The organism is Flammeovirga yaeyamensis (assembly GCF_018736045.1).
Lineage (GTDB): Bacteria > Bacteroidota > Bacteroidia > Cytophagales > Flammeovirgaceae > Flammeovirga > Flammeovirga yaeyamensis.
Window position 1 is genome coordinate 4,575,001 of sequence record NZ_CP076132.1, and the last position, 57,671, is coordinate 4,632,671.

Annotated in this window: 60 protein-coding genes, 10 tRNA genes and 1 pseudogene (2 of these 71 only partly in view); 19 read left to right on the forward strand and 52 right to left on the reverse strand. The window is 35.8% G+C overall.

The genetic code is table 11. The features are described 5' to 3' along the window. Positions 1–1,777 carry the 5' portion of a biotin/lipoyl-containing protein gene (locus KMW28_RS18110; protein ID WP_169667290.1) on the reverse strand. The gene continues 101 nt to the left of window position 1, outside the view, so the window shows 1,777 of its 1,878 coding nt (coding positions 1–1,777); its start codon is at positions 1,775–1,777; its stop codon lies off the left edge, out of view. Positions 1,778–1,800: 23 nt separating this feature from the next. Continuing rightward, positions 1,801–2,079, reverse strand: a complete 279-nt coding sequence (locus KMW28_RS18115) for an OadG family protein (RefSeq protein ID WP_215585761.1) — start codon at positions 2,077–2,079, stop codon at positions 1,801–1,803. Positions 2,080–2,311: 232 nt separating this feature from the next. Between KMW28_RS18115 and uvrB the strand changes: the two genes are divergently transcribed. Then, on the forward strand, positions 2,312–4,345 hold the full coding sequence (gene uvrB, locus KMW28_RS18120; protein ID WP_169667292.1) for an excinuclease ABC subunit UvrB: 2,034 nt from the start codon (positions 2,312–2,314) through the stop codon (positions 4,343–4,345). Between the two features lie 244 nt (positions 4,346–4,589). On the opposite strand, the gene tuf is transcribed toward uvrB, so the two are convergent. The 4 genes from tuf to KMW28_RS18140 form a co-directional block, all read right to left on the reverse strand. After that, positions 4,590–5,768, reverse strand: a complete 1,179-nt coding sequence (gene tuf, locus KMW28_RS18125) for an elongation factor Tu (protein ID WP_169667294.1) — start codon at positions 5,766–5,768, stop codon at positions 4,590–4,592. A 64-nt stretch (positions 5,769–5,832) separates the two neighbouring features. Beyond that, positions 5,833–5,904: transfer RNA gene (locus KMW28_RS18130), tRNA-Thr, on the reverse strand. Between the two features lie 134 nt (positions 5,905–6,038). Next, positions 6,039–6,119, reverse strand: a tRNA-Tyr gene (locus tag KMW28_RS18135). A gap of 331 nt (positions 6,120–6,450) precedes the next feature. Beyond that, positions 6,451–7,362, reverse strand: a complete 912-nt coding sequence (locus tag KMW28_RS18140; RefSeq protein WP_169667296.1) for a Ppx/GppA phosphatase family protein — start codon at positions 7,360–7,362, stop codon at positions 6,451–6,453. Between the two features lie 57 nt (positions 7,363–7,419). On the opposite strand from KMW28_RS18140, the gene KMW28_RS18145 reads away from it, so the two are divergent. Further along, the gene (locus KMW28_RS18145) at positions 7,420–8,337 is read left to right on the forward strand and encodes a DUF368 domain-containing protein (RefSeq protein WP_169667297.1); all 918 of its coding nucleotides are present in this window, start codon (positions 7,420–7,422) and stop codon (positions 8,335–8,337) included. 142 nt (positions 8,338–8,479) lie between these two features. Here the strand turns inward: KMW28_RS18145 and KMW28_RS18150 are convergent. From KMW28_RS18150 to KMW28_RS18170, 5 genes and pseudogenes are all read right to left on the reverse strand, one after another. Next, a pseudogene (locus KMW28_RS18150) lies at positions 8,480–9,325 on the reverse strand (IS3 family transposase); the annotation flags it as partial. Positions 9,326–9,366: 41 nt separating this feature from the next. Further along, a complete protein-coding gene (locus KMW28_RS18155) occupies positions 9,367–9,762 on the reverse strand; it encodes a transposase (protein WP_205958251.1) in 396 nt (131 codons plus the stop codon). A 124-nt stretch (positions 9,763–9,886) separates the two neighbouring features. Further along, entirely contained in the window at positions 9,887–10,759 is an 873-nt protein-coding gene (locus KMW28_RS18160; RefSeq protein ID WP_169666856.1) for a class II fructose-bisphosphate aldolase, read from the reverse strand. Positions 10,760–10,822: 63 nt separating this feature from the next. Continuing rightward, positions 10,823–12,331, reverse strand: a complete 1,509-nt coding sequence (locus KMW28_RS18165; protein WP_169666854.1) for an L-fucose/L-arabinose isomerase family protein — start codon at positions 12,329–12,331, stop codon at positions 10,823–10,825. A 58-nt stretch (positions 12,332–12,389) separates the two neighbouring features. Continuing rightward, positions 12,390–13,295, reverse strand: a complete 906-nt coding sequence (locus KMW28_RS18170; protein ID WP_169666852.1) for a carbohydrate kinase family protein — start codon at positions 13,293–13,295, stop codon at positions 12,390–12,392. A 132-nt stretch (positions 13,296–13,427) separates the two neighbouring features. Here KMW28_RS18170 and KMW28_RS18175 point away from each other — a divergent pair, with 132 nt between their 5' ends. Then, complete coding sequence (locus tag KMW28_RS18175) at positions 13,428–14,285, forward strand: AraC family transcriptional regulator (RefSeq protein ID WP_169666850.1); 858 nt, start codon at positions 13,428–13,430, stop codon at positions 14,283–14,285. Positions 14,286–14,695: 410 nt separating this feature from the next. Here the strand turns inward: KMW28_RS18175 and KMW28_RS18180 are convergent. The 5 genes from KMW28_RS18180 to KMW28_RS18200 form a co-directional block, all read right to left on the reverse strand. Further along, a tRNA-Gly gene (locus KMW28_RS18180) sits at positions 14,696–14,768 on the reverse strand. A gap of 190 nt (positions 14,769–14,958) precedes the next feature. Beyond that, positions 14,959–15,031: transfer RNA gene (locus KMW28_RS18185), tRNA-Gly, on the reverse strand. 13 nt (positions 15,032–15,044) lie between these two features. Continuing rightward, positions 15,045–15,125, reverse strand: a tRNA-Tyr gene (locus tag KMW28_RS18190). A gap of 19 nt (positions 15,126–15,144) precedes the next feature. After that, positions 15,145–15,225: transfer RNA gene (locus KMW28_RS18195), tRNA-Tyr, on the reverse strand. A gap of 170 nt (positions 15,226–15,395) precedes the next feature. Further along, entirely contained in the window at positions 15,396–15,914 is a 519-nt protein-coding gene (locus KMW28_RS18200) for a hypothetical protein (RefSeq protein WP_169666848.1), read from the reverse strand. Positions 15,915–16,210: 296 nt separating this feature from the next. Between KMW28_RS18200 and KMW28_RS18205 the strand changes: the two genes are divergently transcribed. The 7 genes from KMW28_RS18205 to rplL all read left to right on the forward strand — a co-directional run bounded on the left by KMW28_RS18205 (position 16,211) and on the right by rplL (position 19,407). Continuing rightward, positions 16,211–16,283: transfer RNA gene (locus tag KMW28_RS18205), tRNA-Trp, on the forward strand. A gap of 112 nt (positions 16,284–16,395) precedes the next feature. Next, positions 16,396–16,587 (forward strand): preprotein translocase subunit SecE, encoded by a 192-nt coding sequence (gene secE, locus KMW28_RS18210; RefSeq protein ID WP_169666862.1) that lies wholly within the window; start codon positions 16,396–16,398, stop codon positions 16,585–16,587. 46 nt (positions 16,588–16,633) lie between these two features. Continuing rightward, positions 16,634–17,206 carry a transcription termination/antitermination protein NusG gene (gene nusG, locus KMW28_RS18215; protein ID WP_066212131.1) on the forward strand — a complete coding sequence of 191 codons (573 nt, stop codon included), beginning with the start codon at positions 16,634–16,636 and terminating at the stop codon, positions 17,204–17,206. Between the two features lies 1 nt (position 17,207). Next, complete coding sequence (gene rplK, locus KMW28_RS18220; protein WP_169666846.1) at positions 17,208–17,651, forward strand: 50S ribosomal protein L11; 444 nt, start codon at positions 17,208–17,210, stop codon at positions 17,649–17,651. A 24-nt stretch (positions 17,652–17,675) separates the two neighbouring features. Then, positions 17,676–18,368: a 50S ribosomal protein L1 gene (gene rplA / locus KMW28_RS18225; RefSeq protein WP_066212127.1), complete on the forward strand. Its 693-nt coding sequence runs from the start codon at positions 17,676–17,678 to the stop codon at positions 18,366–18,368. 2 nt (positions 18,369–18,370) lie between these two features. Then, positions 18,371–18,916 (forward strand): 50S ribosomal protein L10, encoded by a 546-nt coding sequence (gene rplJ / locus KMW28_RS18230; protein ID WP_169666844.1) that lies wholly within the window; start codon positions 18,371–18,373, stop codon positions 18,914–18,916. Between the two features lie 113 nt (positions 18,917–19,029). After that, the gene (gene rplL / locus KMW28_RS18235; RefSeq protein ID WP_066212123.1) at positions 19,030–19,407 is read left to right on the forward strand and encodes a 50S ribosomal protein L7/L12; all 378 of its coding nucleotides are present in this window, start codon (positions 19,030–19,032) and stop codon (positions 19,405–19,407) included. 151 nt (positions 19,408–19,558) lie between these two features. On the opposite strand, the gene KMW28_RS18240 is transcribed toward rplL, so the two are convergent. The 31 genes from KMW28_RS18240 to KMW28_RS18390 all read right to left on the reverse strand — a co-directional run bounded on the left by KMW28_RS18240 (position 19,559) and on the right by KMW28_RS18390 (position 44,709). Beyond that, on the reverse strand, positions 19,559–20,686 hold the full coding sequence (locus KMW28_RS18240) for a hypothetical protein (RefSeq protein ID WP_169666842.1): 1,128 nt from the start codon (positions 20,684–20,686) through the stop codon (positions 19,559–19,561). A 201-nt stretch (positions 20,687–20,887) separates the two neighbouring features. Then, the gene (locus KMW28_RS18245) at positions 20,888–21,994 is read right to left on the reverse strand and encodes a sulfotransferase family protein (RefSeq protein ID WP_169666840.1); all 1,107 of its coding nucleotides are present in this window, start codon (positions 21,992–21,994) and stop codon (positions 20,888–20,890) included. 664 nt (positions 21,995–22,658) lie between these two features. Next, entirely contained in the window at positions 22,659–23,945 is a 1,287-nt protein-coding gene (locus KMW28_RS18250) for a M16 family metallopeptidase (RefSeq protein WP_169666838.1), read from the reverse strand. Between the two features lie 142 nt (positions 23,946–24,087). Continuing rightward, positions 24,088–25,323, reverse strand: coding sequence for a type IX secretion system outer membrane channel protein PorV (gene porV, locus KMW28_RS18255; protein ID WP_169666835.1), 1,236 nt, complete (start codon positions 25,321–25,323; stop codon positions 24,088–24,090). A gap of 143 nt (positions 25,324–25,466) precedes the next feature. After that, positions 25,467–28,856: a type IX secretion system sortase PorU gene (gene porU / locus KMW28_RS18260; protein WP_169666833.1), complete on the reverse strand. Its 3,390-nt coding sequence runs from the start codon at positions 28,854–28,856 to the stop codon at positions 25,467–25,469. A 104-nt stretch (positions 28,857–28,960) separates the two neighbouring features. Further along, the gene (carA, locus tag KMW28_RS18265) at positions 28,961–30,058 is read right to left on the reverse strand and encodes a glutamine-hydrolyzing carbamoyl-phosphate synthase small subunit (RefSeq protein WP_066212114.1); all 1,098 of its coding nucleotides are present in this window, start codon (positions 30,056–30,058) and stop codon (positions 28,961–28,963) included. A gap of 133 nt (positions 30,059–30,191) precedes the next feature. Next, complete coding sequence (gene rplQ, locus KMW28_RS18270; protein ID WP_066212112.1) at positions 30,192–30,671, reverse strand: 50S ribosomal protein L17; 480 nt, start codon at positions 30,669–30,671, stop codon at positions 30,192–30,194. Between the two features lie 156 nt (positions 30,672–30,827). After that, entirely contained in the window at positions 30,828–31,823 is a 996-nt protein-coding gene (locus tag KMW28_RS18275; RefSeq protein ID WP_066212111.1) for a DNA-directed RNA polymerase subunit alpha, read from the reverse strand. 97 nt (positions 31,824–31,920) lie between these two features. Next, complete coding sequence (gene rpsD / locus KMW28_RS18280) at positions 31,921–32,526, reverse strand: 30S ribosomal protein S4 (RefSeq protein ID WP_169666831.1); 606 nt, start codon at positions 32,524–32,526, stop codon at positions 31,921–31,923. 137 nt (positions 32,527–32,663) lie between these two features. Continuing rightward, on the reverse strand, positions 32,664–33,059 hold the full coding sequence (gene rpsK, locus KMW28_RS18285; protein ID WP_066212107.1) for a 30S ribosomal protein S11: 396 nt from the start codon (positions 33,057–33,059) through the stop codon (positions 32,664–32,666). Between the two features lie 35 nt (positions 33,060–33,094). Continuing rightward, positions 33,095–33,463 (reverse strand): 30S ribosomal protein S13, encoded by a 369-nt coding sequence (gene rpsM / locus KMW28_RS18290; protein ID WP_066212103.1) that lies wholly within the window; start codon positions 33,461–33,463, stop codon positions 33,095–33,097. Between the two features lie 59 nt (positions 33,464–33,522). Then, positions 33,523–33,639, reverse strand: coding sequence for a 50S ribosomal protein L36 (rpmJ, locus tag KMW28_RS18295; protein WP_084005960.1), 117 nt, complete (start codon positions 33,637–33,639; stop codon positions 33,523–33,525). Positions 33,640–33,870: 231 nt separating this feature from the next. Continuing rightward, positions 33,871–34,089 (reverse strand): translation initiation factor IF-1, encoded by a 219-nt coding sequence (gene infA, locus KMW28_RS18300; protein WP_044228392.1) that lies wholly within the window; start codon positions 34,087–34,089, stop codon positions 33,871–33,873. A 15-nt stretch (positions 34,090–34,104) separates the two neighbouring features. Next, complete coding sequence (gene map / locus KMW28_RS18305) at positions 34,105–34,878, reverse strand: type I methionyl aminopeptidase (RefSeq protein WP_169666829.1); 774 nt, start codon at positions 34,876–34,878, stop codon at positions 34,105–34,107. Further along, the gene (gene secY / locus KMW28_RS18310; RefSeq protein ID WP_066212099.1) at positions 34,878–36,200 is read right to left on the reverse strand and encodes a preprotein translocase subunit SecY; all 1,323 of its coding nucleotides are present in this window, start codon (positions 36,198–36,200) and stop codon (positions 34,878–34,880) included. Before secY ends, map begins: the two co-directional genes overlap by 1 nt. A 6-nt stretch (positions 36,201–36,206) precedes the next feature. Continuing rightward, positions 36,207–36,656: a 50S ribosomal protein L15 gene (rplO, locus tag KMW28_RS18315; protein WP_044228401.1), complete on the reverse strand. Its 450-nt coding sequence runs from the start codon at positions 36,654–36,656 to the stop codon at positions 36,207–36,209. Between the two features lie 60 nt (positions 36,657–36,716). Next, complete coding sequence (rpmD, locus tag KMW28_RS18320; protein WP_044228404.1) at positions 36,717–36,896, reverse strand: 50S ribosomal protein L30; 180 nt, start codon at positions 36,894–36,896, stop codon at positions 36,717–36,719. A gap of 19 nt (positions 36,897–36,915) precedes the next feature. Then, on the reverse strand, positions 36,916–37,431 hold the full coding sequence (gene rpsE, locus KMW28_RS18325) for a 30S ribosomal protein S5 (protein WP_066212096.1): 516 nt from the start codon (positions 37,429–37,431) through the stop codon (positions 36,916–36,918). Between the two features lie 13 nt (positions 37,432–37,444). Then, complete coding sequence (rplR, locus tag KMW28_RS18330) at positions 37,445–37,798, reverse strand: 50S ribosomal protein L18 (protein ID WP_066212094.1); 354 nt, start codon at positions 37,796–37,798, stop codon at positions 37,445–37,447. A gap of 5 nt (positions 37,799–37,803) precedes the next feature. Then, positions 37,804–38,358, reverse strand: a complete 555-nt coding sequence (gene rplF / locus KMW28_RS18335; RefSeq protein ID WP_066212092.1) for a 50S ribosomal protein L6 — start codon at positions 38,356–38,358, stop codon at positions 37,804–37,806. Positions 38,359–38,437: 79 nt separating this feature from the next. Continuing rightward, positions 38,438–38,836 (reverse strand): 30S ribosomal protein S8, encoded by a 399-nt coding sequence (gene rpsH / locus KMW28_RS18340; RefSeq protein ID WP_066213438.1) that lies wholly within the window; start codon positions 38,834–38,836, stop codon positions 38,438–38,440. A 57-nt stretch (positions 38,837–38,893) separates the two neighbouring features. After that, the gene (gene rpsN / locus KMW28_RS18345; protein ID WP_044203093.1) at positions 38,894–39,163 is read right to left on the reverse strand and encodes a 30S ribosomal protein S14; all 270 of its coding nucleotides are present in this window, start codon (positions 39,161–39,163) and stop codon (positions 38,894–38,896) included. Between the two features lie 15 nt (positions 39,164–39,178). Further along, on the reverse strand, positions 39,179–39,727 hold the full coding sequence (gene rplE / locus KMW28_RS18350) for a 50S ribosomal protein L5 (protein ID WP_066212090.1): 549 nt from the start codon (positions 39,725–39,727) through the stop codon (positions 39,179–39,181). After that, the gene (gene rplX, locus KMW28_RS18355; protein ID WP_066212088.1) at positions 39,727–40,050 is read right to left on the reverse strand and encodes a 50S ribosomal protein L24; all 324 of its coding nucleotides are present in this window, start codon (positions 40,048–40,050) and stop codon (positions 39,727–39,729) included. The genes rplE and rplX overlap by 1 nt, the downstream gene beginning before the upstream one ends. Before the next feature lie 5 nt (positions 40,051–40,055). Further along, entirely contained in the window at positions 40,056–40,424 is a 369-nt protein-coding gene (rplN, locus tag KMW28_RS18360; RefSeq protein WP_066212081.1) for a 50S ribosomal protein L14, read from the reverse strand. 75 nt (positions 40,425–40,499) lie between these two features. Further along, positions 40,500–40,754 carry a 30S ribosomal protein S17 gene (rpsQ, locus tag KMW28_RS18365; RefSeq protein WP_066212079.1) on the reverse strand — a complete coding sequence of 85 codons (255 nt, stop codon included), beginning with the start codon at positions 40,752–40,754 and terminating at the stop codon, positions 40,500–40,502. Between the two features lie 21 nt (positions 40,755–40,775). Then, a complete protein-coding gene (gene rpmC, locus KMW28_RS18370) occupies positions 40,776–41,108 on the reverse strand; it encodes a 50S ribosomal protein L29 (protein ID WP_066212077.1) in 333 nt (110 codons plus the stop codon). Positions 41,109–41,116: 8 nt separating this feature from the next. Further along, complete coding sequence (gene rplP / locus KMW28_RS18375) at positions 41,117–41,542, reverse strand: 50S ribosomal protein L16 (protein WP_066212076.1); 426 nt, start codon at positions 41,540–41,542, stop codon at positions 41,117–41,119. A 422-nt stretch (positions 41,543–41,964) separates the two neighbouring features. Then, a complete protein-coding gene (locus KMW28_RS18380) occupies positions 41,965–42,849 on the reverse strand; it encodes an SdiA-regulated domain-containing protein (RefSeq protein ID WP_169666826.1) in 885 nt (294 codons plus the stop codon). Positions 42,850–42,851: 2 nt separating this feature from the next. Next, positions 42,852–44,222 (reverse strand): choice-of-anchor Q domain-containing protein, encoded by a 1,371-nt coding sequence (locus tag KMW28_RS18385; protein ID WP_169666823.1) that lies wholly within the window; start codon positions 44,220–44,222, stop codon positions 42,852–42,854. 4 nt (positions 44,223–44,226) lie between these two features. Then, on the reverse strand, positions 44,227–44,709 hold the full coding sequence (locus tag KMW28_RS18390; RefSeq protein ID WP_066212070.1) for an NADH-quinone oxidoreductase subunit A: 483 nt from the start codon (positions 44,707–44,709) through the stop codon (positions 44,227–44,229). A gap of 82 nt (positions 44,710–44,791) precedes the next feature. On the opposite strand from KMW28_RS18390, the gene sdaAA reads away from it, so the two are divergent. Next, positions 44,792–45,694, forward strand: a complete 903-nt coding sequence (gene sdaAA / locus KMW28_RS18395) for an L-serine ammonia-lyase, iron-sulfur-dependent, subunit alpha (RefSeq protein ID WP_169666820.1) — start codon at positions 44,792–44,794, stop codon at positions 45,692–45,694. A gap of 37 nt (positions 45,695–45,731) precedes the next feature. Here the strand turns inward: sdaAA and KMW28_RS18400 are convergent, their stop codons facing one another. After that, a complete protein-coding gene (locus tag KMW28_RS18400) occupies positions 45,732–45,899 on the reverse strand; it encodes a hypothetical protein (RefSeq protein WP_158297767.1) in 168 nt (55 codons plus the stop codon). 133 nt (positions 45,900–46,032) lie between these two features. Then, the gene (gene mazG, locus KMW28_RS18405) at positions 46,033–46,842 is read right to left on the reverse strand and encodes a nucleoside triphosphate pyrophosphohydrolase (protein WP_205958236.1); all 810 of its coding nucleotides are present in this window, start codon (positions 46,840–46,842) and stop codon (positions 46,033–46,035) included. A gap of 92 nt (positions 46,843–46,934) precedes the next feature. Between mazG and KMW28_RS18410 the strand changes: the two genes are divergently transcribed. From KMW28_RS18410 to KMW28_RS18425, 4 genes are all read left to right on the forward strand, one after another. Beyond that, complete coding sequence (locus KMW28_RS18410) at positions 46,935–47,573, forward strand: SprT-like domain-containing protein (protein WP_169666817.1); 639 nt, start codon at positions 46,935–46,937, stop codon at positions 47,571–47,573. Between the two features lie 134 nt (positions 47,574–47,707). Next, positions 47,708–47,780: transfer RNA gene (locus KMW28_RS18415), tRNA-Phe, on the forward strand. A gap of 39 nt (positions 47,781–47,819) precedes the next feature. Beyond that, a tRNA-Phe gene (locus KMW28_RS18420) sits at positions 47,820–47,892 on the forward strand. 37 nt (positions 47,893–47,929) lie between these two features. Continuing rightward, positions 47,930–48,002 (forward strand) — tRNA-Phe (locus KMW28_RS18425). A 109-nt stretch (positions 48,003–48,111) separates the two neighbouring features. On the opposite strand, the gene KMW28_RS18430 is transcribed toward KMW28_RS18425, so the two are convergent. From KMW28_RS18430 to KMW28_RS18440, 3 genes are read right to left on the reverse strand one after another with little or no spacing between them, the layout of a single operon-like run. Further along, positions 48,112–51,831, reverse strand: a complete 3,720-nt coding sequence (locus KMW28_RS18430) for an ATP-binding protein (RefSeq protein ID WP_169666815.1) — start codon at positions 51,829–51,831, stop codon at positions 48,112–48,114. Continuing rightward, positions 51,828–52,379, reverse strand: a complete 552-nt coding sequence (locus KMW28_RS18435; RefSeq protein WP_066212060.1) for a condensin complex protein MksE — start codon at positions 52,377–52,379, stop codon at positions 51,828–51,830. Before KMW28_RS18435 ends, KMW28_RS18430 begins: the two co-directional genes overlap by 4 nt. A 1-nt stretch (position 52,380) precedes the next feature. Then, complete coding sequence (locus KMW28_RS18440) at positions 52,381–53,595, reverse strand: hypothetical protein (protein ID WP_169666813.1); 1,215 nt, start codon at positions 53,593–53,595, stop codon at positions 52,381–52,383. Positions 53,596–53,983: 388 nt separating this feature from the next. Here KMW28_RS18440 and KMW28_RS18445 point away from each other — a divergent pair, with 388 nt between their 5' ends. From KMW28_RS18445 to rsmI, 4 genes are all read left to right on the forward strand, one after another. Continuing rightward, entirely contained in the window at positions 53,984–55,216 is a 1,233-nt protein-coding gene (locus tag KMW28_RS18445; RefSeq protein WP_169666810.1) for a hypothetical protein, read from the forward strand. Positions 55,217–55,381: 165 nt separating this feature from the next. Further along, on the forward strand, positions 55,382–55,528 hold the full coding sequence (locus KMW28_RS18450) for a hypothetical protein (RefSeq protein WP_169666807.1): 147 nt from the start codon (positions 55,382–55,384) through the stop codon (positions 55,526–55,528). A 351-nt stretch (positions 55,529–55,879) separates the two neighbouring features. After that, positions 55,880–56,851, forward strand: a complete 972-nt coding sequence (locus tag KMW28_RS18455) for an AAA family ATPase (protein WP_066212054.1) — start codon at positions 55,880–55,882, stop codon at positions 56,849–56,851. A gap of 291 nt (positions 56,852–57,142) precedes the next feature. Beyond that, a protein-coding gene (gene rsmI, locus KMW28_RS18460) for a 16S rRNA (cytidine(1402)-2'-O)-methyltransferase (RefSeq protein WP_169666804.1) crosses the window boundary here: on the forward strand, positions 57,143–57,671 show its 5' portion. Its footprint extends 197 nt past the window's final position; 529 of the gene's 726 nt are visible here — the first part of the coding sequence; the start codon lies at positions 57,143–57,145; the stop codon falls past the right edge of the window.

Here is a 57,671-nt window from a genome sequence, read left to right on the forward strand (position 1 = left end):
AAACTTTCATTGATTCTATATAGCCAATAATATCACCTTCCTTCACTTCATCACCAATCTTCTTTGGCTCTTCAGATGATGTCTTCGTCAAGAAAAACTTACCTTCCAATGGAGCCTGAACAGATTGCCCAATTTCTTTAGTGGCTTCTACTTTCGCTGGTACTAATTTTTGTTGATGATCTCCTACTTCCTTTTGACCATAACCAATCTTTACATCAAATGATTGCCCATCGACAGTAATGTTTAAATGTTGTGGTCTATCTTCAACCACATTATTTGATACTACCACAGGCTGATCCTCCGTTTTCGACTTTCTTTTGGCTACATCGTCAACAAATGCAGCTTTTGCCTCTCCACTTTTATATGCTCTATACTGAGCAGGATGCATTGCAAACTCAAACAACTCTTCATTATCTTCCCCAAATTCCCATTTGTTTTTCAGCATTTCATCACTTGCCTTTTCCAGTTCATCTCCTAGTTGCTTATCATGAAACTCTTGTGGATCCCCATCAAAGAAGTGTCTTTCTTGGGCATATGCCAGTGCTTTGATTTCATCAGCAACTTCTCCAGGAAGTTTACCCGATTTACCCAATAACATATCCCATGTATTATCATCAATTAAAGTCCAGCGTTCCTTACCTTTAATCAATTGCATCACATTCATCAAAGCTGTATTCTTCACATATTGAGAATAAGGAGTAACAAGTGGCGGATAACCGAGCTTAGGCCAAATGAATTTCACTTCATCAAAAAGCTTAATCAACAACTCATCTTGAGTTAAGGTTGGCTGATCTCTTTTAGATAACCACTTATTGATACTACTTAGATTATTTTCCAAATCGGCCATCAAAGAACCCATCATTCCACCAGGAAGACCCGGCCCGATAAGGAGGGAATTCATAAATCTATTTTTAGGATTGATATACAGCCCAAGGAAATCATCAATAAACTCTTGAGTGAGTCGCCTTACCTCCATATAAGCATTCATATTGATATCAGGGACAATGAATCCTGCATCTTTAAGCATTTCATGTGCTGTAATCAAATCAACATGCCCTGTACCCCAAGACAATGGCTCCATTCCGACATCAATATATTCCACCCCAGCTCTAGCTACTTCCAATATAGAAGCAGGTGCAAAGCCTGGTCCTGAATGTGCGTGATATTGAATGATAGTTTGTGGATTTTTAGCTTTTATTCCTTTAACTATTTTACCTAAAGATTCTGGTCGCCCGATACCAGCCATATCTTTTATACAGATTTCATCTGCACCTACATCGATTAAATGATTGGCTAAATCCACATAATATTCAACAGTATGAACAGGAGAAAAAGTAATGGATAAACTCGCTTGGGCGATCATCCCTCCTTCTTTTGCAAACCGTATAGAGCGTTCTAAGTTTCTTGGATCATTTAGTCCACAAAAAGATCTCGCGATATCAGTCCCTTGCTTTTTCTTCAAGCGGAAAATCATTTTTCGCAACTCTTCAGAACACGGACTCATCCGAATTCCATTTAATGATCTTTCCAACATATGCGTTTGAATACCCGCATCTTTAAATGGTTTTGTCCAAGCTCTTACCGCTTTATTCGGATTTTCTCCAAACAATAAATTGATTTGCTCGAAACCTCCTCCATTGGTTTCTACTCTACTGAAACATCCCATATCGACAATATGAGGTGCTACTTTCGTTAATTGATCTACTCTAGGCACGTATTTCCCTGATGATTGCCACATATCGCGGTACACCAAAGAAAATTTAATTTCTCTGCTCATTTTTAATGCTGATTAGGTTAAGGTTAAATTTTGTTCTTCGTTGATTTTGTAATTTCTACTACTCTTCCTTCTCCTTTTGTAGCGATTGAAACCGATGCGGAAAGAACGGCTACCATCTGAGGAGAAACTAAAGGCCCATTTTTTGGATTGATCGACTTTTTAGTTGGTATTTCTTCCGGCAAATAAGAGTTTGTGATGTTAATAATTAGCTTACCGGATAAAACAACCATCGTTAGAATAGTAAATACAGTCCCCATCCCAACCACTAAAAGCAGCAGGGCTGATTCTAAATTTTCCATCATAATTTATTATTGGTATGTGTTGTTTCTAAGTTCTAGTTGATGTTGTCTTTGGATAAAAATCAATTTATAGCTTATCAATAAATTTTTAAGTGATGATTATCACTGAATTACATCAATTAATATTAGTGTTATTTCTACATTTATTTTTTATATGAATAATCACTTCATCCAAGACAAAAAGAGCAAATTGGAAAAGAAATTAGTATATTTATAGCTTACTATTTTTCGAAATATGGATTTTAAATTAATAGCCGATTTTAAACCTATGGGTGATCAGCCCGCTGCCATTAAACAATTAGCAGAGGGAGTGGAAAGTGGAGAGGAATCTCAAATTCTTTTGGGTGTGACGGGTTCTGGTAAAACATTCAGTATAGCGAATGTTATCAAAGAGACCGGCCGACCGACATTAATATTGAGTCATAATAAAACACTTGCAGCACAACTGTATGGAGAATTCAAGCAATTCTTTCCTGAAAATGCTGTAGAGTATTTTATTTCCTACTACGATTATTATCAACCTGAAGCGTATATTCAAACCACAGACACATTCATTGAAAAAGATTTAATGATCAATGAAGAAATTGAAAAGCTTCGATTGGCTTGTACTTCTGCTTTACTATCAGGTAGAAGAGATGTGATCGTGATTGCTTCTGTTTCTTGTATCTATGGTATCGGTAATCCTGAGGAATTCGGAAAAAATGTTCTCAAACTAAGAACAGGAATTGAATATCCTCGACAAAAGTTACTTCGCGATTTTGTAGATATTCTTTACTCTAGAAATGAAATGGAATTTAACCGAGGTAATTTCAGAGTAAAAGGAGATACGGTTGATATCTACCCTGCCTATGCAGATTTTGCTTATCGTATTATTTATTGGGATGATGAAATTGAAGAAATTCAACGTATCGATCCAATCACTGGCAAAATGCAATCCCGCGAAGATGGTATCACAATTTTCCCAGCCAACCTTTTTGTTACAAGCAAAGACACAGTAAATGATTCTATCGTTCAGATTCAAGATGAAATGATAGAACAGATTAGATATTTCGAAAAAGATCAAAGAGTATTAGAATCCAAAAGAATAAAAGAAAGAACTGAATTCGATTTGGAGATGATCCGTGAGTTGGGTTATTGTTCTGGTATTGAAAACTACTCAAGATTTTTTGATAGAAGACGTCCAGGTCAACGCCCCTTCTGTCTCCTTGATTATTTCCCAGACGATTTCTTAATGGTAATCGACGAAAGTCATGTTACTCTACCTCAAATTCGAGCAATGTGGGGAGGTGACCGTTCTAGAAAAATTTCGTTGGTAGATAATGGATTCCGTTTACCTTCAGCTTTAGACAACCGACCACTTACTTTTAATGAATTTGAAAGTATCGTAAGTCAGAGTATTTATGTAAGTGCTACTCCTGGCGATTACGAATTACTAAAAACAGAAGGAGCAATTACCGAACAAGTCATTCGCCCAACTGGACTTTTAGATCCAGAAATTGATGTTCGCCCAACACTAAATCAAATTGATGATTTATTAGAGGAAGTCACAGCTACCATCGAAAAGGGGGATAGAATTTTAATTACCACGCTGACCAAGAGAATGGCGGAAGAATTATCCCGATACCTAGATGATATCGGGGTAAAATCGACTTATCTCCACTCGGAAATTAAACCTTTAGATAGAGTAGAAATTCTAAGACAACTTCGTTTGGGTATCGTCGATGTACTTGTTGGTGTAAATCTCTTGAGAGAGGGATTGGATTTACCAGAAGTTTCTTTGGTGGCTATTATGGATGCAGACAAAGAAGGTTTCTTAAGAAATGAACGCTCTTTGATACAAACGATCGGTCGTGCTGCCCGTAACTCGGAAGGTAGAGTAATTATGTACGCAGATAAAATGACTAAATCGATGGAAAAAGCGATTAGTGAAACCAAAAGGCGTCGTAAACTGCAGCATGAATATAATGTAGAACATGGTATCACTCCTACAACTGTAAGAAAATCACATGATGCTATTTTAGAACAAACTCAAGTTGCTGATAGAAAAACAATCACTAAAGAATACCAAACTGAGGAAGAAAGCCAAGCAAAAGCAGCGGAAGAGGCATCAACTTATCAGGAAAACAGTAAGTCTGCTAATATAAAAGAACAACTTGCTCAAGTGAAGAAAGATATGGAGAAAGCAGCAAGTAATCTTGATTTTGTAGAAGCAGCGAGGTTAAGAGATATAATGTTTGAACTTGAAAGAGTAAAGAATAGTAAGGTTTAAGCAGGTAGTAGGTAGTAATTTACTTTGATATATGGAATCCCATTGGAATGTATTTTCTGATGGGATTTTTTTATAGTTAGGAATTAGGAACGAGGAGTTAGGAGTTTTTTGATTATTACTTTTCGATAAATCATATAAACTGAAGATGCTTATGCATTTATTAAAACCCTGTAAAATATAAAAAGAGGTTATCTATTGCTAGATAACCTCTTAATATATGTGCTCAACTAATGTTGAGAATCAATTACTCAACGATTGTAGTAACTTGACCTGCACCTACTGTACGTCCACCTTCACGGATCGCGAAACGAAGACCTTCCTCCATTGCGATTTCCTTTTGAAGATCAACTGTGATAGTTACGTTATCACCAGGCATTACCATCTCAACACCGTCAGGTAGAGCGATAGTACCAGTTACGTCAGTTGTACGGAAGTAGAACTGAGGGTTGTAACCTTTGAAGAATGGAGTGTGACGACCACCTTCTTCTTTTGAAAGAACGTAGATCTCAGCAGTAAACTTCTTGTGAGGAGTTACAGAACCTGGCTTACAGATTACCATACCACGCTTGATGTCAGCTTTGTCGATACCTCTAAGAAGGATACCTACGTTGTCACCAGCTTCACCTCTATCCAAGATCTTACGGAACATCTCAACACCAGTAATAGTTGATGTTAATTTGTCACCAAGACCCATGATTTCAACTGCGTCACCTGTGTTAGCAACACCTTTCTCAATACGACCTGTAGCTACTGTACCACGACCTGTGATCGAGAATACGTCCTCTACTGGCATTAAGAAATCCTTGTCTACGTCACGCTCTGGTAGAGGAATTTCAGTATCAACAGCTTCCATTAATTCTTCAACTGTTTTTACCCACTTATCTTCACCGTTCAATGCACCTAATGCAGAACCACGAACGATAACAGCGTCCTCATAACCTTTAGACTCAAGTTCTTCAGCTACTTCCATTTCAACTAGCTCAAGCATCTCTTCGTCGTCTACCATATCCGCTTTGTTCAAGAACACAACGATTTTAGGTACACCAACCTGACGAGCTAATAGGATGTGCTCTTTAGTTTGAGGCATAGCACCATCTGTAGCAGCAACTACAAGGATAGCACCGTCCATTTGTGCAGCACCAGTTACCATGTTTTTCACGTAATCGGCGTGACCTGGACAGTCAACGTGTGCGTAGTGACGGTTCTCAGTTTGGTATTCAACGTGTGAAGTGTTGATCGTGATACCACGTTCTTTTTCTTCTGGAGCGTTGTCAATTTGTGAGAAATCTCTTTGTTCAGCAAGACCTTTGTTTGCTAAAACTGATGAAATTGCCGCAGTTAAAGTAGTTTTACCGTGGTCAACGTGACCGATTGTACCAATGTTCAAATGGGGTTTCGAACGGTCAAATGTTTCCTTAGCCATCTTTTCTAAAAAGAATTATATACAATTAATAGATTTCAATCTTCAGATTTTGAAAGCAAAATCGAGCTGCCGAGGAGATTTGAACTCCCGACCTCTTCCTTACCAAGGAAGTACTCTACCCCTGAGCTACGGCAGCTTATGCGAATACCGCAATCTAGCTAGGCAGATTTACCGATTTTCCTTAAAAGGTATAATTAGAGATCTGAAGAAAACTAACTATACTTTTCTCAACAAACGCCATTATCCGAAGACAACTTTGTCTGTTAATAGTGGGAGGGGCAGGATTCGAACCTGCGAAGCCGAAGCAACGGATTTACAGTCCGTCCCATTTGACCGCTCTGGAACCTTCCCAAGGCAAGATTTTGAGTACCAAAAAATGGTTCTCGTATCTATTCGAGATGCAAAGGTAAATTGATTTTCAAAAACTTCAAACATCTAACTAAAAAATAGATAGATTTATATACGTTAAAATAGGTTTTTATTGGATAAGTGATAATTACAGTGCAATTAAAACGACTTACAAACCATTAAAAATCAACAAGTTGCAATATATATTTTTCTATTTTAAATCTTTGTTAAGAGTATGCAAACAAACCTTTCTAAATCAAAAATTTATTCAAGTTTTTTCATTTTAGGCTTTAATTTGGGTTTATATTGTATTTAAAGTCGGAATTTATGGTATTTATTTCGTTCTCAGTAACAAACCTTCTCTTAGAGATGCTGAAGATATAAATAATTTTCCTAAAGACAATTTATCTAGGACACATTTTAGTAAACAAGAAGCCGGAACGACCATATCTACCCTCTGAGGAATAAGTCCTTTTATCTTAAAACGTTCTTCTCTATTCCATCCCACAAACTTCTCATACATTTCATCATAATCGGAATTATCTACCACTTGTACATCCTTTGCTGACACATTATTATAAGCTCCATAAACTTCTTGAATCGTATGGAAAGTACCTGCTGCTCCTATAATTTTCTTTGGTTGATATTTTCCGACGGCATCCCAAAGCGACATCAACCTGTTCTCTACATAATCAAATAATGCTTCTTTATCTGATGATGCAATAGGATCTATCTTGCAAAAGGAATCAAATAATCGTTGTGCTCCCACTTCAAAACTTTCTTTCCAAAGCACTTTTTCGCTATCACAAATAATAAATTCTGTACTTCCACCACCTATATCCATAATAATAGCTGTGTCTTCTATTGATATGTCAGACCGTACACCATAATAAATCACTTCTGCCTCTTCATCTCCTTGAATGATATTTACATCAAAATTAAACTTTGATTTAATCGCTTCACGAAATTCTACTCCATTCTTAGCTACTCTTACTGCACTTGTAGCGGCTACTTCAATAGACACCACATCATATTCACTTATTATTTGATGAAACTTTCCGAGTGCATCAAACGCTCTTTGCTGTGCCTTCTCTGTAATATAACCATCGGAGATTCCTCCCTTTCCTAATCGAACAAAAATATCTTCAGTATATAATTTCTTTATCTTATCATGACCTTCCACTTCTCCTATTAATAACTGAAAAGTGTTGGTCCCCATATCAATTGATGCTTTTCTTTGTGTCATTTCTGATAGATTTAAATGAACTACCTTATATTTGCCCCAAATTAGAAGATCAAATCAATGAAAGAAAAACTTTTTATCTTTTTAAAAGGATTAGCTATGGGTGCGGCTGATGTAGTACCCGGTGTTTCTGGAGGAACAGTTGCATTTATTACGGGTATTTATGAGCGATTATTGAATGCAATCAATTCTATCGACCTTGAAGCATTAAAACTATTATCGAAATTTAAAATCAAGGAACTTTGGGAAAAACTAGACCTTAATTTCTTACTTCCATTATTTGTAGGTATTGGCACAGCGGTATTCTCACTAGCTAAATTGATGAAATATCTTTTAGTTCATGAACCTATCGGGCTTTGGTCTTTCTTCTTTGGATTAATCATCGCTTCTACTTTGCTTGTGGGAAAACAAGTGAAGAAATGGAATGTAGCCACGATCATAGCCATTATTATAGGTGCAGTTCTTTCGTATTGGATCACCATCGCCACACCTAGTCAGGCTCCTGAAGGAATGATTTATATCTTCTTCGCCGGTATGATTGCTATTTGTGCCATGATACTTCCAGGTATTTCTGGTTCATTCATGTTACTATTAATGGGACAATATGATCAGATTATCTCTGCGATTACAGACTTAAATATTAAAGTAATTGCGGTATTTGGAGCGGGTGCTGCTATTGGTATCACTAGTTTCTCTAGAATATTATCATTCCTATTAAAGAAGTATCACGATTTCACTATTGCTCTTTTATCGGGAGTAATGATTGGTTCTTTAAATAAGGTATGGCCTTGGAAACAGATCTTGAAGACTTATGTAGACCGTCACGGAGAAACGAAACCTTTAATTGAGAAGTCTATTCTTCCTCAACACTTCGAAGGTGATAATCAGTTGATCTTAGCAATTGTGTTGGCTATTGTTGGTTTTGTGTTAGTATATGGAATTGAGAAGTTTGCTTCTAAAGATACTGAAGTAGCATAAATATCAACAACCTTGTAAAGTCCTGAAATAACGATACAGGTTTTTACTAAATTTATTTTAAATATAAGACTCAATAATTTAAAAGTTATTGGGTCTTTTTTTCGCCTAACATATTTCCACCATTAAAGGTTTCTAAAATTTGTTATGTTGCTTTTACCTTTACCTTTTGGTAAGTTCTTCTTCTTTTTCCTCTTGTTTTATGCATTTGAATTGGTGTTTTCATATAGCATGACATATGAGGTCGCACTAAGTTATAAGTTTTTATACATTCTTTTAAGTATGCTTCAAAGACTATTTCATAATTAACATATTTACTCAGATTAAAATCATGCTTTATGGTTCTGTTGATGCGTTCTGCAATAGCATTTTTATATGGATCATAAGTCTCAGTCATACTCGTTATAATTTTTGCTTTTCTAAGCAATTTCTGATAAGCTTTGCTGCAATACTGTACACCTCTATCTGAGTGATGAATTAACTTTTCCCCCTTATACTCACGTTGTTTTATTGCCATTTTTAATGCCCTAATTGCACCTTGCTTATCTAACGACCTAGATAAGTCATATCCCATAATTTTTTTAGAATAAGCATCCGTAATTAAAGCTAAATACCAAGGGTTATCTCTTGTGCCAACATATGTAATATCAGCTACCATGACTTGTTCAGGCCTAGTAATTTCTAAGCCATCAACCAAATCTGGATAAGTTTTGAATCTATGATCTGAGTCTGTTGTTACATGATATGCTCTCTTAGGTTTTATATCTAAGTGATTGGCTTTCAAAATCTGCAGCAATTTATCTCGTCCTACACCCAGAGATTTCAAATCAGAGTACAGTAGAGTGTACAACATTCTATGACCACTGTTGGGTAACTTTATTCTAACGTTTTCTACGAGTGATACTACTTGCTCAGAAATTTTCAGATCTTTTTCTTTTCGCTTAATAGAGCGGTAATACACTTGACGGTCTTTCCCAAGTAATTGACTTGAATATTCTACACCTTTAGAATACTCACCTCTGAAATGGTCTACTACTTGGGTGAAGAGTTTTTTCTTATATCAATTTTATATTCCTTTTCAGCCAAATCAATCATCATATCGAAAATAATTGATTTATGGTCAGCTTTTTCTGCTTCAGCCTCTAATCGTTTGATTTTCTTTTTTGCTGTTTCCAACTCAAGTTTAAGCTCTAATAACTCTTGTTCAGGTGTTTTTTTCTTCATGGCACTTACTTTATGGTTCCAGTCAAAGTTACCATATTTTTGTAACCAAATCTTTACAGTTTGATTCCCTTGAATACCATATTTACGTTGAGCTGCTTTAAGACCTAGTTGACCGTTTTCAACTTCCGAGACAATTTGAAGCTTTAAGGACATTGGATAATCCTTTTGGGTACGTTTAATGAACTGATTTTTATTTTCTTCCATGATAACGATTGTTTTAGTGTATCGTTATTTTAGGACTGTACACCTTATATAAATGAAAAGGATACCCCACAACAAGGTATCCTTTTTATATGTCGCAATTTTAAAAGAGTTTCTGATATTTATTTCAGACTACAAGTTCATTTTGAAAATTCACTGCTTTTAAACGATCCACTACTACATCTTTAATTAATGGCAAGACTTCTTTCATTATAAATGGAGGATAAGCATTCATTCCTGCTTCATTCATTCGCTTCATGGCTTCTTGCATATAAGTAGTGTGCACTATGGTTCCGATATTAATCTTACTCATACCCATAGTGATTGATTTTTGGATATCTAAATCAGGAATACCGGTACCGCCGTGTAATACTAAAGGAGCAGGAATAGCTTCTGCTATCTCACCTAATCGACCAAAGTGGATTTTAGGTTCTTGAGGAGTAAAACCATGAGCAGTACCAATACCTACTGCCACAATATCAGGTTGCGCTTCTTCGTACAATTGTTTTACATCAGAAACTGAGGCTAAGAAATCATCATCTGATTTCACTTCAACACCACGACCTAGGATTTTACCAATTTCAGCTTCAACCACTACATTAGCAGACTTTGCATAAGCGACTACTTGTTTCGTCATCTTAATATTTTCCTCCAATGCTTGTTGAGATCCATCAATCATTACAGAATCGTAACCGGAGTCGATAGCCGCTTTACATTGATCAACCGAAACACTATGATCCAAATGTAAATACACTTTGTTTTTGGCATTCAAACGTACTCCTTCCACCATTTTTGTAAACACTTGTGGTGTAATCAAATCGGCAACTGGAGGATAAGTCATGACCATTACATGCGTATCCATTTCGTTGGCTGCTTCAACGACTGCCTGTAAATCATAATTATCATTTACATTGAAAGACGCCAAACACCTTTCTGTTTTTCTATATGCTTTGAAGAGATCGAGCAATGACGCGAAATCCTCTGAAAAATTCTTTTCCATAATTATAAGATGATGTGCGGGGCAACATCAAGTAGCTGCCCCATTATTTAAATGTCTATTTGATTATAAACTATGACCGTATAGATGATCTAAGCTTTTTGGAATATCAATTTGATTCACCCCCAACCAGTGGTTCAACGTATCCAAATCTTTTAAGAAATGTCCTCTACCAATAATCCAGTGATGATCACATCCATTATTCAATACAGCCGAAAGCACATCTTTTGATTCGTGAATTTCTGGACGAACTTCAGCATAACTTCCTCTAAAAGCCATTTCTGATGGTAAGATTTCACCTTCGAAGTTAAATACTCTAGCTCCATCAGGGTATTGGTATTTAGCAATAGTTACTGGTCCCGTTTTTTGCATAAACTCAAGTAACATTCCCATGCTGCTTTCAACACTGAAATTCTCTAGGATACTATGGTTTCTCACTTCAAACCCTGTTGGTTCATTAATTAATTTTGTTGGAGCTCCGCCACAGTGCCAGAAACCGATTCTGTTATTACCTTGATCAATTAATGACAAATCAACTAATGTTGGAAGACCTTCTGTTAAAGTCACCTGATTCATCACAACCATTGTAAGCAATGCACCCATATCCGATTCATCAGCTACAGGAATACCAATATCCTGGATTAAGGCACCTGCTCCATCACCAGCGATTCCATAATGATCGAACAACTCTGGCCAGTTCTTTAAACCAATACCAATATAATTTTGCTGTCTAGAGTAATCTGCAACCGCCAACGACAAACGAAGTGATTTATTAATTTGTTCAGGGGTAACATTATTGAATTTACAAGCCGGATGATACAATAGCTTTTCTCTGATTTCATCTATATCAGACTCTTTAAACTTCTGACCGTGCTTCCAGATCGTTTCGAAGTCTACACGATCTACTATCAAACCGTAACGTTCTAAAAGAGCAATCTCGTTTAATTCACAATCGTAAAAACCAGGTACTCTAAATCCACCGACCATACCGATCATACGTTGGTTCATCGATGCTTTAGCATATACTGCTTTTGCGAACGGCATAATTAGTTCTTTAAGATTCTCTGATTTTGGGTTTTCGAACAACCAAGAATATTTCACCTTACTTGAGCTTAAAATATTCAGCAAGAAATTCTGTCCGCAAAGACGGTTATTCACTAATCGCCCTCCTGTTGCCTCATCATGCGACCAACTTAAAACAGGAACTAGATGTTGCACCAACCAACGAGCCAATGTAGCTGCTAAGTCGCCTGCTATATAAGAACCTTGATACACTACAATTGCATCAACTCCTTCTTTTTCTTGACTTTGAAGCCAAGCCAAAATATCTTCTTTTGTTTGAATAGGTTCTGATGTGCATGTCAATTGAAAATACTCATTAGGTAAAGCCAATTGAAGGTTTTCTTGAGCTACTCTGTAATTTTTTTTAATAGAAGCCCAATCAAAATGTTCCTCAAGGCCAATACCTACCAAACCGACCTTTGCTACTTTTTTAGGTGCCGCAGGTTGGATAAGCTTTTCAAATAAGTCACTTACGATTCCTTGTTCAATTGGGTTTGCTGCTACTGCTTCCATAATGATTGTTGTTTATTCAAAGAGTTAATAATTTATTTTTGATTGAATGAAGTCTGCTTTATACAGTTTCTTCTAAAGAAGGAAGGTTTTCTTCCATATATGATCTACTTGGGAAAGATGTTCTACCTCCAAATACCTTTGCCACTTGAGAAGCAAAGAAACTTCCGTAGTTCATTCTATCTCTTAATGATTTTCCTTGCAATACTGCCGAGGCATATGCGGCATGAAATGCGTCTCCACACCCTGTGGTATCTACTACTTCTACTTTATAGGAAGGTTGATGAACAATTATGCCTTTATTATATGCATATGAGCCATTCACTCCATCTGTCACAACCACTTGCCCCTCTGTTATTGAAGCAATTGTTCTGACACAGTCTTCTATATTATCTTTTTTGGATAGTTTTTGAGCACATGTCAAAGGAAGTATAGCATGTGTGGCTAGTCCGACCATTTCTTTCATCAAGGACTCTTCAGCTGCCTCCATGTCTAATACCGTAGTGATCCCTTTTTCTTTTCCCAACCTTAATAGATGTAGGTTAATCTCTGTATCATACCCATCCACCAAAATCAATTTTGTTTGCTCTAACCATTCTTCTTTAAAGTCTGAAGGTTGAAATGATGAATAATTACTCATAGAATAAAGCACTGTTCTTTCTCCTGTATCATCAATTTGAACTATAGCTATTGCAGGTGTTGCACCTTCTTTCTCTATAAATAATTGATGATTCACCCCATGTCTTTTTAGTTCGGCTCGGGCTATTTGACTTAAAGTATTATCACCGAAATACCCTAAGAAACTTATATCATGTCCTAAAGCGGCAATACCACTAGCTGCATTTCCTGCAGGTGCCCCGCCTTGTACAATTATCTTTTCACATTCAGTTTTTTCGCCATAAGGAATCTCATTCGGTACGGCAACAAGTAAATCGACTACATTGAGTCCGCTACATATCACTTCCATACTATTTTGCTTTAGTTTAACACAAAATTATGGTGTGATATTTACGTTTAATAAATTCAATATTTTACGATTTATGTACTATATTGTCCAATACTAAGAACAAACAACAGCGAACTAACAATACACTAAAAAATGAGAGCAAAACTAGAAGTAATCCCTAAACAAGTAGATGAGTCAATTCACTCTTTTCAATTCGAAGAAACACACTTTAATGCACCGTGGCATTATCATAACGAGTTAGAATTAACTTATGTATTAAAAAGCAGTGGAGTGAGATATATTGGAAATAGTATTCAGCAGTTTCAATCTGGAGATCTAGTTTTAATAGGTCCTTCTTTACCTCATGCATGGAAGAATGCTAAAAATTATGATCAAGGTGCCTCTTCTGTATATATACAATGGAATGCTGATCAGTTCAATAATCACTTAAAAAACATCAAGGAGTTTTCTAAAATTGATTTACTATTAGAAAAAGCAAATGGAGGCATTATGTTTCCGCAGTCAAAGATTACGGAGGAGATTGGGGAGAAAATGAAATCACTAAACCAACTATCTGATATGTCTCGGTTGATTGTTTTTCTCGATGTTTTACATCAATTATCTGAATTGAAAGATTACAGTATTCTTTCCGAACCTATAGATAAAACTTCTTTTCAAAAATCAAGTAAGCGAGTTGATAGGATTATACATCATATAGAAAATCATTTTCAATCTCCAATACAGGTAGATCAGATGGCAGAATTATGCTGTATGACCAAGTCATCGTTTTGTAAATTCTTTAAAAATAGATTTAAGAAAACGTTCACTCAGTACTTGAATGAGTTTAGAGTACATAGTATTTGTCAGGAATTACAAGAAACCAATGAACCTATCACTCAAATAGCCATGGACTGTGGCTATGAGAATATGTCTTATTTCCATCGACAGTTTAAACTGATTATGGGGATGACGCCAGCGGAGTATAGGAGGAAGATTATTGAGATTAGTTAGCAGGTAGCAGGTAGCAGGTAGCAGGTAGCAGGTAGCAGGTAGCAAATTTAACGCTCGTTTTAACTAAGAACTAAGGAACTAAGGGCAAAAATTTACTATATTGACAGAGTATCATAAGCCCAAGAATTTATTCCTGGGGATAATTTTTAAAAAGTAAGAGGTATAAAGTAAAAATTTAGGATTGAATCTGATAAATGAAATATCTGTTATTTGAAACGAGGTGGTGCAACCCCTCGTGGCCCACCCTTCCTCAACATTCAATTCAATAGAAATATAATAAACTTAATAAAGACCTTTTCCTTACTTCTTCGTTAAAGAGGCGGTGTAACCCCTCGTGATGTCTCCACAACTCAATTGACACTAAATCTTAAACACAAAAAAAGGTCAACCATTTCTGATTGACCTCTGCGAGCGGGTGACGAGGCTCGAACCCGCGACCTACAGCTTGGAAGGCTGTCGCTCTACCAACTGAGCTACACCCGCATGATGTTACAAAGAAAACAGTTCTTTAGGGACATTTCCAACAAAACGATCAGATACTTTTTAAAAATTACGGTAAGTGATTGTTTAAGAGAATAGAAATTATTTGTTCCTTTCTTTAGAGGAATAGAAACGTATTAAAATAATAACCCTTAGAAACGCAAAAAGGTCAACCGTTTCCGATTGACCTTTGAGCGGGTGACGAGGCTCGAACCCGCGACCTACAGCTTGGAAGGCTGTCGCTCTACCAACTGAGCTACACCCGCGTACAATGTTGTGTGGGAGGGGCAGGATTCGAACCTGCGAAGCCGAAGCAACGGATTTACAGTCCGTCCCATTTGACCGCTCTGGAACCTTCCCAGATTAAGTAAACATTGTGTGGGAGGGGCAGGATTCGAACCTGCGAAGCCGAAGCAACGGATTTACAGTCCGTCCCATTTGACCGCTCTGGAACCTTCCCAGATACCTTCGGATGTTTACTTATTCTTCACACTCATTGTCTTCATCGTGACCGTTTGTCCCGATTGCGAGTGCAAAGGTATAGCATGAATTCAATTCTGCAAAGAAAACTACAAAAAACTTTTCTAAAGGAATGTAAACTAATTGAGAGCTAACTTATTAAAGTATCAATTATTTTATCTCAAAGTTTCTTACAAACGTTCTATCATCAATTTGTGCACGGATTACATACAATCCTGGATTAAAATCAGAGAGTATGTATTGCGTCTTTAACTCTCCTTTTAACAATTTTAATTGTGCAGAATAGGAGTCATCGTCATCAGATTCTTTTTTCATGGAGAGTTTTACTTCTTCATTTTCTCCAAAAAAGCCATTCACCTTTAGTGTATCACTTTCTACAGCTACTTCAAAAAATGGTCTTTTATAAGAAATGTCTGAATCATAAATTTTCATTGTGGTACTAGAGGTAAGTTTAGACACCTCTCCATATACTGCTTTTCCATCTAATGCAAATTGAAATTTATATATACCTACTGGAAGTTTATTGATTTCATATTTTCTTTTTAATTCCCCTATTTCTCTAAAGACTTCCCAAAATACTGTTTTGTTACTTCTCTTCACTGACAATTGAAAAAATGAATCTTCCACAGATGTTGATGATGCAAAAATATTTATTACACCATCTTTCATAACGATACAATCACTCAGATTTTTTTCTTGAGCATGTAAAATGTTTAAAAAACCAGTAACAAAAATTAAAATCAAAAAATTTTTCATAAAAAGAAAAAGGAATAATTTAATACAGATATTAGCAGTACATATATAAATAATGGGTAGCAATATACATTTATTGTCTTTAAGTGACTGTATATTAATATGAATTAAGAAAAAATTTCACATTCTTATTTGTTTATTTATTTCAAGTATCTACCTTTGCATCTCGGAAATTCGAGGTGATTATATAAACCACTGAAAATAACCGACAAACGGGCATAGCTCAGCTGGTAGAGTTACGGTCTCCAAAACCGCAGGTCGTGGGTTCGAATCCTACTGCCCGTGCAAAATTAAATTGAACTTCTTATATTTAGCCGTTCAATTCATTTTTAAAACTTAGTATCAGAAAAAGTTGTTACAAATCAACAACTTTTTTTGTGTGAAAATCGAAAGAATTATGAATAAAGTAATTCAGTTTATTAAAGAGTCATACACAGAAATGACAGACAACGTATCTTGGATGTCATTCAGTGAAGCAAAGGATAGCTCAATCTTAGTATTAGTTGCTTCTTTGGTGTTTGCTCTAGTGATTGGTGGAGCAGATTCACTAATCAATGCAGCTTTGGAGTTTATCTACAAAGCGATATAAGTAATTTATTTAGTTAAGAAACCTCAACAGATTAAACTTAAAAGCTATGGGTGACCTTAAATGGTATGTAGTAAGAGCTGTAAGTGGTCAGGAAAAGAAAGTGAAAGATTACCTTCTTAAAGAGTTGGAAAATCAAAAGCTTGAAAATTTCATCACTGAAGTTATCGTACCTACGGAAAAAGTATATCAAGCAAGAAAGCAAAGAGACGGTAAGATCAAAAAGATCGCTGTTGAGAAAAATTTGCTTCCAGGCTATGTTATCGTCCAAGCTGATTTAACAAACGGTGAGGTTCAACACACGATTAATAGTGTTCCTGGTGTCATTGGATTTCTAAACGCGGATACGAAAGATCCGACAGTGCTTCCAAAACCAATGCGCGAGTCAGAGATTAATCAGATCCTAGGCAAAGTCGATGAGTCGGACGAAGGCGAAGTTAAACATGATACGTCTTACTCTGTCGGCGAAACAGTACGTGTTATGGATGGTCCATTCTCTGGATTCTCCGGAAGCGTAGAGGAAGTCTTCGAAGAGAAGAAAAAACTCAATGTCATGGTGAAGATCTTTGGTCGTAATGCACCAGTAGAACTCGATTATAAACAAGTAGAAAAAGAAGAGTAAAATGGCAAAAGAAATCGAAGGTTTCCTGAAGCTTCAAATTAAAGGTGGAGCAGCCAATCCGTCGCCGCCAGTAGGTCCTGCGTTAGGTTCGAAGGGTTTGAACATTATGGATTTCTGTAAACAGTTCAACGCAAGAACACAAGACAAAGGTGGGCAATTATTGCCTGTTTTAATTACAATTTACAAAGACAAGTCTTTTGAATTCGTAATCAAAACTCCTCCTGCGGCAAACTTAATCCTGGATGCGGCGAAAGTTAAAAAAGGTTCATCAGAGCCTAACCGTAAAAAAGTAGCGAAAGTTACTTGGGATCAAGTTAGAACGATTGCAGAAACAAAGTTACCAGATCTTAACTGTTCTACAGTTGAATCAGGTATGAAAATGGTTGCGGGTACAGCTCGTAGCATGGGTATCACAGTAGAAGGAACAGCTCCTTGGGAGGCTTAATTTTACAAGAATTAGTTTTTAATCATGGCAGTATCAAAAAAAATGAAAGAGGCTCTATCTAAATATGATAGAACTCAAGAATACACGCTGGAGAAAGCTACAGAACTTGTGAAAGAAATCTCTTTCGAGAAGTTCGACGCTTCTGTAGACTTAGACGTGCGTTTAGGTGTTGACCCACGTAAAGCGGATCAAATGGTTCGTGGTGTGGTAACTCTTCCTCACGGTGTAGGTAAAGAAGTTAGAGTTCTTGCTCTAGTTACTCCAGACAAAGAAGAAGAAGCAAAAGCAGCAGGTGCTGACTACGCTGGTTTAGACGAATTCATCAAGAAAATCGAAGGTGGATGGACTGATATCGACGTAATCATCACTATGCCAACAGTAATGGCTAAAGTAGGTCGTTTAGGTAGAGTTTTAGGTCCTCGTGGTCTAATGCCAAACCCTAAAGCGGGTACAGTAACATTAGAAGTTGGTAAAGCTGTGAAAGAAGTGAAAGCTGGTAAAATCGACTTTAAAGTTGACAAAACTGGTATCATTCATACTTCAGTTGGTAAATCATCTTTTACTGCTGAGCAGTTAAAAGAAAATGCAGCTGAGTTGATTCAGACTTTATCTAAGTTAAAGCCTTCATCGGCTAAAGGTACATATTTTAAGAGCGTAACGATCTCTACAACTATGGGTCCTGGTATCAAAGTTGAGAAGAGTTCTATCGATAGCTAATTATGACAAAAGATCAGAAAGTACAACTCGTTGAGGACTTAAGTCAAAAATTGGCGGCTTGTGATTACTTCTACATCGTAAACAGTGCAACTATGACTGTTGATGAAGTAAACACATTCCGTAAGGCTTGTTTCTCAAAGGGTATCGAATATCAAGTAGTCAAGAACACGCTAATTGCGAAAGCTCTTGACAAATTGGATACACAAACTGACTACGCAGAACTTAAAGAGGGTGCTCTTAAGGGTATGTCAGGTATCTTGTTCTCACCAGAATCTGGTGCTGCTCCAGCAAAAGTTCTTAAGGACTTCCAAGCGGGTATGCCAAAAGATCGTAAAATCCCAGCATTGAAGGCAGCTTCAATCGACGGTGGTCTTTACGTAGGTGGTGAACACTTAGAAGCATTAACAGCAGTAAAATCAAAAGCAGAGCTTATTGGCGACATCCTTGGATTGTTACAATCGCCTGCTAAGAACGTTGTTAGCGCTTTACAATCTTCAGGACAGACATTATCTGGCTTGTTGAAAACGCTAGAGGAGAAAGGAGAGTAATATAGACCTTTCTAACCAACCTCTTGCAACAATGGCTTTAGAACGTTACGCCTAGTTGCTTCCATATATATAAATCGTAACTTTATTTAAAAACACATTTTAATTTTACAAAAATGGCAGATTTGAAAAAATTCGCAGAAGAGTTAGTAAACCTAACAGTTAAGGAAGTACAAGAACTTGCTGAGATCTTGAAAGAAGAGCATGGTATCGAGCCAGCTGCTGCTGCTGCTCCAGTAATGGTTGCAGGTGGTGCTGAAGGTGGTGCTGCTGCTGAAGAAAAAACTGAATTCGACGTAATCTTGAAGTCAGCTGGTTCAGCTAAATTGAAAGTAGTCAAAGCTCTTAAATCAGCTGCTGGTTTAGGTTTGAAAGAAGCTAAAGAATTAGCTGATTCTGCTCCAGCTCCAGTAAAAGAAGGTATCTCTAAAGAAGAAGCTGAAGCGTTGAAAGATGCATTAGCTGCTGAAGGTGCTGAAATCGAAATCAAATAATTTTAGTTTGATCTAAAATTAATCGATATAGATATAAAGGGTGATCCGAAAGGTTCACCCTTTTTTTGTATCAAAAAAAAACAACTCATGAAAACTTCATGAGCTATCTTTTGGAATCGTTAATTTATACTAGCTTTATTAATTGAAGAAATTAATTATAAATCTTTTTTGAATAGATCTTAGCCCCAAAGTAAATATGTATAATATTGATCCCTTGATAAAGATCTGTTTTACTTATTTCAAAGTAATTATTCTCTGAACCTTCAAAGTGTCTCATTGCCCCATTGGATGAAATTACTGTATACTTTATATTTTTTATTTCATCTCCAAGCATAAAAGCAAAACGATCTCCATAAGTGTACACTTTAACAATATCTTGACTTTGTCCATCCAATACCATTAAAGGGCCATATACTGTTTCTGTTCCATCAAAATCAACTTGAATAAGCTGATAATAAATTTTACCTGAAGCTTCTATATTACTATCTACTACTGAATAGCTCAAAGTAGTATTTGAATTTCCAGCCCCCTCCTTTCTTTCTATTTCAATCCAGTTTATTTTGTCATAAGATTTTAATAAAATGAAATAATCATTATTTATTTCTTGTGCCGTTTTCCATAGGATTATATTTTTAAATCCATCTTTTTTCACCTCAAAAGAAACTAATTCTACTGGTAAATTGATATCACAAAAAGATCCTTCTTTTGTAAAACAAGCACCTGTAATTTCGATTGTTGGAGCATTAAATACTAAAGGAGTGTAATGACCATCATAAAAGTTCCCCTCAACCACTAACCTTGTTCCATCACCTGCTATCTCTATTTGTCCACTACCTATATCTAACCTTGTGAAATTATCGTTTACAATGAGTTCACCTCCATTTTTTAGAAATAGGTTCCCATTATCAACATTCATATCGTCTTCGATCTCTAAATAGCCATAGATTTCAATTTGAACATTGGCTTCTTCCATATTTAAATCGCCAAGAATATTAAGCACTCCATTTATTAATCTTCCATCAGCTTCTAATTCCATGTAGATGCCACCACCAATATTCGTAGGAAGGTCGAAATCAATAGTTAAAGACTTTGAGTTACCCAAAATAACTTTATCACCTAATATGGGATATCCTGTACCCCCTCCAACTCTTGTCCAATTACTTGTATTTTGCCATTCAGTCCAAGAATTGATTTCTTGATCTCCATTTGGGTAATAATTCACAGCCATTAGTTGTGTAGAAACAATAATGCTTGCTAAAAAAAATAGTAGTTTTTTCATAGTTAATCGTTTTTCATTTCATACTGTTAATCCAGTTTCATTTCATGTTTCTAACTTAAAGTAATGGCAAAAAAAAATCGGTTCATTTTATAATATGAACCAATTATTCCTTGTACCAATAGATAATGTGGTACATTCAAATTAAAAAAAGCCACTTCATTTCTAAAGTGACTTTTATATATTTATTCTAAAACTTATTCTCTATTTAATCATTTCATAATCCCACTTTTCAAATGCATAATGCCAGTGTTCATTCACTTTGTCTATGACATCTTGTGGGAAATTATATTGATGCTTCTTATGCGTTCCCAAACCATTTAAGTACTCTTCCATTAATGGTTTTACAGAATTGAAATCACCAATATTTAAATCACGATAAATATCTGATAAATACCCTATGTTATCTTTTGAAAATTCTTCATACTTCACTTCAACAAGATTTCCCTCTGGAATTAAAGATTTATCACTTTCATATTTATCATACATCTTTGTAAATACTTTTAAGATATTATCTGATAATTGGTCGTCAGTGATTTCTTGAAATTTCTGACTAGGAAGTACTCCCTTGAAAAATCTAAAAGTAGAACCAAAAACTTCATATGGATTTCTATATATATAGATAAACTTAGCATTCGGAAATACCTTAAGAATTTCATCAACTCTTGCCGTATGAGGAGGGTTCTTAGAAAGAAAACGTTCACCTTTTGTTTGCATCAAAGCTAATTTTGCAAAACGTAAATATTCATCTCTCCACTTTTGTTTCTTTTCCTCAGACAAACCTTTACCTAATAAAAATTTATCAAATATCTTAAGTGTATCTTGAGGGAAGTACCAAAAATAATAGAAACTCATATCATGAATATTACCTAAGGCAAATTCTTCCTCTTGTGGAAAAGCTGGATCTAATTTTAATCCATCAGCTGGACGTTCTTTGGGCATAAATATTTTCATCATTGCTGTGAAAATATTTTTTCCAAACATTAAAGCATTAGGAAACACACTTTGAAAAGTATTCACAAATCCAAACTGAGGATCTTTTGCTAATAAATTATGCAAATGTGTTGTTCCACTTCTCCAATGACCTAAAATGAATACTGGATCTTTATCTATTGTTATGCTATCTGCCTTACCATAAAGTAAATTTTGATTTATTTTCTCAACAGGATAACATAAAGTACTAATCAATTTCGCCTTGTTAAACTTATTTTTAAACTGAGGTTCAATAGTATAGTCTTTTTCTATTTTATTAAAATTAGCGAGTGAACTACCTGATAATGTAGCCATATCTAACTTATCGAATGAAGCCATAATTCTTTTCGGATTACTTTAAAATTGAATAAAAGATAAATATTAAAATCAAATAATTGATATATCCCATGTAAATATACATAGGTAATAGATGTTTTGATACCTTATGTAACGTGATAACTCTTCAAAAAATTAATTTGATTTACATTTATTGTTACATTTTGTACACCTTCTAACAAAATTTAAACATATGTAAGTTTATCAAGTAATGTCAACTTTTTTAGAGAAATTGAATTTTTTATTGAGTGAGTATCTAAGCACGTAATTTTACTTATCTTTTATTTAATTTATCACTATTCCTATACGTACTATTAATATTTAACTAAATGTAATTGAATTTGTTAACTAATATTGTTTATTAAAATTAATTATATTAGAATTGTATCAACATAAAAACGGAGTAAGAAAAGTAACGTCTTTAACTGTTTTTATTACACTTTATTAAACAAACAGACTAACATTACAAACATTTTTTTATTCTGTGTTAGACAAACTTTCAACTAAAGTACTAAACTAGAAGACACAGATTTTTTGAAGCAATTAACAACGACAATCAAATTGTCGGATTACTACTAGGTAATTACTTCACAAACTTCAACTCACAAAAAAGTGGTAGAAAACAATTCATGTTTGCTACCACTTTTGTTATTTATAGAAGTTTGTATTACCCTACAACCACTTCTAACATATCTCCTAATAAATATTTTTTGACCATATCTTGAACTTGCTGTGTTGTTACAGACTGAATTCTACTTACATATGTATCGTAGTAGTCGAAGTCCAATCCTTTCTTATATAAACCTTTTGTTACCTCTAACAATGAAATATTCGAATTAATAGACATGATAAAATTACCTGACATATAGTTTTGTACAGTTATTAATTCTTCTTGGGAAATAGGTTCGTTACCTAATTTTTCTATTTCTTTATAAATTTCGGTTGTTGCTACTTCTCTTAATTCTTTTTTTACATCAGTTGCAATTAAAAAATACCCTTGATTTTGTTCATTTCTAAACGATGAATGAATTCCGTAAGTAAGCCCCTTTTCCTCTCTAATGTTTTTCATCAATCTAGACCCAAAATACCCTCCAAGCATTTCATTCATCACTGAAAACGCTTCTAAGTCATTATGAGGCAAAGTAAACGTTGGGCAACCTATTCTTATACTAGATTGTACAGATCCATCCTTTGCGTCATATATTTTTAGTTCATTCGAATTAATTTTATCGACAAACTTAGGATATTTTAAAATAGCACTTCCTTTTTTAATTTCAATTTTTCCTAACTGATCACTTAAAATCTTTAAGCATGAATCATCAAAATCGCCTGATATGAATATTTCAAAAGGTGCTCCAATGATTTGATCGTTGTAGTATTTCTGAACATCATCTATTGAAAATTGAAGTATTTGTTCAGCTGATAATGTAGATCCAAAAGGGTGATCTTCTCCATAAAAGGATTCTCTGAATTTCTTAGTGGACAGATATGACGTTTTTTCTTCTGCTAGTTTTTTCTGCTGAACAACGACTTGAACGATATGACGAAATTCTTCCTCAGAGAATTCAGACTCTTTCAAGTATTTATTCACCATTGATATCACTTCTCCAAAATACCTTTTTAAACAATGACCTGTTAAGGTAAATGAGTCCAAGTCGTTAGATACATTAATAATAGCTCCATAAGAGTCAAGATACTCATGAATTTGAGCACTATTCATCCCCTTAACTCCTTCTCCTATCATTTTTGAAGTTAAAAATGCCGTTCCCTTCACATCCTCTACCAACTTCCCTCCTTTTATTACAATTGAGAAATGTAAAATAGGTTGTGCATTATTCTTTATGGCAAAAACCTTACAAGAATTCGGGAGTTGATATTGTTCGGGTTTTTGTAAAGAAAAATCAACTAATTGAAAAGATTCAGGTGCGATTGTTCTATCTAAACTATGGTTCATATTTGAATAAAAGAAATGCTTAAATATTATCAGAAATTCAATTAATGAATTACTGAACTCATGTTGGGAAGATTCAGTTAATATGGAAAAAAAAGGTGAGGTAAACTATTTTACCTCACCTTTTATTAATTTTTGATGTTGATTAGATATCATCTGCATCTAAGACATCATTACCTCCTGCTGGATTATATGATTTTTTCTTCTTGAGTGAGTTCTTCCCCCCAAAGTTAAAGGAGAGGGAGAATCGTAATGTATCCTCAAGAGGATTGTTTCTTTTGAATGATAGAAGGTAGGCAAAATCTAGTGTTACGACTTGATATTTAATACCTAAACCTAATTGCATATATTGTCTATCACCTTTATCTGGATGCTCGTAGAAATAACCCATTCTAGCTGCAAACATATCGTTATACCAATATTCTGCACCCACACTCCACATAAATTCTTTCATTTTTTCTGAGAATCCACCTGGAGCTTTTGTCAAACCATTAAACATCCCTTCAAGAATACCTACTGATCTAAAGTCATAAGTTGAATCAGGTGTAGGCACCAACAATTTGTTCACATCTACGCCAAAGGTCAATTTATTGTAAGCATCAAGATCTAATGTCAATGATGTACCTAGCTTTAAGTTAGTAGGTAAAAAATCTTCTTGTGAACTAGCACTATAATTCATCTTAGTACCAATATTTGATACATTCCATCCCCAAGCAAAAACACCTGAATATTGTCCAATTTGAACATCAGGATTTCTAAAGTAACCAGAGATATCAGCGGCAAAGCCATGTGCTGGTTTACTATCTACATTACCACCTGATAATGATCCAGCTAGATTACTGTAGATATAACGTGCTGAAACGGCCATACTATAGCGGTCAGATAATTGCATCGCAAAATGACCATCAAAAGAATATTCTCTTGGATTGAATAGTTGTAATGTATTACCATTGTCATCAGTAAACTGAATACTTCCTAAATCAAAGTAACGCATACTGAATCCAACAGTCTGACGCTTATTCAAACGTTTATAAGCTGAAAGATAACTTAAAGACATATCGCCAACAATCTTTTGTAGCCAAGGATTGTAAGACAATGATGCACCCCAATCATCTTCGATGAAAGCATATTTTGAAGGGTTCCAATGTGATGATGAAACATCTGGCGAAGTCGCCACACCCATATCACCCATTGCTGCACCTCTTGCTTCAGGTGAAATATTTAAAAAGGGTACCGCGGTAATAATAGGATTACTATTAGCATTACCACCATTAATAATATTACTTGGTGGGTTTCCACTACCACCACTCTGTGCTTTTACTTCTACTACAAAAAATGATAAGAGTATTAAAAAAGCAAATGAATTCTTCAGATTGAACATAACTAAATGCTGATCGTATTAAAGTCGAAAAAAATAGCTGCGATGAGCCAAACTAATTATGTGTAATTGTTTTTTATAGGCAGTTGCTCTAAATCTATTTATTTAAAGATAAGTAATCTATTTAAATAAAAGTCATTATTTGATTAAATAACTACTATTCTGATAGTTTTTACTGATTGTAGTCCCAATATAGGACTTTCTATGATGAGTTGTATTACATAAATCCCTTTATTTAAGTTCAATGAAGATTTCACATCATCATATTGTATTTGAATGATATCATCTGATACTTCGTATTCTAAATCGCTCTTAAGAACAACTTTACCAGACATATCCACAATATTCGATTGAATCTTTAGATATTTTCCACCTAAATTATGTTTAAAAGATAAAGTAAATTGATTATTTACAGGATTAGGATAAGCTTTTAACTCCTCCACTTCTATTTCATTAATGTTACTTACATAGAAACGTATCGTTTTTGATGATCTATTATTCAATACATCCCAAACAACTAACTCTAAAGTATGCTCACCTTCTTCTAGGTTATTAACAGGAAAAACTAAAGAATATGTATTTTCTTGACCTGACACAGGCATGATGTAATCATTTACAACCCAACTAGTATCACCTTCATCCAAAATCAATGTCGCATCATGTCCAACTCCAATACCAGATATATTAATACCGGATTCATCTTCTAATTCAGCATGAAAATAAAGATCTGGATAGGTATTTACAGTTGAAGGATCTCCATTTAAAGAAATTGATATTTCAGGTGGGTTATTGTCCTGAACAGGGTTATCTGAAGAACCACCAATTAAAATATTCATTTCTCCACCAATTGCCTCTTCATTATCATTTGCTTTGGCATAAAGACTAAACTTTGCATTCCCAATATTATACCTAATATCTAACGGTACTACAAAATCAATTTCGAATTCACCATTTACAACATCAGCAACCCCTCTAAAAAGTTGATATTTTCTTTCCTGGTATTCAAATACAGTTTCAGGTCCATCATTTCCTAATGTCGATGATGTTATTGGTTTTTCTAACAATGTTAAAAATACCTCTCCATTAAATCCGGTATTTCTAGTATTATCATTAACTATCTCCCCTCTTAAACGAATTCTATCTAAAGCTTTAATTGTATCAGAACTTGATAATAGTTCATCATTCAAATGAGTAATTTTTGTTTCAGTTTTAGGAATGAATAATCTCATTGATGGGTCTCCAAGCAAGGCGAAATTACGATTTCTTGTACCTCTTAAACTATTATTCTTAGTTAACTTAAATACATCTCCTAATCGAGGATAATTACCATCGGCATCTTTCACAAAAATTTGTTCATAAAATGCTTTATTAATTACAAGATTACTTGATGCAAACACTGGTCTTGTGGTAGTCATCAAAGCAATTGCTCCTCCTTTAGAATTAAATAAAAGTTGCTCAGCACCTGATTCATAATTAGGATTATCGTACCTACCGTATTCACATGTCGCTGTAAAAAATAATGGCAAATGATGATAATTAGTCAAATTATTCGCTAATTCTAAATCCATTATTGTTTCATCTGCCCATCTTGAAATAGAACCATGACCACTGTAATTGATAATCATCGCCCCATCATCATTTATTGTCTTATAAACAAGATCGTAAGTTTCAGGAGCTATTGCACCTGTAGGGGAAGTTTCTTTCTGAAGGTTATCAATATATATTCTCTTAGAATTAAACTCTTTAAAAGTTTCTTCTACATAAACAGCCAATTCATTTGCATCAGACTGGTGGTTATTGTTATCACCATCATCTGCAACAAAAACAATATCTTTTTTCCATTGTTGTCGATTAGCTGTAGTGGTATCGTAACTTATCAGTTTATTTAATAGTAATTGAGCTTGTTCTACATTTCTAGCGGGTAATCTACCAATTCCTATTTCTAAATCATATTCATCTGCAGTTCCTTCAATATCTTCAGTCCAATAACCTTCATGATCATCAAAGAAACCAAAATAGTCTTCAGATGAAAAGGTTTGAGTTCTATGTAAAATATTTCTTGACTCATATACAGGCACTTGACTAGAATTCTCGAATTGACTCCCTTTATAATCATATGATCCCTGACCGAATAACAATAAATACTTTAGTTCTTGATTATTCTTCTCATATAAATATTTAGCAAAGTCTCTAATAGCACTCACATCTTGTCTTCCAGAAGAAAATTCGTTGTAAACTTGATCTATGGTGACTACGGAAACAGATAAATTATCATGTGACTCTCTATGAGATTTTAATTGATTTGCTTGTGTTAAATATTGTGGAGCAGTAATAATCAAAAGGTTAGGTACACTAATACCTCTTAAATTTTGATTCGGTATTTTTTCTAAATATGTAGGCGATAAAACATTTGAGCTATTAAATGCAACCACCTCAAAATAACTTTTTGATCTTAATAAGTTATTTCTATCATTAACTTTAGGCAATACATAGATATCTTGGGTATTTGAAATGTCCCAAATTTCTAAATTACTACTATTTTTAATCGCAGCTACATCTCTAGAGTCATTATCAAAAAATCCATGAAGTGAATATCCACCACTTTTTTCCACTAAAGTTCTGCTGATATTTAAAGTAATGTAATCTAGATACCCTTCAGAATCAGATAAAGGTTTGCTAAATGAAATATCAAACGTGATATTACCTCCAATCGAATTAACAGAATAAGGATCAAATAAGGAGTTGACCATATGACCTTGATTCCCGTATCTATATGAATTGAATTCAGGAGCAGCTGGCACTTCTAATTCTCCTCTATTAATATTATTCGTTTGAATACTAAATGTACTTACTTCTCTGGATTTCCCCATTACCCCTATTTGAAATCTTATCAGCGAAGCAGTAGATTGTGGTATAACAGGAATACTAATACTTTTTGATGTTGTTGTTGTAAAATTTTCCCCAAAGAAAAAACGTCCAGAAGCATCATTTAAAGCTGTTCTTATGTCTTCTTCAAAGTGAATACTCTCAATTAATTGATCAAAGTTTTGAGAATTACTTCCAGAAACATTTCGATTTTGTATCCTTTTGGGTGAACCTTGACTTTTAACTACTAAAAAGTAATTATTGGTAGCTGAATACAAGTTCAACTCTTTATTAACAAACTCTTCATCAGAATTGGTGATGGTTTTATTTGGTCCAAATCCGTAAAATAAGAAATATGAATTGCTATTTAAGTTAGTATCATTCCCCACATATTTCATAGGAACTTCTAATAATTCATCAGGTCTGTAATCAGAATTAGTTTGAGGAAGCATGCCTTCTCCAAAACCATATAAGAACAATTGGTTTGCATTTAAAGAATTAATATCAATGCCCATTTCTGACATTAATGAAGCATCTATTTTATAAATACCATCTTCGGTGATTTCTAATTTGTAAATATCTCCTTGGGATAATGGAGATTGCCCCAAAACGAAACCAATAGAAAAAAATAGAAGGATAAAAGTTGATATGTAAGATTTATTAGAAGTCATCTATGTGTTATTGATCATCACATCGTTTGTATTTTTACAAGATACAAAAAAAGCATGGTCAATTAAATAACCATGCTAATTTATCTTTTATAACTAACTAATTGTTAGTTATTTTCTTGAATCATTTCTAGGAAACGAGTAAATAAATATCTCGAATCGTTAGGTCCCGGAGAAGCTTCAGGGTGGTATTGAACTGAGAATGCGTTTTTACCAAGTACCTTGATCCCCTCAACTGTTTCATCGTTAAGGTTGATATGAGTTAACTCGATAGCATCGTTCTTTTCAATACTTTCCATGCTTACTGCAAAACCGTGGTTTTGAGAAGTCACTTCAGATCTACCAGAAACTAAGTTTTTCACAGGGTGATTTGCTCCTCTATGTCCGTGGTGCATCTTATATGTTTCAAGACCCATTGCTCTTGAAATAATCTGATGTCCTAAACAGATACCGAACAATGGTTTATCAGCATCTAAAATTTGTTTTGCTGTATCCACTGCATAATCCATAACAGATGGGTCACCAGGTCCGTTTGATAAGAAATAACCATCCGGTTTCCACTGTTTCATTTGCTCAAATGTAGTATTTGAAGGAAATACTTTACACAACATACCTCTTGATGTAAAGTTTTCAAGAATAGACTTCTTGATACCCAAATCCAATACAGCAACTTTTACAGCAGCACGAGGATCACCTACGATATAAGGTTCTTTAGTAGTTACAACCGAAGACAATTCCAAGCCTTCCATATTAGGAGTAGCATCCAATTGTTTCTTAATTACCTTAAGGTCTTCAGTTTCAGATGTAATAATAGCGTTCATCGCACCTTTCTGACGGATATGTCTTACTAAAGCACGAGTATCAATATCTGCAATACCTACTAAGTTAGCTGATTCTAAATAGTCTTGTAATGAACCCTCAGCAGTACTTCTTGAATAAACGCTTGAAAAGCTTTTTACAACAAGACCATTAATTTGAGGCTTTTTAGATTCATTCTCGTTGTGTACTGTACCGTAGTTACCGATATGTGATACAGTATTTACAATGATTTGGCCATAGTATGAAGGATCAGTATAGATCTCTTGATAACCTGTCATACTTGTGTTGAAACAAATTTCGCCTGTTGTTGTACCAATTGCTCCGATGGCTGTTCCTTTATAGGTAGTTCCATCTTGAAGCATTAAAATGGCAGTCTTCTTCTCCATTGATATTACAGTCTAGTTGAACTTAGTGCAAAAATATTAAAAATTTTGGGTATGATGATATACATGACCTAAAAAAAAGGGAAATGATTAATTAACCATTTCCCTTTATTATAATTATCGATTCACCATCTGATTATTCAGCTGATTCTTCGTTATTATTTTCTTCAGTTGCTGGTGCTTCTGGAGCAGCAGGAGCTGAAGCTTTTTTCTTTCTACGACGAGTTTTCGTCTTAGTTTCTTTAACGTTGTAGATATCGTTAAAGTCAACAAACTCGATCATTGCCATTTCAGCACCGTCACCTAAACGACGACCTGTTTTGATGATACGAGTGTAACCACCTGGACGGTTGATTACAGCATCACGAATTGCTGAGAATAACTCAGTAGTCGCGTACTTGTCACGAAGGTAAGAGAATACCACACGACGAGAGTGCATTGTATCGTTTTTCGACTTAGTTACTAATGGCTCTACGTATTTACGTAATGCTTTAGCTTTAGCAACTGTAGTGAAAACACGCTTGTGCTCGATTAAAGAACAAGCCATGTTAGCAAGCATAAGCTCTCTATGCTTCTTTTGTCTACCTAAGTGGTTGAATTTTTTACCGTGTCTCATTGTAATAATGATATTGCAACAGCCGTATTAGGAACTGCTACATGATTAATAATAATTATTGGACGGTGAACCTCCAAAAAGCCTTAGCTTTTCTTCGGCCGGTAATTAACTAACTGCCGTGTCCAAGGAACAGTTAGACATTTATGTAATTAGTGACTAATCTTCGTCAAGACGGTATTTAGTCACATCCATACCAAATGATAATTTCTTATCAGTCATCAATTGTTCTAACTCAGTAAGTGATTTCTTACCAAAGTTTCTGAACTTCATCATGTCTGAAATTTCTAAAGATGCTAAATCTCCCAAAGTTTTAACATCTGCAGCTTTCAAGCAATTGTATGCACGAACTGATAAATCAAGATCAGATAATGATGTTTTAAGAAGCTTACGCATTCTTAAGTATTCATCATCAATTTCCACTTGAGCGTCGTTTCCTCCATCATCAATAATCATATTATTGTCAGAGAACAACATGAAGTGTTGGATCAAGATATTAGCGGCGTCTTTTAAAGACTCCTCTGGCTCAACAGAACCATCAGTAATAACTTCAATCACCAATTTCTCAAAGTCAGTACGGTCGTCAACTCTAAAGTCTTCAACATGGTATCTAACATTTTTTACTGGAGTGAAGATTGCATCAATCGGAATAAAACCAACAATATCATCAGCTTCACTCTCAGCTTGTTCGTCTGCAGATAAGTATCCACGGCCGTTCATCATTGTGAACTCAACCTGAAGATTTACGCTCTCGTCTAAGTTACAAATTGTAAAATCCGGGTTAAGGACTTTATATTCTTCTGTGAACTGAGCAATATCACCCGCTTTAAATTCGCTTTTACCACTGATGTTGATGTTGATTTTTTGCGACGGATTTTCTACCTCAGCCTTAAAGCGAACTTTCTTTAAGTTTAAGATAATCTCAGTCACATCTTCTACAACGCCATCGATAGTCGAATATTCGTGAAGTACATTTGGGAATTTGATACCCACGATAGCATATCCTTCAAGCGACGAAAGTAATATACGTCTAAGAGCGTTACCAACTGTTACGCCGTATCCTTTTTCAAGAGGTTTGAATTCGAAAAGGCCTTTGAATTCATCAGCCGATTCCTTTACCAACTTGTCAGGTTTTTGAAAAGCAAGAATGGACATATAATGATTGTGGTTTTAAAAAGTTTAATAAGATCATAAGAAAAGCTTCTAAGGATGTTAAAATAACATACTTAGAAGCATTTTCCAAAGATCTATATTACTTAGAGTACAACTCGACGATAAGTTGCTCTTGAATATTTTCTGGGATCTCGTCTCTCTCTGGATTTTGAACGTATTTACCTGTCAAATCTTGAGCGTTATATTCTAACCAAGAATAAGCAGTACGTTGTTTACCAGTCGTAGCCTCTTTGATCACTTTGTTAGTTTGTGATTTAGCACGAATACCAACCACATCACCAGCTTTCAAAGTGTAAGAAGGAATGTTCACTACTTTACCGTTCACAGTAATGTGTTTGTGCGATACTAATTGTCTCGCAGCTCTACGAGTAGGAGCGAATCCTAAACGATATACTGTGTTATCAAGTCTCGCTTCTAAGAACTGTAATAAGTTCGTACCTGTGATACCTGATTTTTTCGCAGCTTTTTCGAAAATGTTACGGAACTGACGTTCTAATACACCATAAGTGTATTTCGCTTTTTGCTTTGCAGCAAGCTGGATAGCATATTCAGACTGCTTACGACGTCTGTTTTTACCATGCTGTCCCGGAGGATACGCCTTTTTCTTAAGTTCCTTGCATGCCCCGAAGATTGGATCATTAAACTTTCTAGCAATCTTCGATGTAGGCCCTGTATATCTAGCCATTTCTCTAGAATTTTAGGAGTGTCTTTAAAAATTAATTTTTTCAGGAGGTGCTAATGATCTCTGTCGTGGCTTATTACGACAGACCCTGTTAATAACACACTCATATCGAATGTTCTCTTAAAAAAGAGAAGGTCAAATCAGACTCTTCTTCTTTTCGGAGGACGACATCCGTTATGTGGTAGAGGAGTAACGTCTTTGATGATAGTTACTTCAATACCTGAATTTTGTACAGTACGGATAGCCGCTTCACGACCAGAACCCGGACCTTTTACAAAAACCTCAGCTTTACGCATACCTAAGTCGAATGCAACTTTCGCTGCATCTGATGACGCTTGTTGCGCAGCATAAGGAGTGTTTTTCTTTGAGCCTCTGAAGCCCATTTTACCAGCTGAAGACCAAGAAATCACTTGTCCTTCTTTGTTGGTGAAAGAGATGATAATGTTGTTGAAAGATGCTTTGATGTGCACTTCCCCCTCCTGAGTTACATTAACTACTCTTTTCTTAGCTTTTTCGTTTTTTCTTCTTTGAGCCATAATTCTTTTTGTTCAGCTAAACGCTATGAACTAAATTATTTCTTCTTGTTTGCAACTGTCTTACGCTTACCCTTACGAGTACGTGAGTTGTTCTTGGTATGTTGACCACGAACTGGCAAACCTCTTCTGTGACGAAGGCCTCTGTAACATCCAATATCCATCAAACGCTTGATGTTTAATTGAATTTCTGATTTTAATTCACCTTCGATTTTGTGACCTTCTGTGATAAGTTCACGAATCTTTTGTGATTCTTCGTCAGTCCAATCTTGAACTTTTTTATCCTCGCTTACTCCAGCTTCAGCAAGGATACTCGCCGCTGACGCTCTTCCAATTCCGAAGATGTATGTTAATGAAATAACACCTCTTTTGTTGTTTGGAATGTCAACACCTGCAATACGTGCCATGTTTTACTTGTGAACGGTTTTGTAAAACTTAAATTAATTCTCGCTGTTGTACTAAGAAATTATCCTTGACGTTGTTTATGTCTTGGATTCTTCTTGTTGATAATGTACAACTTGCCTTTGCGGCGGATGATCTTATCGTCCGCACTGCGTTTTTTGATAGAAGCTTTGACTTTCATTGCTCCGAATTTTTAAACGTATAAAATCCCTGATTTAATGTCAAGGCACCCGAAAGTCGCCTATCCATGCTCAGTCTATCCAAATAATTTTGAATAAATCACATGCACTAAACATACCTTCTTAATAATTAGGCAAAAATAAAGGGAATTCTCCCATTATTTTGTTACTGCGTGTTAATCTATTTGAATAACACTGAATTCAGGCCTGCAAAGATAGGTATTTTTTTTGAATTATTTATATCTATAAACAATTCTTCCTTTAGTAAGATCATATGGAGACATTTCCAAACGAACTTTGTCACCTGGGAGGATACGAATGTAGTGCATACGCATCTTACCAGAGATGTGTGCTACAACTTGATGTCCATTCTTTAGCTCCACACGGAACATTGCATTAGAAAGGGCCTCTACGATCGTACCGTCTTGGGTAATATTAGATTGTTTTGGCATTTGATATTATTTTAATTAAAATGGATATACTTCCTCGATGTACTTGAATGTTGTCAACACTTCTGTTTCACCATTAACAATAGCAACAGTGTGTTCATAATGAGCTGAAGGTTTACGATCTCTCGTACGGATTGTCCAACCATCGTTGTCTTGAGTAATTGCTCTTGTACCTAAATTAATCATAGGTTCAATTGCGATAACTAATCCATCTTTGATTTTTAATCCTCTACCTCTTTTCCCATAGTTAGGTACTTCTGGTTTTTCATGTAGGTGTCTACCTAAACCATGACCAACCAATTCTCTAACGACTCCGTAACCGTGCATTTCAGCGTGTTGTTGAACTGCAAAGCTCACATCACCAATTCTGTTATTGACTTTACAAGCATCAATTCCTTTATAAAGTGATTCCTTAGTAACCTTTAAAAGTTTCATTACTTCAGGATCCACATCACCCACTGGGTAAGTGTATGCACTATCAGAATGAAACTCATTTAAAAGTACTCCGCAATCAATAGAGATTACGTCACCACTTTTCAACTCATAATCGGAAGGGATACCGTGTACAATAACGTCATTTAATGACATGCACAAAGTGTTTGGGAACCCATTATAATTCAAGAACGAGGGGTGAGCCCCATTGTCCATGATAAAATCATGAGCGATTTTATCAATAGCACTAAGGCTTACCCCTTCATTAATATTCTTGGCGATTTCACCATGCGTTCTGCCGAGTAAATCAGCACTAACACGCATTAGTTCTATCTCTTCTTCTGTTTTGTAGTATACCATTAGACTGTTGCCACGTTTTGGCGTCCTTTGATATTCCCAGACTTCATCATTGAATCATAATTTTGCATAAGCAAGTATGATTCGATTTGCTGAAGAGTATCTAAGATAACACCCACCATGATAATAAGTGATGTACCACCATAGAATCTAGAAAAACCTGCACTAACACCCAACATACTAGCAAAAGCTGGCAAAATTGCCACAACTGCTAAATATACTGCTGAAGGTAATGTGATTCTATCTAGAATCCAGCTAATGAAGTTTGAAGTTTCCTCACCTGGTTTCACATTTGGTACAAATGCATTGTTTCTCTTTAAGTCTTCTGCCATTTGATCAGGGTTGATCGTAATCGCCGTATAGAAATACGTGAACACTAAAATTAAAATTGCAAATGTCAAATTGTAAGCTAATGATGTGAAGTCAGCAAAATTTTGCTGAATCCATCTCGCATTATCACTTTGATCTGCCCAAATGCCTGCAATCATAGAAGGAAGGAACATTAATGATTGTGCGAAAATGATAGGCATCACGTTCGCAGCATTCACTTTTAATGGAATGTAAGAACGTTGGCCAGTAGCCAAAGTACGTTTCTTACCTCCAGCACCTACTACCTGACGTGCATATTGCACAGGTACCTTACGAACAGCTGCGTTCAATAGAACAACACCCATTACAATAAAGAACAAAGTAACAAGTTCAGCAACAAATAAAATGTTTTGATCTAATTGATCTACTTCTTGATACAATGCTACAGGTAAGCCAGAAATGATACCGATCATGATTAACATGGAGATACCATTACCAATTCCTTTTTCAGTGATTTTTTCACCAAGCCACATACAGAAAATTGTACCCGCAGTCATAATTAATATGGATGCTGGGTAGAATAATGACTGTTTGATGACGATTGCCTCTGTAGGGATCGTAGAATATAAATATCCTGATCCTTGGAAGAGTGTAATCACGATCGTCAAAACACGCGTAATTTGGTTAATTCGTTTACGACCAGATTCTCCTTCCTTTTGCATACGCTGGAAGTAAGGCACTGCCATGCTCAACAATTGGATCACAATGGATGCCGAAATGTAAGGCATGATACCCAAGGCAAAAATAGAAGCTCTAGAGAATGACCCGCCTAAAAAGACGTTTAACATTCCTAGAATTCCATCTGTTTGATCTGCAAGTTCTGCAGGGTTAACGCCGGGCAGTACGATATACGATCCCAATCTGAAAATCGCTAGGAGCGCAAGAGTGAATAAAATTCTGTTTCTTAGCTCCTCGATTGAAAAAATGTTCTTCAGTGTCTTGACAAACTTGTTCATAGCTTCTTACAATGTAATCGCTTTTCCGCCTGCTTTTTCGATTGCCTCTTTAGCAGATGCAGAGAAAGCGTTCGCCGAAATCTCTACTGTTGCAGTTAGTTCGCCATTACCAAGAACTTTAACTTTGCCGTTCTTAGAAATAACTCCTAACTCCACGAATGTCTCTAACGCGAAAGTAGTAATACCTTTCTCATCAGCGATCTTTTGGATATTTTCCAAGTTGATCGGAGTATACTCTACTCTGAATGGAGATTTGAAGCCAAATTTAGGCACGCGACGTTGTAGTGGCATTTGACCTCCTTCGAAGCCAAACTTCTGGCTATAACCAGAACGCGACTTAGCACCTTTGTGACCACGTGTTGACGTGCCACCACGGCCTGAGCCTTGTCCACGACCTACGCGCTTATTTTGGCGTACTTTACCACCTTTCGCAGGACTTAGTGTATGCAGTTTCATGACTGTTTCCTAATTAATACCTTTTAAAGTACTAATGCTTTATGCAAAAGTACAAAGAAATTACAACTCTTCAACGCTGATTAGGTGATCAACTGCTTTTACCATGCCTAAAATCTGTGGATTAACATCTTTTTCGACAGTTTTGTTGATTTTTCCTAACCCTAACGCCTTGATTGTGCGTTTTTGTCTTTCAGGACGACCGATCAACGATCTAACCTGAGTAATACGGATCTTTGCCATAACTAGATTAAATATTTGATTAGCCGTTAAAAACTTTGCTTAATTTCACGCCGCGTTGCTCAGCTACCATGCGTGGATCACGCATTTTAAGTAGCGCATCAAAAGTTGCTTTAACCACGTTGTGTGGGTTAGAAGAACCTTGTGATTTCGCTAATACGTCGTGTACACCTGCTGATTCAAGAACTGCACGCATCGCACCACCTGCGATAACACCAGTACCTGCAGATGCAGGTTTGATTAGCACGCGTCCGCCACCGAATTTACCTTTTTGAGGGTGAGGAACAGTACCTTTAAGTACTGGTACCTTCATTAGGTTTTTCTTAGCGTCTTCGATGCCTTTAGTGATTGCGTCAGTTACCTCGTTGGCTTTACCCAAACCATAACCAGCAACGCCGTCACCGTTACCTACAACTACGATCGCAGAAAAGCTGAAGCGTCTACCGCCTTTTACTACCTTAGCTACACGCTTGATAGCAACAACTTTTTCTGTAAGCTCTAGATCAGCTGATTTTACTTTTGTTACGTTTTGTTTCATCTCTGACAACTCTTTAGAATTTCAAACCACCTTCTCTAGCACCTTCTGCTAACGCTTTCACTTTACCGTGGTAAAGGTAACCGTTACGGTCAAAAATAACCGTTGAAATACCAGCAGCAGTAGCTTTCTCAGCAACCTTTTTGCCTACTTCTGCAGCCAATGTAACGTTAGATGCTTTGCTTTCAGCATTGATCTCACGTGAATCAGAGGCAACAAGAGTACGGCCAGTTTGGTCGTCGATCAACTGCGCATAGATTGCAGTATTACTTTTGTATACAGAGAGTCTAGGGCGTTCAGCTGTACCTGAAATCTTCTTACGAATACCCCTTTTGATTCTCAGTCTTCTCAGATCTTTCTTAGTGGCCATACTTGTTATTTTTTACCAGCAGCTTTACCTGCTTTTCTTCTAATCTCTTCACCAACATACTTCACACCTTTACCTTTGTATGGTTCTGGCTTTCTGAATGAACGGATCTTCGCTGCAACTTGTCCAACCAATTGCTTGTCAACGCCTTCAACGTGTACTACAGGTGGTTGTCCTTTTGCAGTTTCAGCGCTCACTTTGATTTCCGCTGGAACTTGGAAAAGAATTCTGTGTGAATAACCAAGATCAAGGTCCAATAATTGACCTTGTACCGATGCTTTAAAACCGACACCTACTAACTCTAGTGATTTTTTGTATCCTTCAGATACACCAACCACCATGTTTTGAGTCAAGGCTCTATAAAGACCGTGCAAAGAGCGGTGGTCTTTATGATCTGAAGGACGTACGAAACGTACTTCTGAACCTTCTACCTCGATAGCGATGTCTTTGTTGATTTCCTGTTGCAATTCTCCTTTAGGTCCTTTTACAACGATTAAGTTGTCGTTAAGTTTTACCTCAACACCCGCTGGGATTGAAACTGGCTTTTTACCAATTCTTGACATGGTTTCTCAAATTAGGGCTTAAGGCTTCCTACTAGGGAAGCGGTCAGCCGTTATATTAAAGTATTGTACTAATATTTTATTAGTATACGTAGCAAAGTACTTCGCCACCTACATTTTGTTCACGTGCTTCTTTGTCAGTCATCACACCTTTCGAAGTTGAAAGGATTGCGATACCTAAACCATTAAGTACACGTGGCATGTTCTTAGCGCTAGCATACTTACGTAGACCTGGACGTGAAACACGTTCCAAATCAACAACCGCAGGTTGCTTAGTCACTGGATGATACTTCAATGCGATTTTAATCACACCTTGAGTGTTTACACCATCCTCGAACTTGTAGCCTTGAACGAAGCCTTTGTCATGCAGCACCTTAGTCATCTGCTTCTTAATGTTTGAAGCAGGTACTTCTACGATACGCTTGTTAGCGCTAATCGCGTTTCTAAGTCTCGTAAGGTAGTCCGCTATAGGATCTGTCATTGCCATTGCTTGCAAATATTTTTACAGCACTCTGTGCCGTAGGTTCCTAAATTAAAATTACCAGCTCGATTTTGTAACGCCTGGGATTTTACCTGCTGATGCCATTTCACGGAATGTAACACGTGAAATACCAAACTTACGCATGTAACCTTTCGGACGTCCAGTTAATTTACAACGATTGTGTAAACGAACCGGTGAAGAGTTCTTAGGAAGAGCATCAAGTCCTTCCCAGTCACCTGCTTCTTTTAACGCTTTGCGCTTCGCTGCATATTTTGCAACTAATCTTTCGCGCTTGCGCTCTCTAGCTTTTATTGCTTCTCTTGCCATAGTTTCTCGTGTTTACTATTTTTTCTTAAAAGGCATTCCAAATAATTTCAGAAGCTCATAAGCTTCCTCATCTGTATTAGCAGAGGTAGTGAACGTGATGTCCATACCTGTCACCTTCTTTACTTGATCAAGTTTGATCTCTGGGAAGATGATTTGCTCTTTTACACCTAAAGTATAGTTACCACGACCATCCAATTTATCCTTGATACCTTGGAAGTCACGCTCACGAGGAATAGCAATAGTAATCAAACGATCTAAGAATTGATACATTCTGTCACCTCTTAATGTTACGCGAGCGCCGATTGGCATATCTTCACGTAATTTGAAGTTTGAGATTGATTTCTTAGACATCGTAGGTACTGCTTTCTGACCTGCAATAGTAGATAATTCTTCTACTGCGATGTCTACAAGTTTTTTATCTGCAACTGCCTCACCAACACCTCTGTTGATGATAATTTTCTCCAATTTTGGAACTTGCATTACAGACTTGTAGCTGAAACGTTCCTTTAATGCTGGAACGATTTCCTCTTGGTATTTGTCCTTTAATCTTGTCGCTGTAGCCATTAGTCGATAAATTTTCCAGTGTTCTTAGAATATCTTTTCAACTTACCGTTTTCGTCAAGCTTACGACCTACGCGAGTAGCGTTACCCGATTCTGGGTCGATCAACTTAATGTTTGAAACGTGAATTGGTGCTTCCATTTGCTTAACACCACCTTCTGGCTTTTCAGCCGTAGGTTTAACGTGTTTAGTAACCATATTCACACCTTCAACGATGGCACGCTCCTTCTCACGGTCAACTGTAAGTACAACTCCCTCTTTGCCTTTATTTTCGCCAGAGATTATTGTTACTTTGTCGCCTTTTTTGATATGGAATTTTCTATTCATAACTCTTAGAGTACCTCAGGTGCTAACGAAACGATTTTCATAAATTGCTTCTCACGAAGCTCTCTTGCGACTGGTCCGAAGATACGAGTACCTCTTGGCTCGTCTTGCGCGTTCAATAGAACTGCTGCATTGTCTTCGAAACGAATGTAAGAACCGTCCTTTCTACGAACTTCTTTTTTAGTTCTTACAACAACCGCTCTAGATACAGTCCCTTTCTTAACATTTGAAGAAGGGATCGCTGACTTCACAGAAACGACGATTTTGTCGCCTACAGAAGCGTAACGCTTTTTTGTACCACCCAACACGCGGATACATAGTACCTCTTTTGCGCCTGAGTTATCTGCTACTGACAGTCTTGATTCCTGTTGTATCATTTTCCTATCCTAATAAGGATTCTTTACTTGGTGATTGTAAAATGATTAAATTTTGAAGATGGATAGAAGAACGAATTACTTCGCCTTTTCTACTACCTCCACCAATCTCCAACGCTTACGCGCGCTCAATGGGCGCGTCTCCATAATTCTAACGGTATCTCCGATACCTGCAGTGTTAGTTTCATCATGCGCCATAAACTTCTTAGTCTTCTTAATGTACTTACCGTACATTGGGTGCTTTTGACGTGTTTCCACTTGCACTGTAATAGACTTGTCCATTTTGTCGCTCACTACTACTCCTTGACGCTGCTTTCTGAAGTTTCTTTCCATGATCTTCTTCTATCAGGTATCTTAGTTGTTAACTTTCTCGATAGCTCTTAAAACCATCTTCTTGTTTACAGGCGCTAAAAACGTTGACTTTTGCAAGAACTCTGAGATAGACTCACGAGTTACGTTATCAGCTTTAACCTTTTCCTCCAATTCAACTGTCACTCTAGCGTGCAACTCAGTCTTAAGACGAGCAACTTGCTTTTTAAGTGTTTTCAATTGCATTGGGTTCTCTAGTGGTGATACTGCATGAGCATAAGCAAGATCTTCTAATTGCTTTTGAGAAGTTTTGATGTTCTCTGCAAGCTCTTCCGAAGATAAGCCTTTCACCTGATCCTTTAACTCTTTTGTTTTCATCTCTCAGATTATCCTACGTAGTCTGGTCTGACCACAAACTTCACTTTGATTGGGAGCTTCTGCGCAGCCAATCTCATTGACTCCTGTGCTCTCTCGATTGATACTCCATCAGATTCGAACAAGATTGTTCCGGCTTTCACTGGAGCAACCCAATAAGCAGGGGCACCTTTACCCTTACCCATACGTACCTCGGCTGGCTTTGAAGTAACTGGCTTGTCAGGGAAGATACGAATCCATACCTGACCTTCACGTTTCATCGCACGAGTCATCGCAATACGTGACGCTTCGATTTGACGAGCTGTGATCCAACCTCCTTCAAGTGCCTTCAGACCGAAGCTACCAAAAGAAATGCTATGACCGCGTTGAGCGATGCCATGGCTTCTACTTCTTTCTTTTTGTCTCTTTCTGAACTTGACTCTCTTTGGCTGTAACATTGTTATTCTGTTATTTACCACGCAGGTACTTCCTGCGATATTTTATGTCTAGTGCACAAACATCTCGGAGAACTTGAGCTTGAGTTAGCTAAATTCTTTTAAATAAACAGAATGTATATATCTATCTTAAAATCATTAGGACTTTCGCTCATGTCTAATGAACGTAGTTTCCCGAGGTTTGGATTGCAAAAGTATGACACTTTTTTTTGTAAAACAAGTAGTTAGCAAAAAAAATATCAAAATTTAATATCCTTCACAATCTTAACTTTATGTTTGTTGAATTTGGTTGGGACGAAATATGAATACAATTTCGTTTCTTTCCTTAATTCTATACAAATGTACTGTATCTGTAAGGAGTTTGTTTATTTGATTATGATTCCTTTAATAAATAGTTTTAAAACTAACTTATTGAAGGTCAAAAACTAAAAATCAAATTTAAATTTTAGCAATACCGGCTTATCACCCTTTATTCCGTACCGTAATTTGGCCTCATCTGAGACTTTTACACCATTATTATCGTAACCAAGCCATACTTCATCATCAACAATCATTAAAGCTTCTGCCATTCCATATTTTTCCGGTTCAAATAGCTTTTGCTTATTTGTGACTACAGACTTTTCATAAGAATAATGTTGTACAATTTTATTTTTCTCCAAATCGTATTGAGCAATACATCTAGCATTCCTTTCTAGAATAAATAAATCACCCTTATAAAGATACATATCTGATATGTCTTTGCTGCAATTTCTTTTTAAAGTAAATTCTCTAACAATTTTATTGGTATTCAAATCTACTACGATAATAAATGAAGGTTGTCTTTCTTTTGCTAAATAAAGTAATCCTGCTTTTCCATCTACAGCAACTCCCTCAAAACCAGTATTTTTTAACCACTCCGTTCTAGGCAAGAACAAACTACTCCAATCTATAGGTAATTTATTTGTCGCTTTCTTATCAAAATCATAGACATACACCTCATTATCAGCTTCATTTATCAGGTATGCTTTATTTTTATAAACAGAAATTCCTTCAAGATCTATTTTCCCTGGAATATCTAATTTGTAAGATGCCTTTACCTCAAAAGAATTATCTTTTTGATGTAAAGAATAAATAAAGTTATTTTCGAATTTATCTGCTACAACAACAATTTCTTTCTCTTTTTTTGAAATACCACTTAAGTCAAAACGTCCTTGATAATTCTCCAACTGTTTGATTTCTAAAAATTCAAGTTGCTTAATTTTCTGTGCAAAAATAGAATTACTATAAACTGTTAGTTGAACTATTAATAGTATGTAATGTATCGTTCTCATTTTTATTCTTCCTCTGGAATCCATTGCAAAGCACCTATATCTGGTGGTGATGTTCTATTCTCTCCTCTTTGATCAACAGTTATACCGTTTACATCAATTCCTGCTCCTCGAGCCGGACTATCATCTGCTAAGTCAAAATTATAAGTAAAAGGATATCTGAAATATGGATCTATATTTATTAAATTGGTTTCAGGGTCAAACTGATCACTTGATGCTTTCAATATATTATTTGTAATACTATTAAAATCAACACCTTCTGTAACTACTAATTCATTTGATAAATTACCCCAAATTATATTATTTACTAAGTTTAACTGTATAACTTCATTTGTACTTTCGAATGCTACAGATGGGTCTTCCCTAAAGAAGCCCGTATTTGAATTTACAATTGTATTATAGTAAAAATCACATTTGCCTCCTCCTGCATGGGCATAGGCATAAGAGATCGTATGACTAATGATAGTATTAACTATTCTTACATCAGAATTAGTTATTGCTACTCCTACTTGAGACATATTTTGAATTGTTGAACCTTCTATATCCAAGTCGATAATATCATCGTTATCATTATGATACATCAAAACACCAACTCTAGCATTTTTAATTAAAGTACCATGGATTTTATTATCATGACTTAAGGAATCAAAGAAGAGTCCATCCCATTGACCGGGAGCATTTTCATATTGCCCATCCAATCGAATACTTTCTAACCTTATCGTATCTTGAGGTGTCCCCATTAACTGTAATGAGCCACTAATCAAAAGCTTTGCTCCATTATCAAAAACTATTCTTGTTCCGGCATTGGCCGTTAAACTCGCATTTTGTGATATATATAAGGAATCAGTGATAACATATGGTCTTCCTTTTTCCCATACTACATCACCTACTAAAATTGCCCCCCCTGAAACATAAAACGGATCCTCTGCATAAGCATTTAATTGTATAGCTTGTCTGTTTCCATTGGTGAAAAAAGAAATTTGGCCATTCAATTCTCGTATATCATCCGCATTTTGATAAGGTACATTAGCTTCAGTCAAGACTAACATACTATCTCCACCTCTCAGTAAAGTATTATTGATAATATCTTCATTTTGCCCGTTTATCAACATAGAATAAACAGAATTAGGATCATTTAATGAGATTTCTGAAATATTGACTGCATTTTCTGAGTTATTGTACACCATAAAACGCTGGGTAACACTTCGCATATCAATCCCCTCATCTTCTTTTGATGTAAATAGAGTATCAAAAAATACTGTATCTACAGAAAATTGAAGTTGAAAAGAAGGATCTGAACTGATGACCTCATCATCTGGAGTACAACTTATGAGGAGTGATAGAATGATTCCTGTATAAAAGCTAAGTGTTTTCAAGTTACTAATTTATATATTTCTTATTGAAATCCTTGTATGGTGAAGAATCGAAATTATTATTCTCTTCAATAGGCTGTACTTTTGAAGGTTTTATCCAATCTAAGAAACCTTTTTTCCACACATATGCTAAACCTAAAATCAATATTCCAACAAAAACGACAATTTCGAATAATGCAAACCAACCCCACATACCATCAGTTTGTTTGATTTTTTCTGCATCTCCAAAAACTGTTGCCCAAGGAAATAAAAATAATATCTCTACTTCGAATAATAGAAATATTAATGCCACAACGTAAAATCGTATATTAAAATTACCCCAAGCAGTACCTAATGGATCCTCCCCACTTTCGTAGGTAGTTAATTTTTCTTCGTTTGGTCTTCTTGGTCTAACTAGAAATGCAGTAAACAACCCTCCTAAAGCGAAAATAATAGCAACAATTATAAATAATGTAATGTTACCGAAGTCTGTTAGCATTTGATTACCCATACTATCTATGAAATATGAACTGTAATTGTTTCTTTTGTAAAAATTTCGATAAAAATACTAACCATATAAACACTATCATAACATGGCCGTACTTTTTGAATCATTTTCTGAATGGAAAGAGTTCTGTGAAAAGAAAAAAGTATCCCTTCATCAACCTGTTTTGGATTATGAAGTGAGAGAAAAAGAACGCACTAAGGAAGAAATTAAATTAGCCTTAAAGCAAGCCTTCGATGTCATGAAGGATGCTGTCAAGACAGGTTTAAACGAGGATATGACCTCTAGATCAGGCATGATTGAAAACGGTGGAAAAAAAGTTTTCAATTCTCCAATCAATGTTTTGTCAGAAGAATTTAAAGTTCTCATCTCAAGGGCACTTGCTGCAAAAGAAGTAAATTCTTGTATGGGAAGAGTAGTTGCCGCACCTACTGCAGGAGCATCTGGTATTCTACCTGGAGTATTGGTTACGCTTCAAGATCTTCATCAATTGGATGATGACACATTGCATAACGCTCTATTGGTCTCAGCAGGAATTGCTTTGATAATGGAAAAAAAATCGGGTATCGCTGGAGCTGTAGGCGGTTGTCAAGCTGAAACAGGAACAGCTGCTGCAATGGCTGCTGGGGCAATTACTTATTGTTTAGGAGGAAACATTGATATGGTATTCAATGCTGTAGCGATTACTGCACAGTGTATGCTCGGATTGGTTTGTGATCCTGTCGCTGGATTGGTTGAGGTACCTTGTGTGGTTAGAAATGCAAGTGCTGCTGCTATTGCTAATTCTTCAGCTCAAATTGCATTAGCCAATGTAAGTGGTGTAATCCCTGTGGATGAATGTGTAGACGCAATGGGAGAAGTAGGGCAAAGCATGGAGGACCGTTACAAAGAAACGGCCTTAGGAGGTATAGCAGCTACACCAACTGCTAAGATGATATCTAAAAAAGTATTGATCTCCGATATCGATATTATCGATTCTTCGGAAGAATAAAATAAAAAACAGGGAGTATCATTTAGATACTCTCTGTTTATACGTAGCCTTGGAATTTTTTTGCCAATTCTACTCTATTTCTTTCCTTTTCCTCTTCAGTAAACAACTCTAAGTTTTTTAAAGCTGTCTCGAATTGGTCTGCATAATTCTTATATTTTGCAGCTAATGCGGCTGTATTTTTTTTCTTAAAACTGAAAGTAACCATAATATTCTAAATAATTTACGAACAATTGATTGAGAATGTCGAATAAGTATTCACTTCACGTATGAATCGTTCAACGATTCGTATTTAGTAGACAATTACTTTTCAAGATGTGACAAAAAAGAAGAAACTTTTTTTATTTTTTTTTACTTTCTTCCCAATATTTATCCATCTGCTCTAAAGATGCTTCATCGAAAGACAGTCCATCTTCCTTCATTTTATCTTCTATGTAATTAAATCTTGATATAAATTTCTTGTTCGTTCTTTCCAGTGCATCAGAAGGATTGACCTTAAGAAAACGAGCATAATTGATCATAGAGAACATCACATCTCCAAACTCATCTTCTATTTTGTCCAAATTATCTTCTCCTTGATCATTTGCTTTTACTTCAACTTCCAATTCTTGAATTTCTTCTTGAACTTTCTTCCAAACATCTTCTTTATTATCCCATTCAAAACCAACTCCCGCAGATTTCTCTTGAATTCTCAATGCTTTCACAATTTCGGGTAATGATTTAGGAACACCTCCTAGCACTCTTTTGGGTTTATCGCCTTTTTCTTTCAATTTGATTAATTCCCAATTACGAGCGACCTCATCGGCATCATTTACATCAATATCTCCATAAATATGTGGATGACGAACAATTAACTTTTCACAAATACTATTCAATACATCATCAATAGCGAAATTATTGGTCTCAGACCCTATTTTTGCATAAAAAACTAAGTGAAGCATCACGTCTCCTAATTCCTTCTTGATTTCCTCCATGTCTTTATCAAGAATGGCATCTGAAAGTTCATATACTTCTTCTATGGTTAAATGACGGAGTGATTCTAAAGTTTGTTTTCTATCCCATGGACATTTTTCTCGTAAATCATCCATGATATCTAATAACCTTTTGAATGCTCTTAACCGTGTATCTTTTATATTTATATCGCCTTGCATCTTTTTGATATTTAAATGAGTTGATTTCTTTTTTTATAACTACTATTGCAAGGATAATCAAGAAAGTTGAATTTCTATAATTCTAGTGAAGTATGAGTAAAAATAATGTTTCACATCAGGACATTGTTGATAGTTTATCGAAATACACTCCAAAACAAGCTGCCATAATTTTTGCTGATTGGATTTTACATTATAAGATTCATGTAAAGATTACCAAGGAAAGGAAAACGCGGTTAGGTGACTATAGACCTCCACAAAGAGGACATGGACATAAAATTAGTATCAATCATAGTTTAAACCCCTATCAGTTTGCAATCACTTTTGCTCATGAAGTAGCTCATTTGGTTGTTTGGGATCAATTTCAAAATAAAGTAGCTCCACACGGAAAGGAATGGAAACAACAATTTGGTAACTTTCTTCAACTTTTATTGAATCATAATGTATTTCCAGAAGATTTAATTGAAGCCGTTACTAGACATCGAAAGAAACCGTCAGCCTCAAGTGGTAATGATGTACAACTAAAAAAGGCTTTGATGAAGTACGATAAAGCGGAAGAAAATGAAAATGAAACTCTTTTTCTAGATGATTTAAACGATGGCGATGCCTTTATTTTAGAAAATCATGGAATTTTTATCAGAAATAAAAAATTAAGGAAGTATTACCTCTGCACCGAGAAATCGACAGGAAAGCAATTTAGAATCAATTCCTTAGCTAAAGTTAGCTTGGTTTAATCAAAATCTCTTCAAATCGAATTAAAATTTATTTGAGATATTTTTAGTAGAATATTCTACATAAAGTTTGGCATAACGAACTTTTTTACGCACTTTTGCATCGCTTTAAACAAAAACGGTCACTGAAGCAGGAGGGTGTTGTAGCTCAGTTGGTAGAGCATCGGACTGAAAATCCGTGTGTCGGCGGTTCGAATCCGCCCAACACCACAAAGTCTAAGGTTAAACAAGACTATAAACATGTTTCCCGGTGTTGTAGCTCAGTTGGTAGAGCATCGGACTGAAAATCCGTGTGTCGGCGGTTCGAATCCGCCCAACACCACAAGTCTAAGGATAAACAAGACTCTAAACTGTTTCCCGGTGTTGTAGCTCAGTTGGTAGAGCATCGGACTGAAAATCCGTGTGTCGGCGGTTCGAATCCGCCCAACACCACAACAGAAAGACTCGCATTTTTGTGAGTCTTTTTTTTGTCAAAAAGATATTGTAGGTGAGATTACAATAAAACCCCATGCCTTTTCGAGGTCATGGGGTTTTCTATTTTTTACATCTCACTCACCAACTTCACCACACTGGCTTTGTTGGTTTTACTACTTCTTTCCAGTTTCAATACATGATCGTATATCGATGGATCGTTTTCGTTTGGTGAACCGAAGATTAATCGGATATTTTTAGAGGAAGTATAATGAATCAGATCTCGTAAATAACGATCGGATAATTTACCTACCTCATCAATTACACAGTGTACAAAGTAATCGTTCTGCTCTTTGTAGGCATTTTCTTGGAATACCGTTAGTAGCGTAATGTAGATCATGGATTTCACCAATACGTCAGTACCTTCAGAACCTACATTTGATAACTTCTCCACCCAACCTGTATCATTATTATTTTCGATTACTCGGAATCTCAACATGAATGTATCTTCCAAAGTAATTTGCTTCTGATTGTGATCTCGGATCACTCTTCTCAAGTCCTTCAATAATTGGACAGACTGACGTGAATCTTTAGCACTTGCATTCACATTCACTTTAAAGATATCTCCTTGATCTGAGAATGAGACATCCTCATTTAGTCGATAAATCTTCTTTAAAGTGGTCAGTAAAGGTGTATTGTTCTCATTGTATTCCAATTCAATGGATTTAACTACACCTACGAAATTACTTCTTGCGAAGCTATTATTAATCTCTCTAACAATCTTTTTAATCAAGTCTGAAGTATCAGATAAATCCTTCACCTGACGTGCCACTGAACTAATAATTTCTCTGTGCTGCTTCTCCAGCTGATCCCTCATATGATCCAAACGTTCTCCATCCAATAGGCTTGGAAGAATATTCTTTGCCAAATAAGTGAATTCCTGAAGTGAAGACTGTGCGTAAAGCGTTGGGATTTTTAAGTGATTATCTTTTCTGAAAACTCCCGTAAAAATTTGTCCCTTCGATTTAAATGATGAAGTTAAACGTCCTCTTTCTTTTAAAGACTTTCTCAACTCTGTCAGTAAAAATGATAAATCAGAGTCATTAATCTCTGCCTCATTAACTGCATCTGCTCCTTCGTCTAAATATTTCTTTAAACGTTCGTAAGCTTGTTCGTCCTCCTCTCTTGCCGCTTTATATTGCTTTAATAGATGATTTGACTGATCTTTAGTTCGACGGTAATTGTCTCGCTTATCATCAAGATGATTGAGTTGCTCTTCGTATTCCTCCACAGCCTGATCGTATGCTGCTTTCAGTTTCTCAATTTCTTTTTCTTGATGTTTCAGCTGATTTCTTATTTCCTCCGCTTTATCTAAATAGTAAACTTTATCTTTCTCATAATCCCTTTTGATCATTTGTGCCTGCTCAACTTGCTTCAGCTTTTTGATCAACATTTGGATTTCCTCTTCTACCTCATCGAGTTTACCCGTATCAATACCTTTTTCTTCCAGAAGACCTTTACGTTCCTCTTCCAACTGCCTTAATCGCTTATCATGATCGTTTTGATAGGCCGACCATTCCTTTTCAAGCGTAGCAATATTGGCTTCAATTTCTGAAACCACAGTATTGATTTTATTATTGAAGACATCAGATGTTTCTCTTTCTCTCGACCACTTATCATCTTTTAAGTCTGATAATTTACCCTCGATCAATTCGCAATTTTCTGATGCAATACGAAGCTTTCTTCTCAACTCAACAAGTGCGTCTTCTTTCATTTCGTCCGCTTTGCTGATGATCGATGCTTCTTGCTCTCTCGCTTTTTGAAGATCACCTTCAAATTCTTCGAGTTTTTGATTAAACTCCGAAAGCTTCTGCTCCAATCTAGAAAGTTTCTTTGAAGACGATTCTAATAACTTAGCAACTTTTTGATCTACCACCGAGTCAAGATCATCCAAATTTTCTTTGGCTGATTTTAACTGGTTTTTCTTTTGCTCCAATGTGGAAGCAATGTGATCAGTTGCTGTTACCTGAGCCACTAAAGAAGAGGTATCCAAATCAATTCCATAAAAAGAAGAACCGTCTACTATCTGAGGGTTCAAGTCTTTTCTAGACAATAGATTCTCGTCACATACCTTACCAATTGTTTCTGCCCAATCGGATTTATTCTGATCTAAAAAGGCTCTTAATGTACCTTCATAATTCTCTTGACGTACTTTCCATTCTTCTACCTCATCAGAAATCAAAGTGACTTGTCTTTCCAACTCAGCTTGCTGACTCATCGCTTCTTTACGGATAATCTGCTCCTCCAAACGCTTACGTTCTTTGGTATTCGCAATATCGTGTTCCGTTTCAGAAATGTTGTGCTTTAGATCAGAAATTTCTTGAGATAGTTTCACCCTTTTGGTATTACTTTCCATCAATAAAGACTTCGAAAAATCTTTCTCCTTTTCCATTTCTAAAGCTACGGATGCTCTTGTTCTAATCTCTTTTGCTTCATCCAATTCGTTTCTCAACTCCTCTTCCTGAGCAAAATATTTATTTCGAAGCTCTTCTAAAGCCTGTTGTTTTTCTGAAGTAAACTTGTCCTTTTGAGCATGCAACTGCTCTCTTTGCTGTTGCTTCTCTTCGTTGAACTCGTTCTTTCTTGTAGAATATTTCGATAGAAGAGATTTCTTCTGTTCCTCTATCAAATGCTCAACCTCTACTGTTTTAGCCACCAACATTTGTTTTACCTCTTGTTGATAAGCCAACTGATCATTCAATCGAGGACCTTCCGTACTCAATTCCAATAATTGATCAACTGTGTAAGCCGTTCCATCGATAGAGATCGATTGATATTCCTTTTCTCTCCTTTCAATTTCCTTGAGTGTCGCTTTCGTCTCCCCAAGTTCTTGATTGACCTCCGCCGTTTTTGTTTGATATGTATTTTCAGCCTTTTCGTATTTAGCTTTCATCGCATTTTCTTCCTCCTGCATCTCTGCAAGAAGTCGTTCGCTATCTGCCAAATGTTTCTGAGCCAAAGCTACGCCACCACCAATTTGATGTGCCAAACGTTTTTGGTAATTCAGTTGCTGATTGATCTCTGCTTCTAAAGAAACAATTTCCTCAGCACCTGCTTTATTCTTTTCGAAGTCTTCAAAATCGGTTAACTGATCGTCAAATTCATGAATAAAATTGGCGATAGTTTCTAAAGAGATAGGTTGCATTTCGAAGTCGGCTGAAGCGGCCTCTGCAATGGCTCTTTTGATATAATCCGATTTCAATCCAGACGAACGGAAAATATTCGTGATCGCTTTTGGAATACCTTCTACATGCTGACTTTTCACACCTGCAGATGGTTTCAACAGGCTAAACTGTGCATTATAGCGACTCACACCATAAATCACCTTTCGTAAATCAGCAAATCTTCTGATCTCATCGGAGACCATTACTGACTTTTCGGTCACGTTTTCCAGGACCTCATCATGACTACATGCTTTACGATCTCGGATAAAATAATCTTTATCGTAAGCTGCATCAATAAATCTGAAACGAAGACGGCCACCCGATTTATACACCATCAAACAGTGCTTTCCTCTAGGAGTCACGATTTCGTAAATCAGACGAGCATTCAAGTCTTGGAAATAATATTCAGAGAATGACATCTGCTGTTCTTTAATGCCCAATTCTCTTTTTTCCGAAGTGGCGTGATAGAAAAACAACACGGCACGAAGCACTGTCGTTTTACCAAAGCCATTTGATCCTACAAAGTGAATATTTCCACCAAGATCAACTTCTGCATAATCAAAACCTGCACTTTTAATAAGTACAAGCTTGTTCAAATATCTTTTTGGTGTTACTGTTGTATTCATTCGTTGGTAGGATCAATATCAATTAAATCGACAATATCTTTTAAGTAGTTATAAGATGATAAAACAATGAAGCCTTCGTTTTCATCGTCCTCACAATCCATAAAACCCTGTCTTCTCATTTCTTCTACTAGATCTCTCACTTTATCGTGAGTCGAAATGCTTTTATCTGATGATAATCGCTGCAGTTGATCGTTAAGGTCAGTCTCCACATTGCATTTATGCACAATGTCTTTGATGTAAAACCTCATACCCTCACCAAACCCTGGGGCAAATGTGGCAAAGAAAGCCAAGCGATCGATATATTTATAAAAACGTTCGATCTTCTCCTCAATCGTCTGACGACCACCTTCTCTGGAGAAGTAGTAATAATTATTTCCTTTCTTTAAATGAAAGCCTAGCGGTGCGTAAACACTTTCGAAACCACTAAAATATTCGTCTACTTGGTCGTACAATTTTCGAATATCTGGCTTAATGGCATTGGCACTTAAAAACTGCCCTCTACTCAATAATTCAAATACTCTTCTGGTACTTGTATGATCTATATTCATGTTATTTTTTTTCTTTTGGTCGGATAAAAGCAAACTGTTTTCCATTCTCTTCTACTTGTCGGGCAGGATCAAATGGATTTTCTGCTAAGCCGAAATCCATCTCGTCTTCAAAAATCAAGGCCACCTGACAATAGATTTTGATCAACTGATCTTCGTCCATTTTTTCTCCAAAATCATAAGACTTTACAAAAGAAAGGAGATCGTTGTCTTGAAGGAAGAAGGCTCTTTTCAGTTTTGCAAAATCGACGTGAAGCATAGTTTGCTGTTGAGGATCCAATAAATCGCCATCGATATCCAATTCTGCTTGAAGCTGCATTCTAATTTTATGCTGTCTTCTTAAAGCTACTCTTTCGATGATATCCAAACCGTCATCCCCTCTTAAATATTCTAGATCCAAATGTGTTTGGAAACGAAGCTGAGTATCGAAGAATAAAGCATTTTCGTGAGCGAAAACTTCTTCCACATTCGTTCTAACTTCCAGTTCATAGAGGTCTCTCAACTTTTTAAGTTGGATAATTTTCTTGTGTTGACGATCAAGTTCTGCGATCTGATTAATGAACCTTACAATCTCCTGTCTCAAGGCAATCAGGTTATGTCTTGCCATTGTCAGGTGAGTGCCTTTCAGTTCATTCACGATCAAACGTAGCCCTTCATCAGGAACGACTCTAAAAAATGCATTTTCTAAAAGTTCTTCTGCGTTCTTAATCAATCCAAGTAGTTTCTCGGCTTGTTCGTTATGGTCCTCAATTTTGACTCTCTTCAACTCAATCGATGAGGCAGTTTTGTATTCCTGCTTCACCAAGTTGTTCAGCGTACCGGCATTCTTACGAATTACTCTACCGATACTCATCAAATATCTTTTGATACGGTGAAGGTAGCGTTCTCTTTCTCGGCTATCTTCATCTATTTCGTAGAGGTAAATGTTTTTTTTCAGAATTCTGATAGATTCATCAACCTCATAGTTTCTAATATCTTCGTTGATTTCCAGGAAATCCTCGACAAAATTTAATAAGCGTTCTTCCAAACGGGCAGGCTCCCCTTCTTGTAAAGAAATCATCCCTCTTGCTTTGGCTTGAAGAATTTCTTTCTCTTTACCGTCTGCGATCTCAGTGAGTTCATCAAAAGATGCACTTTTCCTCTTAAAGAGATGGTTGATCACTTTTCGATGCCTGTAAAGTTCGCGTATTAATTCATCAGCTGTTTGTATATCTGCCACTTATCGTTGGTTTATTATCATGATGAATAGCTCATCAACTAGAACTTTATAATTAATGATTTTGATCCATTTTTTGCAAGTAATTGAAGAGTTTTTTCACTTCTCTCATATAAAAAATGAAGTAGTTTATTTTTATTCCAAGCTTACTATCTGATACACCTTCAAACATTTATTATAATTAATTAAATCTAAGCGTTTTTTGTTAAACGAGCGCAAGGTTTGATAACAAAGAAAAACACTTTATTATATAAGATGTTAAAAGCCTCATTTTTACGATAAATAATAAAACTATGAGTAGGGGTTATCCCACCCCCAAGTGTTATTCAGTTGCAGTCAGGAATTAAATTGACTGAGTAATTGAAAACTAAACCAACAATTTATCAACAAAATGAAATTACAAACTAATCTATCAGGCATCATTGCGATACTAATCTTAACGGTTTCATGTTCAAAAAACGATGAACATTATTCCCCACAAGAAGTCATTAAAAGTATCGATTTAAGCTATGCATCGAGTATTTTTATTGGGCCAAACCATGTCACGGGTGGTCTTAACAGAACGCTTTACAAAGTAAAGAATGATAATGAAATCGACACTGTAGAATACATCAATAACTTTGGTGATCCCACATCTCCTAAATATTACCCGGATGAGGTATTTAAAATCAATGAGAAATTCCAGTTTTTAAGTTTCCAAGGTGTTGAAAACTATATCATTGATTCTCGTAATGGTAATGCTTTCTTAATGGAGAATGCTAGACCAATCAACCACTATAAATTCTTTACAGATCAGTTTATCGAAACTTCTAGAGGTATTATCTATTTAGGAAGTGATCATAAAATCTACTCTTTTGCAATTTCAGATGGAGCATCTGAATTAATCGAAAATCATATTCAAACAGCACATGATGGTGATATCATGAAAATTACTGCCGATCCTAAAGGTAACATCTTGTACACAGCCAATGTGGGCAATAAAGTAGAAGTTCACCTATACACGGTACACAATGGTTCGTCTAGAAAAATTGATGCTGTTGAAAGAATTGGTGTAACCCTTGTTTGGCCTGGACTAAACGAAAACGAATTGTTCTACTACACTCCAGATGCCAGCGACAAGGAAACTGCAGTTTACTTAGTAAACACACAAACTTTAGACGTTCTTCCTTATGGTAATAATAATTTTGTTCTGTCTTGTGGTATAAATGGTTTATTTAAATATGAGAATAAAATCCTTGGCATTGGTTGTAATGAAATTTACGAATTGGTGAACGATGATGAAAGCAGAGAGATTTTAATTACATCTTTAGAGGATTATCAAATAGTTAATTTTAGAACTGCTGATAAATCTTTAGACCATTTATTAGTTGGTGGTATTAATACTGTGGGTAGAGGATCAATCGTAAAGATTAATATCAACGATTACTCTCCTCAATATTTAAATCAATTGACTGGCATCAACCCTCATATCATTAGTACAAATAATCTTGGAGAAAGTGTTGTATGGGGTACTGGTCAACATAACGGTAAATCTGTATTATCAAACATCAAAGTAGATGGAAATGTACAAACCATTTTCGAAAACGCTGATGGCGTGATCAATGGCTTAGGAAAATTAAATTAATCCGCACCCGGTTGAACACAACAAAACCTCCAATAATTTACAGTTATTGGAGGTTTTTTGCATTTATTGACAACAATCATCTTTTAGTATTAACAAGCATCAGCTACAGAAGTGTATTTTCTACCCATATTTGTATTAAGAAAATTAATTAATGCCAAAAACGGAATGAAATCACATAAATTATATGCCATTTTTGTTCTATTAATCGTGGTAATATTACTAGGATTATCAAATAGCAACGTGAATGGTAAGGAGCAGAAACAACAAACAACTCCTCCTCAAGAGGCTAACAACTTACCAACAATGGAATGAGATGAAAATAAAGTATGAATTGAAATGAATTGGACTAACAATTAAATTACATATAAAAATAGGTTAACAACACAATCAAAACACAACCGCATTAATTATCAATTAAATAACTAAAAGCAAACCAACCTCGTTCGAGCTTCTTATTTATAGAAAAAAATGAAGTTCGATATTAAAAGTGCCGAGATACAACTTGGCACTTTTTTGTTTTTAGGCCTATTATGGATTGTTCTATGTTAGTAAAAGTTAAAAATTCTTTAGTATGTTTTGATTATCAATAATTATTGAACACATCATGTAAATTGCGTACTATACACAATTGATAAAGAAGAAAACAAACGTTTTTGTAATCATATGACAGATCATAAAGTTCTTCATGATAAAATTCATGAGGTAATTTCAGAAGTAGGAAAAGTAGTAGTTGGCCAAGATTATATGGTCAATCGTTTATTGATAGGTCTATTTACTAATGGCCACGTTTTATTAGAGGGTGTTCCTGGTTTGGCAAAAACATTAACAGTAAATACACTTTCTAATGTATTGGACTTAGATTTCCAACGTATTCAGTTTACCCCTGACTTGCTTCCATCTGATTTAGTTGGTACTATGATTTACAACCAAAGAGAAGGTAAGTTTGAGGTAAAGAAAGGTCCTGTTTTCTCTAACCTAGTATTAGCGGATGAGGTGAACCGTTCTCCTGCCAAAGTACAAGCTGCACTTCTTGAGGCAATGCAAGAGAAGCAAGTAACTATTGGTGAGACGACTTACAAATTGGATCGTCCATTCTTGGTATTGGCTACTCAAAACCCAGTTGAACAAGAAGGTACTTATCCACTTCCTGAAGCACAAGTCGACCGTTTTATGTTGAAAGTGTACATCAACTACCCTCGTAAAGAGGATGAGTTGGAAGTGATGAGAAGAATGTCGAACCAATCGTTTGATGATTCAGTAAGATCTATCCTTTCTAAAGATGATATTTTTGCTATTCGTGACGCTATCAATGATGTGAAAGTAAACGAAAGCTTAGAACAATATATTATTGATTTGATTTTCGCTACTCGTTTCCCTAATGAGTACGGTTTACAAGAAGAAGCACAATACATTCAGTTTGGTGTTTCTCCTCGTGCATCAATCAACCTGCATAGAGCGGCTAAAGCAATTGCCTTCTTCGATGGTAGAGACTATGTTCTTCCAGAAGATATTAAAGAGATTGCTTATGATGTATTGAACCACCGTATCATCTTAAACTATGAGGCGGAAGCTGATAATATCTCTACGAAACAGATTATTGATTCTATTTTGAATAAAGTAAAAATTTCAAAGTAGTGAACAAATCATTGAGCTAAGATTAACATGCTCAATTAGAATACATTTTATGCCACTTCATTTTTTTGAGGTGGCATTTTTTATGTCAACATTAAGTAAGCTATTATACAATCAAAATTGGAAGTTTTAAACCTTCTTTTTTTGACTACTCAGCGTTAGAATTTCATCACGTAGCTTGGCTATGCTCTTCAATTCTGCCTTGATTAGTTAAAAAAATAATAATATAACTTTTCCCAATTTCAAATGTATTACAGCTTAATTCTTTCTATTTTTACATACTGTTAAAATATTATGGAAGAAACTACATTATACATCGTTCCCACTCCGATTGGTAACTTAGAAGATATTACGGCTAGAGCATTGAGAATTCTTAATGAGGTCGATACCATTCTAGCTGAAGACACTAGAAATACTGGTAAACTTTTAAAGCACTTTGAGATCAAAAGTAACCTGCAAAGTCATCATGCTTTTAACGAGCATAAAACGGTAGAAGGCTTGATCAAAAGATTAAAAAGTGGAGAGAAAATCGCCTTAGTTTCTGATGCTGGAACTCCGGTAATATCAGATCCTGGCTATATGTTAGTTAGAGCATGTGGGGAAGCTGATATCCGTGTAGAAACACTACCTGGAGCGACTGCATTTGTACCTGCTTTGGTCAACTCTGGTTTACCTGCGGATCGTTTTACTTTTGAAGGTTTCCTTCCACATAAGAAAGGACGTCAGACTAAAATTCAAGAGTTAGCAGAGGAACAACGTACCATGATTTTTTATGAATCTCCTCACCGATTGGTGAAGTTTTTAGAACAATTGTCTACTGCAT

Coding starts and splice junctions, on each gene's coding strand:
- KMW28_RS18115 (WP_215585761.1), bottom strand. CDS start 2,079: ATGATGGAAAATTTAGAATCAGCCCTGCTGCTTTTAGTGGTTGGGATG.
- uvrB (WP_169667292.1), top strand. CDS start 2,312: ATGGATTTTAAATTAATAGCCGATTTTAAACCTATGGGTGATCAGCCC.
- tuf (WP_169667294.1), bottom strand. CDS start 5,768: ATGGCTAAGGAAACATTTGACCGTTCGAAACCCCATTTGAACATTGGT.
- KMW28_RS18140 (WP_169667296.1), bottom strand. CDS start 7,362: ATGACACAAAGAAAAGCATCAATTGATATGGGGACCAACACTTTTCAG.
- KMW28_RS18145 (WP_169667297.1), top strand. CDS start 7,420: ATGAAAGAAAAACTTTTTATCTTTTTAAAAGGATTAGCTATGGGTGCG.
- KMW28_RS18155 (WP_205958251.1), bottom strand. CDS start 9,762: ATGGAAGAAAATAAAAATCAGTTCATTAAACGTACCCAAAAGGATTAT.
- KMW28_RS18160 (WP_169666856.1), bottom strand. CDS start 10,759: ATGGAAAAGAATTTTTCAGAGGATTTCGCGTCATTGCTCGATCTCTTC.
- KMW28_RS18165 (WP_169666854.1), bottom strand. CDS start 12,331: ATGGAAGCAGTAGCAGCAAACCCAATTGAACAAGGAATCGTAAGTGAC.
- KMW28_RS18170 (WP_169666852.1), bottom strand. CDS start 13,295: ATGGAAGTGATATGTAGCGGACTCAATGTAGTCGATTTACTTGTTGCC.
- KMW28_RS18175 (WP_169666850.1), top strand. CDS start 13,428: ATGAGAGCAAAACTAGAAGTAATCCCTAAACAAGTAGATGAGTCAATT.
- KMW28_RS18200 (WP_169666848.1), bottom strand. CDS start 15,914: ATGAAAGATGGTGTAATAAATATTTTTGCATCATCAACATCTGTGGAA.
- secE (WP_169666862.1), top strand. CDS start 16,396: ATGAATAAAGTAATTCAGTTTATTAAAGAGTCATACACAGAAATGACA.
- nusG (WP_066212131.1), top strand. CDS start 16,634: ATGGGTGACCTTAAATGGTATGTAGTAAGAGCTGTAAGTGGTCAGGAA.
- rplK (WP_169666846.1), top strand. CDS start 17,208: ATGGCAAAAGAAATCGAAGGTTTCCTGAAGCTTCAAATTAAAGGTGGA.
- rplA (WP_066212127.1), top strand. CDS start 17,676: ATGGCAGTATCAAAAAAAATGAAAGAGGCTCTATCTAAATATGATAGA.
- rplJ (WP_169666844.1), top strand. CDS start 18,371: ATGACAAAAGATCAGAAAGTACAACTCGTTGAGGACTTAAGTCAAAAA.
- rplL (WP_066212123.1), top strand. CDS start 19,030: ATGGCAGATTTGAAAAAATTCGCAGAAGAGTTAGTAAACCTAACAGTT.
- KMW28_RS18240 (WP_169666842.1), bottom strand. CDS start 20,686: ATGAAAAAACTACTATTTTTTTTAGCAAGCATTATTGTTTCTACACAA.
- KMW28_RS18245 (WP_169666840.1), bottom strand. CDS start 21,994: ATGGCTTCATTCGATAAGTTAGATATGGCTACATTATCAGGTAGTTCA.
- KMW28_RS18250 (WP_169666838.1), bottom strand. CDS start 23,945: ATGAACCATAGTTTAGATAGAACAATCGCACCTGAATCTTTTCAATTA.
- porV (WP_169666835.1), bottom strand. CDS start 25,323: ATGTTCAATCTGAAGAATTCATTTGCTTTTTTAATACTCTTATCATTT.
- porU (WP_169666833.1), bottom strand. CDS start 28,856: ATGACTTCTAATAAATCTTACATATCAACTTTTATCCTTCTATTTTTT.
- carA (WP_066212114.1), bottom strand. CDS start 30,058: ATGGAGAAGAAGACTGCCATTTTAATGCTTCAAGATGGAACTACCTAT.
- rplQ (WP_066212112.1), bottom strand. CDS start 30,671: ATGAGACACGGTAAAAAATTCAACCACTTAGGTAGACAAAAGAAGCAT.
- KMW28_RS18275 (WP_066212111.1), bottom strand. CDS start 31,823: ATGTCCATTCTTGCTTTTCAAAAACCTGACAAGTTGGTAAAGGAATCG.
- rpsD (WP_169666831.1), bottom strand. CDS start 32,526: ATGGCTAGATATACAGGGCCTACATCGAAGATTGCTAGAAAGTTTAAT.
- rpsK (WP_066212107.1), bottom strand. CDS start 33,059: ATGGCTCAAAGAAGAAAAAACGAAAAAGCTAAGAAAAGAGTAGTTAAT.
- rpsM (WP_066212103.1), bottom strand. CDS start 33,463: ATGGCACGTATTGCAGGTGTTGACATTCCAAACAACAAAAGAGGTGTT.
- rpmJ (WP_084005960.1), bottom strand. CDS start 33,639: ATGAAAGTCAAAGCTTCTATCAAAAAACGCAGTGCGGACGATAAGATC.
- infA (WP_044228392.1), bottom strand. CDS start 34,089: ATGCCAAAACAATCTAATATTACCCAAGACGGTACGATCGTAGAGGCC.
- map (WP_169666829.1), bottom strand. CDS start 34,878: ATGGTATACTACAAAACAGAAGAAGAGATAGAACTAATGCGTGTTAGT.
- secY (WP_066212099.1), bottom strand. CDS start 36,200: ATGAACAAGTTTGTCAAGACACTGAAGAACATTTTTTCAATCGAGGAG.
- rplO (WP_044228401.1), bottom strand. CDS start 36,656: ATGAAACTGCATACACTAAGTCCTGCGAAAGGTGGTAAAGTACGCCAA.
- rpmD (WP_044228404.1), bottom strand. CDS start 36,896: ATGGCAAAGATCCGTATTACTCAGGTTAGATCGTTGATCGGTCGTCCT.
- rpsE (WP_066212096.1), bottom strand. CDS start 37,431: ATGAAACAAAACGTAACAAAAGTAAAATCAGCTGATCTAGAGCTTACA.
- rplR (WP_066212094.1), bottom strand. CDS start 37,798: ATGGCCACTAAGAAAGATCTGAGAAGACTGAGAATCAAAAGGGGTATT.
- rplF (WP_066212092.1), bottom strand. CDS start 38,358: ATGTCAAGAATTGGTAAAAAGCCAGTTTCAATCCCAGCGGGTGTTGAG.
- rpsH (WP_066213438.1), bottom strand. CDS start 38,836: ATGACAGATCCTATAGCGGACTACCTTACGAGACTTAGAAACGCGATT.
- rpsN (WP_044203093.1), bottom strand. CDS start 39,163: ATGGCAAGAGAAGCAATAAAAGCTAGAGAGCGCAAGCGCGAAAGATTA.
- rplE (WP_066212090.1), bottom strand. CDS start 39,727: ATGGCTACAGCGACAAGATTAAAGGACAAATACCAAGAGGAAATCGTT.
- rplX (WP_066212088.1), bottom strand. CDS start 40,050: ATGAATAGAAAATTCCATATCAAAAAAGGCGACAAAGTAACAATAATC.
- rplN (WP_066212081.1), bottom strand. CDS start 40,424: ATGATACAACAGGAATCAAGACTGTCAGTAGCAGATAACTCAGGCGCA.
- rpsQ (WP_066212079.1), bottom strand. CDS start 40,754: ATGGAAAGAAACTTCAGAAAGCAGCGTCAAGGAGTAGTAGTGAGCGAC.
- rpmC (WP_066212077.1), bottom strand. CDS start 41,108: ATGAAAACAAAAGAGTTAAAGGATCAGGTGAAAGGCTTATCTTCGGAA.
- rplP (WP_066212076.1), bottom strand. CDS start 41,542: ATGTTACAGCCAAAGAGAGTCAAGTTCAGAAAGAGACAAAAAGAAAGA.
- KMW28_RS18380 (WP_169666826.1), bottom strand. CDS start 42,849: ATGAGAACGATACATTACATACTATTAATAGTTCAACTAACAGTTTAT.
- KMW28_RS18390 (WP_066212070.1), bottom strand. CDS start 44,709: ATGGGTAATCAAATGCTAACAGACTTCGGTAACATTACATTATTTATA.
- sdaAA (WP_169666820.1), top strand. CDS start 44,792: ATGGCCGTACTTTTTGAATCATTTTCTGAATGGAAAGAGTTCTGTGAA.
- KMW28_RS18400 (WP_158297767.1), bottom strand. CDS start 45,899: ATGGTTACTTTCAGTTTTAAGAAAAAAAATACAGCCGCATTAGCTGCA.
- mazG (WP_205958236.1), bottom strand. CDS start 46,842: ATGCAAGGCGATATAAATATAAAAGATACACGGTTAAGAGCATTCAAA.
- KMW28_RS18410 (WP_169666817.1), top strand. CDS start 46,935: ATGAGTAAAAATAATGTTTCACATCAGGACATTGTTGATAGTTTATCG.
- KMW28_RS18430 (WP_169666815.1), bottom strand. CDS start 51,831: ATGAATACAACAGTAACACCAAAAAGATATTTGAACAAGCTTGTACTT.
- KMW28_RS18435 (WP_066212060.1), bottom strand. CDS start 52,379: ATGAATATAGATCATACAAGTACCAGAAGAGTATTTGAATTATTGAGT.
- KMW28_RS18445 (WP_169666810.1), top strand. CDS start 53,984: ATGAAATTACAAACTAATCTATCAGGCATCATTGCGATACTAATCTTA.
- KMW28_RS18450 (WP_169666807.1), top strand. CDS start 55,382: ATGAAATCACATAAATTATATGCCATTTTTGTTCTATTAATCGTGGTA.
- KMW28_RS18455 (WP_066212054.1), top strand. CDS start 55,880: ATGACAGATCATAAAGTTCTTCATGATAAAATTCATGAGGTAATTTCA.